This window comes from Sulfurospirillum arcachonense DSM 9755 (genome assembly GCF_000597725.1).
GTDB lineage: Bacteria > Campylobacterota > Campylobacteria > Campylobacterales > Sulfurospirillaceae > Sulfurospirillum_A > Sulfurospirillum_A arcachonense.
The window spans coordinates 1-57671 of sequence record NZ_JFBL01000017.1; the positions used below are offsets into that span (position 1 = coordinate 1).

The following is a 57671-nucleotide window of genomic DNA, read 5'->3' on the forward strand; positions in this document are numbered from 1 at the left end:
TATTTGAAATGATAGATCATATGTGTGCTGAAAAGTTTTTAAAACAAGAGCACTATGATATGTTGATTAAAACTGATAATCAAGAAAAGTTGTTAGAAGCTATAAAAGAGTATACGCCACCAAAACATAAATGGTAAAATAATTACCTATTTTTTAAATAGGTTGCACCCCAAATCTGCATCTGTTCAAGTATAGGGATGAGTTTTTCCCCTTGTTGAGTTAATCTATATTCAACTTTTGGAGGAACTTCAGGATAAACTTCTTTTTCAACTATTTTATATGTTTCTAGTTTTTTTAATTGTTGTGATAACATCTTCTGTGTAATATCAGGAAAGTTTTTTCTAAATTCATTGAATCTTACTATTTTTTCCTCCCAAAGTAACATAATCAATAACACAACCCACTTACCACTTATAAGTTCTAGAGTAATTTCAATTTCAGATTTATAATCTTCACAGTGAACTTTATTTTTTCTCAAACTTGGCATATTTTCTCTTTTCTATAGTGTCGTATTTCCAACTAAAAGGGAACTATCTAACCAAAAAGTAACTTCTTGTTTTCCTTTTTAATTAGTGATAGAATCGCTTTTATATATTCATAAGAATATATGAGATTATATCTAAATAAAGGGATGAAATGATTAAAAAAACTTTTTTAACAATATGTACAATTAGTGCAATAACAACAGTTGCTGCAGTGGCACAAGAGTTACCAACTTATAGTGAAGTACAGACTTCATTGAAAAAAGTTGTAGCTGAGCAAAATGGTGGATTTGGCTTAAATATGTGGGCAACAATTGTTGATAGAGATGGCGTTGTAAAAGTTGTAACTTTTTCAGGAAAAGATAGAGGTGATCAATGGCCAGGAAGTAGAGCAATTGCTGCACAAAAAGCAAATACTGCAAATGCATTTTCTCTTCCAGGACTTGCACTTTCAACTGCAAACTTGTTTAGTGCAACGCAACCAGGTGGAAGCCTTTTTGGATTACAATTTTCAAATCCGGTAGATACAAAAGTTGCTTATGGTGGAAGTAGTGAGAAAATAGGAACAAAAAATGACCCAATGGTTGGTAAAAAAATCGGTGGAGTCAATGTATTTGGTGGTGGGTTAGCTTTATATACAAAAAAGGGAAAATTAATTGGTGCATTAGGTGTTAGTGGTGATAGTTCATGTGCTGATCACAATATCGCATGGAAATTAAGATCTGCATTAAAGCTTGATTATGTTCCCGCTGGAGTTAGTAGCGACAAAAATGATAATATTGTTTATGATATTACAAATGGAGCAAGTGCAGGTGGCTGGGGACACCCTTCTTGTGCTGAAGCTTCAACAAAGATAGCTCAAGCATTTTCAACAACATATCCGACTTCTACAAAGTAATTACATGTGAAAGGAAGTAAAGTTTTTAAGCTTCACTTCCTTTCAATAATTTTTATACAAAAGTATAAATAAGTGTAAATTGTAATTAGAATTTTAGTATTCTAAACAATTAAAAATTTGTTTTTAAACGCATAATATGGGCTTTAGGAGATTCACCAAACATTCTAGAATATTCGCGACTAAATTGCGAAGGACTTTCATAGCCTACTAAAAATGCTGTGTTAGATGCATTGATATTTTGAGTTAGCATAATTTTTTTTGCTTCTTCAAGTCTGATTTTTTTCTGAAATTGTAAAGGACTCATCATAGTAAGTTTTTTAAAGTTATGATACAAAGAAGATTCGCTCATGCCAATCTTTTTTGACAAATCTTTAATATATAAGTTTTTTGTAAAGTTGCTTTTTATCTCTGTAATTGCTTTGACAACTAAATTTGTCGTGGAACCTTCCATAACGTACTCTCTTAAAAAATCACCACTTTTCCCATTGAGTAAAACATATAAAATTTCTTTGATAATAAGTGGGGAAAGAAAATCAATATTCTTTTTGGGAGTATCTAGTAACTTGATTAGTCTTGAAATAGGATCAAGGAGTTGATTATTGAATTCATCAAAAAATAATCCCTCATCAATTGTCTGTCTTTTTTGATATGTATTATCTTCTATATCTTTCATGACTTCATAAATTTGTTTTATAGAAAAGGTTAGTTTTAAAGATACTAGAGGTTTTTCTTGTGTGGCTTCTTCAATTCTTACTTTAGCTGGAATATGGGTGGAACTTAGTAAATATTTTGTTGGTGAATATCTATACAGAGCTTTTCCAAAATCAATAGATTTTGAACCTTGTAATACTATACAAATCGAAGGTTCATAAACGATACTCAAAAATTCTGATTGGCAAAATCTCATGTATAAGTACAAAGAAGAAATATCTGTTTCTATATTTTCTTGCTTAGAAAATTTATTTGTAATAAAATCAACTAAATCTAATCTTGTTTGTTCAAATAGTTCATTCATAATTATTCCTTATAATTAACTATATCTTAATTTGCAGAATTAGGCAAGTTTTGGGGAGTAATTTTCTACCTTATATTGTGATAAAAATATATAATAGTTAAAGTGCAAATCTCAATAAACTAAAAGGAATATTATGAACTATATTATAATTAATAATAAAAAAATTGAATTAAATAATGTGTCTGAAGACACTCCAGTATTATGGGTTTTAAGAGATCATTTAAACTTAACAGGAACAAAATTTGGATGTGGCGTTGGTATGTGTGGAGCATGTACTGTTTTAGTTGATGGTGTTGCTACAAGAGGGTGTCAAACTCTTTTGAGTGAAGTTAAAGAGAAAAAAATTACAACAATTGAAAATAGTGAAGATAAAGAAATGAATATTTTAAGGATGCATTGGAAAGAAGAAGATGTTGCACAGTGCGGATATTGTCAACCAGGACAAATTATGAATGCTACAGGATTATTAAAAGAAAATTCAAAACCAAGTGAAGAAGATATTTTAGATGCTATGGATGGAAACATCTGTAGATGTGGAACATATAATAGAATAAAAACAGCTATTTTCAAAGCTTCAAAGGACATATAATGGGTATAACTAGACGAGATTTTATAAAAAATAGTTCTATTTTAACTACGGCATTTGTAGTGGGATTTAATATTCCTATTAAGGGAAAAGCAGCAGCTATTTTAAAAAACAATATTTTAGAGCCTAATGCTTTTGTTCAAATAGATAAAGATAATTCTATCACTTTTATATTAGGGCAAGCAGAAATGGGACAAGGTGCTTATTCTGGATTAGCTCAATGTATTGCAGATGAGCTTGACGCTAAGTGGGATGAGATAGTTTTTAAAGCAGCTCCTGTAGCTCCTGTATACAATAAACCAGGCTCTACAATCATGATTACAGGTGGTTCTGGAACGATAAGATATCATCAAGAAAATGTTCGTAAAGTAGGTGCTGTAATAAGGCTTATGCTCAAAAAAGCAGCTGCTAAAAGATGGAAAGTAAGTTTATCTGATATATCAACAAAAGATTCTTATGTAACAAATACAAAAACAAACGAAAAATTTGCCTATGGAGATTTAGTTGATGACATTCAAAAAATGAAATTACCAAATGATGTTAAACTTAAAAATCCAAAAGAGTATAGGCTCATGGGGAAACCTCTTAAAAGGCATCCTATAGAAGTTCAAGAAAAAATTACGGGTAAAGGTATTTTTGGAATAGATGTAAGATTAGAAAATCAAAAGTATGCAGCACTTATTCATCCTCAAGTATTTGGTGCAAAAATCAAAAGTTATGATGACAGTGTTGCTAAAACAATGGCTGGTGTACTCAAAATAAAACAACTTCCAAATAATACTATAGCAGTAATAGCTGAGCATTGGTGGCAAGCAAAACAAGCTGTTGATACAATCGTAGTGCAATGGGATACAGGTGAATTTGTAAAGACGAGTACAGCTGATTTAAAAAAAGAGTATAGAAGTTATTTTGAAAAAGATATTCATTCTATGAGAAAAGATGGTGATACAAAAAAAGCAATACACAATGCAAGTCATGTTGTTGAAGCTGAGTACTATTTTCCATTTTTAGCACATGCTCCAATGGAGCCAATAAACTGTACCGTTTACCATGACAAAGATAAAGCATTATTGGTAGTTGGTAGTCAAATGCAAAATTTATCAAGAGACAAGTGTGCTCAAATCTTAGAGATTGAGCCTCAAAAGATTGAATATCATAATACTTATTTAGGAAGTAGTTTTGGCAGACGTGGTGCTGTGAATTTTGATTTTATTATAGATGCCTCTTATGTTGCAAAAAATGAACCATGGCCAGTAATGACACTTTGGACAAGAGAAGATGATATCAAAATGGCTAATTATAGACCAATGGCAGTTAGTCGTGCTAAGATGGCTGTAGACAATGATGGTAATATTACGGCATTTGAATCAGATATTGTTAATCAATCTATTACACAAGGTACAATTTTTGAAAAATTTATGTTTAAAAATGGTATTGATAAAACACAAAGAGAAGGTCTAGAAAATCATCCTTATAAAGTTACTAGTCACAATTTAAGAGCATTTTGTCCTCAATCACCTATCCCTGTATTGTGGTTACGATCTGTTGGGCATACGATTTCGGCTCCAATTGTGGAAAATATAATAGACCAAGCTGCAGTTGCATCAAAAATAGATCCAATGGATTTTAGAATTAAAAATTTACAAGATGCACGATTTATAAATTTATTAAAAAATGTTGCCAAACAATCAAACTGGTATAAGAGAGAAAAAAATAGTGGTTATGGTGTTGCTATAGCAAAATCTTTTGGAAGTATTGTGGCATACGTTGTAAAAGTTAAGCTAAAAGAGAAGGACTTTAAAGTAGAAAAAGTATGGTGTGCTGTGGATTGTGGATATTCTTTTAATCCATTAAATGTAGAAAATCAGATTATAAGTTCAGTGAACTTTACATTGGGTTATGTTAAATATGCTGAGATTACTATTAAAGATGGTGCTGCAGAACAAAATAATTTTTATGATTATAATGTAGCAAGGATATCTGATGCACCAGATAGTATTAATGTGGAAATTATTAATTCTGGAGAAAAAATTGGTGGGATAGGTGAGCCAGGAGTTCCTCCTATGTTTGCAGCAGTTATAAATGCTTTATATGATGTTACAGGGAAAAGATATACAAGTTTTCCTATTAAATTAGGATAAAAAATGTTTTTAAATAAAGAGTTTGTACAGTTTATAGATAAATGTAAACAAAATAAACAAAATATTGTAGTCGTAAGTGTAACACATACGTCAGGTTCAACTTATACAAAAAGTGGAAATATGATGCTTGTAAATTCAGAAGGTGAATTTACAGGTGTTTTAGGTAGCAAATATTTACATAAGAAGATTTTAGAATTGGCAGATCAATCATTGAAAAGTAAAGATTCTGTTAATTTTGAAAATATTCCTAAAGATAAATCTGTAGGACATGGAATTAGTAACTATTTTATCCAACCATTTTTTTATGAAGAAAATTTTGGTGCTTTAACGTATGCTATGAACAACATAAATAAAACATTAGTACGTTCAATCCATAATAGTGATTTTGAAATAATTGATGAAAAAATGCAAACTAAATTAGAAGATGATAAGTTTTATCAAACAATTGAAGCTCCTTACTCTATTTTAATTTTTGGTTCAGGCTCTCATGTATCATCAATGATTGCTATGGCTAATCTGATGGGATGGACAACAACAGTTATTGATAAAAATATAGATGATAAGTATGTTAAAGATGCTGATGTACTAATGGGAGTTGAGAATACTGAAGATGTTATGAACATAAATTTTGATTCATATAATGCAGCAGTTATTTTAAGTCATAGTCCACAAATGGATGATATATATCTCAAAGCAGTTTTAGATTCAAATGTAGAGTACATTGGCATAATGGGAAATAAGACAAATATGAGAAAAAAAACAGAAAAGTTTAATCTGCAAAATGATTCACGATTTTTTGCACCAATTGGTTTAAGTATTGGTGGTGATACTCATCAGTCCATAGCACTAGCTATTTGTGCACAAATTGAAGCAAAAAAAAATGCAAAAATCTAAAATTATTGCAGTTATTATTTTAGCTGCAGGTAGTTCTTCTAGAATGAATGGAGAATCAAAACAACTTTTAGAATACCAAAATAAAACGCTTTTAGAAAATAGTGTAAAAAAAGCGTTAGAAATTTCAGAAAATGTTTTTGTTGTTTTAGGTTCTTCTGCCCAAGACTGTAGAGAAGTAATCAAATCATATAATGTTACAATTGTACATAACAAACATTATAAAGAGGGCATTGGTAGTTCTATTGCTTGTGGTATTGATGCTACTAAAACTTTTCCTCATAGTTTAATTATGTTGTGTGATCAACCTTTTATTTTAAATGAACATTATAGTAATCTAGTTAAATTATCTTATGAAAACAAGCAAAATATTATTGCCTCTAAGTATTCTAATAGTAAAGGCTTTAAAGTACCGGCAATATTTCCACAAATTTATTATAAAGAATTGGCAAAATTAAATTCAGATAAAGGAGCCAAAGAGATACTCAATAGCAATAAATGTTTGTATGTAAATATAGATTCATCTTTATGTGTAGATATAGATACACCTTCTGATGCATCTAAATACTTGTAAGTTTTACATGTAAAGGTAAAAGTTAGTTTTATTGTACACTCAATTGATACAGAACAATAGAAGCTGCAATCGCAGCATTTAAACTTGTTACCTCATCATCAATGTCTATTTTTAATATAGTATCTGATAAGTCTAAAACTTCTTTTTCCGCTCCATGTCCTTCACTTCCTATAACAATTATAGATTTTGGAGTAAATTTATATTTTTGCAGACTTACTGCTTTGGATGAGTTTGCTGTTGAGAGGAGAGAATAACCCTCTTTTTGAAGTTTTTTTAAATCTTCTAAAAGATTAGTAGATTTATATACTTTGATGTTAAAGAGATTTCCTGTGGAGACACGGATACAACGTCGCAAAAATGGAGAACAAGTCTTTTCATCTATGATAAGTGTTCCAATACCAAATGCTGCACAAGAACGTACAATCGAGCCCACGTTTTCAGGAGAGGTAAGTCCGTTTAAAACTACAACATTGTCTTGTATCTGCTCATAAGAGACATACTTTGGTTTATCAATAACCGCCATCATGCCTTGATGGATTTTATGTCCTACTATTTTTTTCATAAGTTCATTATTTGCAGTGTATATAGGAAAATCTTTTTTTTGACAATGTTCATTTATAAACTCTAAATTTTCATCAGTACAAAATACTTTGTGTATCTTGATGTCATTTTTAAAAAGTTTTTTAAAGACGTTTTTACTCTCAACTACAACATATTTTTCATCTACACTTGATTGTTTTAAAGAGATAAATTCTGAAATATTTTGGTCATTTATGTCGGTTATTTGTTTCATGGGTGTGATTATAGCGAAAATCAATGGTTAAATTTAATGTTATAATTTAGCTTATCTAAATACACGAGGAATTTAAAATGAGCAGTTGGAATCTTCCTTTTAGTTATGAATTTGAAGGACGAGAGGTTAGATATGGTATCCAAGGAGAAGGAGTGCCTGTTGTGTTAGTGCATGGAACTCCTTGGTCCTCTTTTAATCTTCGTCATTTAATTAAAGGGCTTTCTTCTTATTACAAGGTTTATTATTTTGATCTTTTAGGTTACGGTAGTTCAGACAAGAGTGAAGCAGATGTTTCATTAGGTATTCAAAATCGACTTTTGGATTCTTTAATTGATTATTGGCAAATTGAGAAACCATTTATCGTTGGTCATGATTTTGGGGGAACAACAGTTTTTAGAAATCATATTTTGGATAAAAGAGATTTTTATAAAATAGTTGTTATTGACCCTGTTGCTTTATCACCTTGGGGATCCCCATTTTTTAAGCATATTGAAAAATATGAAATGGCATTTTCTGCTGTACCTGATTATATTCATTTAGCAATTGTTGAAGCTTATATAAAAACAGCTGCACATCAAAAATTAAATCAAACAACTATTGATGGAATTCTAGCTCCATGGTGTGGAGTGCAAGGAAAATCAGCCTTTTATAGACAAATTGCTCAAGCTGATTCAAAGTTTACTGATGATTTTCAAGAAAAATTCAATGAAGTAAGAAGTCCAGTTCTTATTTTATGGGGAGAAGAAGATACGTGGATCCCTTGTAAGCAAGGTAACGAACTCCAAAGAAAAATAGAGAATTCAAAACTTGTTACAATTCCTAACGCAGGTCATTTAGTTATAGAAGAAAAACCAGAAATATTAGTACAGGAAATCTTAAAATTCTTTCAAAGTTAAAGGAAGTAAAAGTCGAATTTAAATACTAATTATTTATAAAACTTTTTTAATATCTTTGGAGAGACACCAAAAAAGTAGAGAGTACTTAGGATTCTGTTGCGAAAACTTGTGTAAAAAATCCCTTCTTTTAACCATCTTCTATCACTTGTATAAACTTTTTCATTCAGAATTTTTACTTTGATGTTTTTTTTATGGACTTTTTTTATGATGGCTATATCTTCCATAAGAGCTATTTCATCATAACCTTTTATAGTTTGAAAAAGATTTGAAGTGAAAAATTGTGCTTGGTCACCATAAGGAGTATTTGTGAAAAAAACTCTTAGATTTGCAAGGATTTCTATGAGTTTGAGAAAAAAGTGATTTGAAAAGATACCTAGTTTAAAGGCTCCAGCAACTGTGCCACTCTCTATATGTAAACAAAGAAGTTCATCCCAATGTTTTGGCAAATGCGTATCAGCGTGTAAAAAAAGAAGTATCTCTCCTTTAGCCCTTGAAGCTGCTTCGTTGAGTTGATAGGCTCTTCCTGCTTTTTTTGCTTTACATGTAAGGATAGAAGAGTCTTTTATATCTCCTATCGTTGTGTTTTGTGGGGTATCACACACGATGATTTCAAAGGAACTATTTTTTGCCATATCTTTTAAATGTTTTATGGTTATAGGAAGATTTTGTTTTTCATAATAGACAGGTATTATGACACTTATCTTTGGAAATGAGTCTAAAAGGGTCTTTACATGTAAACAAAGTTTTTTATTTGTATTCTCTTTTGAGTGATATAATAGTGTACGCAAATCTTCTACATAATCTATATCAAAAAGTTTTTTTCCTTCATACACATTTAAGTGTTTTAAGGCTTTTTTAGTTTGTGTATAAACATCGTTTGAAAAGTCAATTGTAAAAGCATTTTTAGTAAAACTATTTTTTTGAAAGCCTATGAGGTAGTATCCATCGTCTCTTGTGGGAGATAGGATAGTTTCATGAGTTTGTAGTTTAGTAAATGCTTCATGAAGGATGTTTTCATCAAGACTAGGTATATCTGCGCCAACTAAAACAGCACTTTCATAACCAAGAGCAAATACTTTTTCAAAGGCATTTGCCATTTTTTGACCTATATTTTCACCTTCTTGTAAAAAAATATCCTGATTTTGAAAAGCTTTTTCAAACTCTTGTGTAAAAGGTAAAAGTGCTACAAATGTGTCTATATTTTCTTTTACATGTAAACCTAGTAAATGCCCCAACATAAGCTCATATATCTTTTTTGCTTCTACTTCACCTATACTCTTAGCAAGTCTTGTTTTGACTTTTCCTTTGGTTGGCTCTTTTGCAAAGTAGATAAGTGCTTGTTTTAAAGCCATGTTTTAAGTCTTTGCAAAAAAGATTTTATATCTGTAAAATTTTTATAATTTGCACCTAAAAAGTCAGCTATTTCAAAACTCAATTCATAGGCTTTTTGTTTATTTAAAGGTTCTTTTATAGCTTCTAAATCTTTTGATTTTGCTGGTACATAAAGTCTTCTTGCCATCTCAATAGAACAAAATCCTATACTGTTTTGTAGTATCTCTTGAAAATCAGGTAAGCTTTTTAGTTTACTAAATAAGAGGGTGATTTTTTTTTCATACTCTTTATTTTTAAAAGCAATAGTGTTAAAAAGTGTGTGAGCTAAGAGATTTCCTATGTCAAAAGAGATATCACTAAAGAGTGAAAATTCACTATCTATTATGGCAATTTTGTCTTTTTGTATCATGATAGAATCAGTATGTAAATCTCCATGTATGAGCGTTTTTTTTGAATCTAAAAAGAGCTTTTTGAGTACTTCTTTGTTGGCTAAAAACTCTTTTGAAAATACAATTTGAGGAAAATCATCTTTTATAACCAATGCTTCATGGTCTTTTATAAAAGGATACTCAAACACATAATTTTTTGTTATCTCTTTTAACTCTTCACATTCATAATATAAGTTGTTTTTTGGATTGTTTGTCGCTACTAAAAACAAAAACTCACCAAGAGATTCATAAACAAAACTATTGTTTGAAACTTCTCTCATAGAAGAGTAATCTTTGAGATACTTCATCACAAAAAAGAACTCTTTTTCATCTTTGAGATAAATTTTTGGTATAAATTGAGGAGCAATAGAGTGAAAATATTCCATAGAATTCATTTCAGCAAGAACTCTTTTTTGTGTGAGTTTGAACTGGGTTCCAAGCATTTTAAGATAAGGTTTTGCATGTTTGAGTGCATAGGTGTTTGTATCATCATTTATCTTATAAACAAAATTGAGATTACCATCTCCTATCTCTTTTATAGATATTTTGGATAGCTCTAAAAGTTTTAATAATGCACAATTTTTCAATAAAAAGTTATATTCTTGCATGCTACTCTTTTAAATTTTTAAAATACTACTCAAAGAGAAAAAATATGTCAAGAAGTTTATCTGCTTATAAGTGAGTAAGAGATACAATTTTGACTCTTAGGCTTAAGATATTTAAGCATACATCTTAGCAATTTTTTACAAAATACTCTCTTTATTCTTTCGAGTTGTACCAAGATGTAATTTTTTATAATATGGATTAGAAATGCAAACTTTTGAAGAAAATTGGAATAGAATAGTTTTTGATAATACCCCAGTATATTTTTATAAGCATAGTGCAGATTGGTTTGTTCCAAATAAAAAAGCGGATACTCTTTTACAAGAAGGAAACAAAAGTTTTGAGTATGAAAAACTGCTCAATCGTATCTCCTTACCAAATCCGAAAGTTTATGTAAAAACAGAGTCAAAATCACAAAAAAACCTTGAAGAATTTTGGTTACATGTAACCAACAGATGTAACATAGAGTGTACGCACTGCTTGTTTAGCTCATCAATCCAAGACAAAGATACTTTAAGCAAAGAATTTATGCAAGAACATATCAAAGAAGCGTATGATTTGGGATGTAGATTGTTTGTTTTAAGTGGAGGTGAGCCTTTTGTTAGAGATGATATTGTAGAGATTATTGAGTTTGTATTGAGTTTTGATACAACAAAAGTAGTTGTGCTTACCAATGGTATGTTAGCTCAAAAAACTCTTTCAAAAAAAACGTTAGATAAAAACAGACTTTCGTTACAAATCAGCCTTGATGGTTTAGAAGAAGAGCACGATAGCATACGGGGAAAAGGAAGTTTTGCAAAGTTAGAAAAAAATCTTATTTGGTTGAGACAAGAGGGATACTCGTTTTCAATCTCTACTTGTTTAACACAAATAAATATTAAAAATATCAATCAAGTGATAGAACAAATCCACCATTTTGGTGCAACTCATATACACTTTTTGTGGCAATTTAGCTTAGGAAGAGCCAAAGATGAGTCACTTTTAGAGATGGATACTATCTATAAAACTCTAATAGATGCACATACAAAAGCCCAAGAGCTTGGCATGTATATAGATAATTTTGAAGCATTAAAAACACAAGTTTTTGCTCCAAAAGGAACAGTTCATGATGGTTCAAGCTCAGGAAGAACAACACTCGCTTTGGGTTATGATGGTAAGTTTTATCCAAGTGCTGCGATGGTAGGGGTGAGTGAACTTGTAATGGATGGGGATAATATAGCTGAAGCATTGCAAAGTGCTGTGGCGAAAGATATTGAGATGCAAAGTATCACAAATCTAAACTCAACTATGCGTTATATCTTAGGTGGAGGAGATTTAGACCATAGTTTTTCTTTTGCAAAAACTCTTTTAGGCGATGATCCTTATGAGTCACTTCATGAGAAACTAGCTTTATATTTGATTACATGTGAAGCAAAAAAGTTTGACGTAATATCTCAGAGTCCAAGTCTTTGTTTGGAAATGGGAGATATTTTATATACTTGTGGGGCAAGTGATGGTGTGGCTCATACTCATGCAAACTGTTTAATTGCAACAGGGCAGAGTGAATCACTTAGTTTTGTAAAAGAGTTTTATACAGACGCTGCAAATGAAGATAAAGAAGATATCCTCAACCCTGCTTGTTATGAAGAAGAGTACTTAGCACACATTCCTGATAAATACCGTTTTCGTGGATATGGTTGTGGAAGTCCTATCTTAGAAGCAAATTTAGAAGAAGCACAAAAGCATCTTGATTTGGGAAGTGGAAGAGGAATAGAGTGTTTTATAGCTTCAAAACTTGTTGGTAAAAATGGAAAAGTAGTTGGCGTAGATATGCTTGATTCTATGTTAGATATTGCAAATGCTGGAGCCAAAGAGGTAGCTAAAAATCTAGGTTTCTCAAATTTAGAATTTCATAAGGGTTATCTTGAAAAACTGCCACTGGAAAAAGAGAGTTTTGATGTTATCACTTCAAATTGTGTTTTAAATCTTTCGTCTCACAAAAGAGAACTTTTTAGTGAAATTTTTAGAGTTTTAAAACCAGGAGGAAGGCTTGTTGTTTCTGATGTTGTGTGTGATGAAGAAGCGAGTGCTCTTATTCGTAATGATGCAAAGCTTAGTGGCGAGTGTATCGCTGGTGCTTTAACGCAACAACACCTTTTAGGATTACTAAAAGAATCAGGTTTTAAGGGAGTAGAGTTTCTTAAAAGATTTTCTTATAGAGAAGTTCATGGAGAAAAGTTTTATTCTCTTACATTTAAAGCTTACAAGCCCAAAAAAGATGAAATGGTAGAAGTCATTTATAAAGGACTTGGAGAAAGTATAGCTTTAGAAGATGGCACACAACTCTTTAAAGGAATCAAAAATAAAATTGCAAAAGAGTATGCCGATGCACTCTCATCTGTTCTTTTTATTCTTGATGAAAAAGGAGATGTGCGTAATCAAGAAGGCGAATCTTGTTCATGTGCCTTACCCCCAGAAGAAAAAAAACCAATGTTTACTTTTTCTACTTTTAAACCAAAACATAATGTAAATTGTATGGTGTGTAAATCACCACTTATTTATGCCAATACGACTGAAGCGGTAGAGTGTTTTTACTGCAAAATTAAATCTCAAAGTAGTGTTACATGTAAAGATGGTCATTTTGTTTGTGATGCTTGTCACTCTAAAGAAGCTTTAGTAGTTATAGAACAAATCTGCCAGAGTTCAACAAAAACAGATATGATAGAACTTTTTCATGATATAAGAGAGCATCCTTCTATCCCTAAACATGGACCTGAACACCATGCAATGGTCCCAGCTATCATAGTGACTTGCTATAAAAACTTAGGGAATCAAATACCAAAAAATGCACTTCAAACAGCACTTTCAAGAGGTTCTAGTGTAATAGGGGGTGCTTGTGGATTTTTGGGGATGTGTGGGGCAGCTAATGGTGTAGGTATAGGTTTTGCAATACTTTTAGAATCCTCTCCTGTAACTAAAAAATCAAGAGCTATGGCACAACAAGTAACTTCTAAAGTTTTAAAAGAGATTTCAGAGTATGAAGCAGCTAGATGTTGTAATAGAGAAGTTTGGACTTCTCTTAAATTAGCAAGTAAATTTTCCAAAGAGTTTTTAGGAGTCCAACTAAAAACAACTGAGGATATAAAATGTGATCAAAAAAGATATAACCAATACTGTTATGGTAAAGAGTGCCCAATATTTTAAGTGTTTACATGTATAGATAATACAACATTCAAAGTAGAAATTTTTAGCTATACTAGTGCTATAAACTTGTTATACACTTATACTAATGAAGTCTATTCTTTTGAGCGTTTATTTGCTAATGAAAATCAATAGATGAGCAAGGAGAAACTGTTGGATAGAAAAAAAAATGAAACAATCATTAAAGTTTTTACTCTTGTTTGTATTGTTATATCTTTAATTACTTTATACATTACTGGTACAGCTTTTGCACTTGATTTTTATACAAAAACAAATACTATTTTACATCACTTAGCAGCTGCAGTAATTATTTTATTTTTTGTTTTACATACATGGTTAAGAAGATGTAGCCTAAGAAAACTTATACAAGAGTTTAAAGATATATTGGCTAAAAAACAGTTGCATAATGAAGACAATAAATCTTTGATTATCCAAAATATTAAAAATAAACCTTTAAAAGAGCTCGCTACTTTTTTTCATTGGGATATAACTCAAATAGAAAATGAACTCCCTTTACATCATGTTAAAGTTCAAAATACCAATGATACTTTAAAAGAGATTGCGCAACAAAATGATAAAGATCTTTACGATATATTTATCCTTATTACAAAAATACATATAGAAAAAAATATTTCGGAGCCTGTTTTAACTTCTTTTTGTTAACATGTTATAAAATAAAAGGTAAAAACATCTTTGTATGTTGCATATACTTTTTATAACTATCTGACTTATGAGCCCAAAGCATCTCCTCTTTTTTTGCCTTTAAAAAAAGAGCAAGTACTAAAACTACACACAAAAAAAGATTATTAGTGTTTAGATTTGCACTAAAAGGTGAAAGCATGGTAAGGAAGAGGGCAAAGTACATGGGATGGCGTATATATTTGTAAACACCTGTTGTAACGAGAGTAGCATTTTGTTTTATCTCAGGGATAATGTTAAAGTTTAGTGTCTTTACATTATAAAGGATATATACAAACATCACTATACCTAAAGCAAATATCGCTAAACAAAGTGGTTTGTAAAACATAGTAGGATTTAAAAAGATAAGTAGAGTTATACATGTAAACTGTACACATACTAAGATATATGAGTACAGTTTACTTTGAATCACTATTTTTTCTTCCAAACTGAAAATTTAGAAAAAGTGTGTTGGTATTTTCTTACGTGTTCTTGTATAACAAACTCTACATTAAAAGGCTCATCCACTGGTTCAAACTCATCACTGAGGATTTCACCGAGTCTCTCTTGTGAGTAGATTTTAGTCTCACCTTCAATCTTACCACCTAGCCAGTGTTTTTTCTCTACGTATTCATCACTCCAGGTAAAAGGACTTCCTACGATAAAAATACCCTCAGGATTCAGTCTTTTTCCTATATCTCTTAAAAAGAGTTCAGGATCATAAAGTCTATCAAGTAAGTTTATAGCGATAATCATGTCATAGTTTTCAAAGTGTGCTTTGAGGTTACAAGCATCTCCTTGCCAAAACTCTATTTTGTTCATATCAACTGTATCGAGCTCAAGAGATTTAAGTGTTACTTCTTTTGGTTCAGTAATGTCACCTTCTACTTTGTTCTCGTATCTTAAAACTCCATTGTCTTTTAAAGCTTGGGCAACGTTAATAAATCTTGCTGAAAAGTCTATACCTACTACCTTATCAAAACTTTTTGCCAACTCAAACGAAGCACGACCCACACTACACCCAATATCTAAAACACTTGAACTGTTTTTTGCATATTTGTTAGCTATGTTAGAGACTTTTTGCAAAAAGTTTGAAACACCAAGGTATTCGCTTCCATAGTGAAATTCACAATACTGAGAGATAATTTCATCTTTTTCATAATACTCGTGTTTTTCTGTGCTTTGTTGTGTACTTTGTACATATCTAAAACCAGCATGTTGGAAAAAGTGTCTTCTAAAGGCAAATCTACTATCGCCTAAGACTTCATTTCCTGTAGATGCCCATGAGCCACCTTTAAAGATGTTATGTCTGCCATCAAATGTAGGAACACTAAAGTCATCATACAAAGGATGCACCTTAAATCCCTCAAATCCATCTATTGGAGTTGTTGTCCATTGCCATACATTACCCACTACATCAAAGAAACCATCATGCTCAAACCTATCAACTGGCATTGAAGAGCTAAAGTGTTTGAAGTTGATGTTTGCATCTACGTTTATTTCATTTTTGATACCACAAGTTTGTCTTAGACAGCTGTACATTGCTTCACTAGGCAAAGAGATATTAAGAGAGAGTTTTTTACTTTTGTAGTTACAAAAAGCTTCTGCTTCAAGATAGTTTACATCAACTGGCCAGTTGAGTGGTAGTGGTAAAAGTTTGGTTAAGGCTCTGTACATGTAAGCATCTTTTTGTTTTATCCAAAAAGTAGGATGCAGGGCTTTTGTGTACGCTTTCCATCTTTTTCCCTCATCGCTCCAAAATTCATCTGTAGTGTATCCACCATTTTCAACAAACTCTAAAAACTCTCCATTACTTACAAGATACTTTGAAGCTTTGAAGTCTTCTACATTTTCTTCATACTCTCCATACTCATTATCCCAGCCATAAAACTTTCCATCTTTTGTTTTTGTTAGGTTTACATGTAAGCCTTTTACATCTAAGAGTTCATTTTGGGGATAACTGTTTTTAATGTCATCGCATATCTCAAAACAAGGGTGTTCTTTTACTTTTGAGATGTTAAGTTGTCTATGAAGTACTGAAGAAGTCTCTACATGTATACGCTCATGTTCAATACCCATCAGAATAACCCACATAGGATTTTCCCAAGTGATAGGCATACTAAAGTTTACATTGTCTATGTAGTTTAAAACGACTTCTTTTGTTTTTTCTCTATACTGTCGTACTTCATCAACACTAGGCCAATCATAATGTACTGTGTTGAGGTCATCCCAACTCATCTCATCAACACCAATAGCAAACATAGATTCATATTTTGGATTGATACGCTCAGAGATATATTTTCCAAAAATCATTTTATTTATATAAAAAGTAGCAGTATGACCAAAATAAAAAATAAGTTGATGACGTAAAGACTCTGGTCTTTCATAAAAGACGCTGTCATCTACAAATATTTCAAACTGCTTCTCAAAAAGCTCGTAAGTTTTTAAAAAGTATTCTCGTATTTGGTCTCTTTTTTCTTCAATAGTTCCTGTATTGAGTTCGATGTTTTTTGTTATTAGATTCTCTTGCACGTACTTGTCCTTATAATTTTGAAATATTTTACTGTAGTATAGTAAATATATTGTTACATTTAAAATATTAAATGTTCATCAAAAATTGAGGTATAATCATTTATTAATATAAGTAAAGAAAAAAAGGCAGAAAATGGCAGAAGAAAAAGCAAAAAGTACAAAAAAACAAAAAGAGTCTTCAAAACTCACTACTTCAAAAATAGCAGTTCAATTAGAAATGAAAACAAATGAAGTAAATAAAAAACTTGTAGAGTTAGGTTATTTAGAAAAAAAAGGTAAAAATTACGAAATGACAAAAGAAGGCAAAGCAGCAGGTGGGCAGATGAAGTCTAATGGAAGTCGTGCATATGCCTTATGGGATGAGGCCGTAATAAAAGAAATTAAATGAGTAAAATAACACTTAAAGTAAGTAATGAGAATTTAGATAGAGTACTTATGGTACTAGAGAGTTTAAAAGCTGGACTTATTGAAAATATAGAAGTTGATAAGAGTTTGAAGACTCATAAACCTACATATCAGCCAAAAATCAATAAAGTTATAAAAGAAAATGAAGTAGTGAGTGGAAAATACATTGACCCAGCAAGTTTTAAAAAAAGATTGAATAAAACTCAAAAAAATTAGTTTATAAGCATTTGATAGAAAATTTATTTACTAAATTTATGTATTATTACGTCATGTAAATCAAATAAGTTAAAACAAATAACTAAAAAAAGGAAAATTTATGAGAAAATTTGTAAAGGTATTGGGAGCAGTTGTTTTTTCAATGATATTAGCTTCAGGAGCTAATGCTGTTGATAATAAGCACTTTGACAACCTAAAGACTTTTAAAGATATAAAAGGAACTATCACAGGAAATGCTCTTATTGGCAAAAAATTAGATTTATATCTAGTAAAAGGAACAGATGCTGCAGGAAGACCTTTTCAAGTAGTAACGGATATAAATGGTAATTATTTAATTCTTGGTTCTAAAGTAATGGATATTAAAAAGAAAAAAGTGATTACCGTTCCTTTAGATGTTAGTTGGTTAAAAGGCAAAGAAGCTTTTACATATGGTACTGGTAAAAAACACTTTTATGTATTTACAGATCCAGAATGTCCTTTTTGTACAAAGTTTGAAGCTAAATGGCCAACACTTAAAAATGATGTAACTTTTCATGTATTTCTTTTTAATCTCGATTTTCACAAAAATGCAAATGCTATGAGTAGATGGATTTTGAGTTCAAAAAATCAAGAAGAGAGAGAAAAGAGAATGGATGAGGTTTCTAAAGGAAATGTTGAGTATAAAAATGCAAAATATTCTCCTGAAGAGTTAAAAAGACTCAATAAAATCATTGCAGATCAAAAAGCAATTGGTCAAAAAGTAGGTATTACAGGAACTCCAACGGTTATGACTCTTGATGGAAAACTTAAAGCTTGGAATACTTTTTAGATGAAAAAAGTATTTAACTTAAAAGAAGGTAATAAAAATCCAGATAGAATTTTAGATGCTATAAAATATGAAATAAGAAAGTACATAAAAAGAGAAAAGAGAAAACCTTTACCAGAGGGCGTAGATTTTTGGGATTTACAATGTAAGTTTGGTAAAAATAGTGAAGAAGCTAAGACAATAGAATTTGTTGATATAACAAAAAATATTAATGAAGCTTCGAAAGAAAATTTAGAGAGCTTTTATATGGAAATTATTGCTACACAAGGTTATAAACCAAAAGAAAAAGTAGAATAAAACTTTTTTATTATCTCATGGATAAGAATTACTAGAACTTATTGAAGCATTATATAAAGCTTCAATAAGTTTATTAAATATTATTATTTTTAAATCATCTTCAACAATAAAAGTAATTATTAATAAAATTTAAAGAATATTACTTCTTTAAAGAAACATTTTTATATTTTATGGTGCATAAAAAAACATACTTATTGTATTTCTAGTAGTATTTTGTTAAAATATTATTATATGTCATAAGACTATGGTAATTAATATAAGGCTGTAGAAAAAAGGCTATGTTGTCATAAAAATCTTTGCTAATGGAGTTGAATTTTAGAAGATATAATACATAAAATTTTAAATCTATATTTTTCAAAATGTATAAGAAATCTACTAGAAGACTTAGTCTTTATATAGTAGGGGAAGTCAAGGAAGAAGATGAAAGATGATTTATCTTTAAAAATCGAATCTTTGCAAGAAAAAGGGAAACTATTTTCTGTTTTGTACGTAGAAGATGAGAAACTTTTAAGAGACAGTATTGTTCAATTTTTAAGTAAGTTTTTTTTACATGTAGATACTGCAGTAGATGGCTTTGAAGGTTTTGAAAAATATAAAAAGAAAAAATATGATATTGTTATAACAGACATACTGATGCCAAATATGAATGGTATTGAGCTTATAAAAGGTATAAAAGAGGAAAACAAAGATCAAGAGATAATAGTTATTTCTGCTCATACAGATTCTAGTTACTTTATAGAAGCTATAGAGTTGGCAGTTACTGGATATATTATGAAACCAGTAAACTTTAATCAAATACTAAACGTACTTAACCAATCTATCAATAAACTTACAGCTTTTAGAGAAAATGAACTTTATAAAAATCAGCTTGAACTTATGGTTGAAGAGAGAACAAAAAAAGTTTTTGAACTCAAAGAAGAGCTTATAAATAACTACCAAAATGTAATTTACTCTTTTGTAAAACTTATAGAGAGAAGAGATGCTTATACAGGTGGGCATAGTGAGAGAGTTGCTATGTATTCTAAAAAGATTGCTGAAAAAATGGGTTTGTCTGAAAAAGAGTGTGAATTAATATATAAAGCTGGAATTTTACATGATATAGGAAAGATTGTTACTCCTGATTCTATCCTTTTAAAACCAGGTAAATTGACCAAACAAGAGTATTCTTTGATACAAGAGCATGTCGAAGTAGGATATGAAATACTCAAAGAAAGCCCTATGTATAAAGATATTTCAAAGGTTGTATATGCACACCATGAAAGATGTGATGGAAGTGGATATCCAAATGGCTTAAAAGCAAAAGAGATTCCTTTACTTTCAAAAATTATGGCAGTAGCTGATACTTTTGATGCAATGACGAGTAATAGAATATATAAAAAAAGAAATACAGTGCAAAAAGCTCTTGAAGAGTTAAAAAAACTTAGTAATATATCTTATGATAAAAAGATTGTTCAAAGTGCTATTGAAGTATTGAAAAATATAGATATAACAAACTATATAGATCAAGAGCCAGTATCTGTAATCGATGATGAGCATTTTGCATATTTTTATAAAGATCCATTAACACTCTTATACAATAGTGAGTATTTTGATTTTAGCATGGAAAAAAATAGTGATTCAAACAATAATTTTCAGTGTTTAACTATCTTATATTTGAAAAATTTTACTCCCTATAATAAAAAATATGGTTGGAATCAAGGCAATAAATTTTTAAAAGAATTTGCTTCTTATTTATTAGATGAATTTAGTGAGTTTAGAATTTTTAGAATTTTTGGGGATGATTTTGCCTTACTTCATAGAGTTCATGCCAATATCGATGTAGATAAAATAAACTCCATTGCATTACTACAACGAAGTGGTATTTACTGTAAATTAAAGCATATATCTTTAATCGATACTCACATAAGTACTTATGAAGAGTTACAAGAAGAAGAGCAAGGCTAATTATCTTTACATTTTTTATCTAAATCTTGAAGTTCTACATTTAATGCGTTGGTTGAAATATAAACTTCCCATAATGATAACAAAAGAGAAAAACACATAGATATTAGACTTAAACCAAATACTTTTTTACCCATTTCAGTGAACTCTAAAAAAAGCCCAAACATAGATAATGTACATAGAAGTATGGATAAAACCCCAAAAAATTGCATCCATTTTGTTAGTTCTAGTCTTATTTTGAGATTATCTATTTGTGAAGTAACTGCACAATTGTCATGTTCTTTTGCTTGATTACTAAGAAGCCTAATAAGACTAGCAGTTGCCAAAAAACGGTTTGTATATGCTAAGAGTAAAAGAGATAGAGCAGGGAATAAAAGTGCAGGAGTTGATATTTCTATTTCCATAAGTTATACCTTAATTTTTTAAGTGATTTTAGCATAAAACTTAGTAATTAGCTAAAAGTTTTCCAAAATACCGTGATTTTATCTGTTCACTCGCCATAATCTGTTTTATAGGAGGAAGTTTTAAAATCACCCCTAAGATAGTAGCCATGACTCTATGGTTCCACAAAGCTTGGTTATCAAAAATAAGATGCTGTAGAGTACCTCTTTCAATTGCCATCATTACAATTCTATGGGCATTATTGAGAGGAGTAATTACTCTTTTAGGGATTGATTTGAGTAAAATTGCACTATTTGTACATACATTTACACAAACCCCACATCCTAAACATCTATCTTCATTAACAATTGCTTTTTTTTGCTTTGGTTTGTGTGGATTGTTTGTAGAAGTGATACTCATAGCTTCAACACTACATACATTGACACATTTTCCACAGCCATTACACTCTGATTCATTTACATGTGGTAGGAAGTTAGTTGTATGAACAGGATTTAAAAAGGCAAATTTTCTTGCAGCAGTTAAAGCTTCACAACAACATCCACAACAGTTACAAATAAAGTTTACATTGTTTTGTGTGTTTTCACCAAATTGGACTAAGTTATGTTCTTTAGCTTTATGTAAAAGTTCCAGACCTTCAATTTTATCTATACGCCTTGCATAGCCATGTTTTGTGAGAGATTCAGCAGAAGTACTAAAAGTCATGCAAATATCAAGTGGAGCATCACAGGCTTCGTTTAGATGCAATTTTTTATGACGACAATAGCATGTTCCAATCCCCATGAATTCAGAGTTTTCAATTACTTCAGAGGCTCGTTCATAATCAAGTACATGTAAAGCATTTTGTGTACTTAAAGCTTCTTCATTGACAAAAACACGACCAAGTTCAGTTTCTCCACGAGTAAAAAGATCTTTTACAAAATCTTCTTCAACATTGAGGTATTGGTTAAATAATTCTGAGAGTATTTTTTGATCAATTTTTCCACCTACTCTCATTAATGAAAACTCAAAAAAACCAGCCATAGGAGGAGGAAGAATATAGTGTGATTCTCCATCTTGCTCTACATCTAACAATATAGCACGACTTGCCAATTCATCAAGTGTTTTTCTCGCCTCAGTTAAAGAAACTTTCCAAATCTTTGCAGCGTCTTTTGCTATAAAAGGTTTAATAGGAAGTAAAGATACAAGTTTTGCCTCTTTTGGAGAAAAAAGAAGCTCTAAAATTTTGTAAAGAGTATCTGAAGAAGGGGCCCCTTGGGGAAATTTATTGAGTCTTTCATAGAGCTGAGTATAACCAGATTTTATTGTATGATGAGACATAGAGAATCTCCTTATTTATAATAAATTATTATACTATGTAATATTTAAATTTAAATAAATAAGATAAGTAGAGGTTTATTTTGAAAATATTATAATAAAACTTAATATTAGTTAAAATTAACACTTATTTAACACACATCTTTTATAATATTCTGATACAAAATTTTTATTAAAGGAGACTCTATGGATGTAATAGGACAATTCCCATTGTTTTATTTTCCAGATTACGGAAGCGCTTGGATGATGGGTATAACGGGTACTATTCACATTTTAGCTTCACATACTTCTGTTGGGGCAGCTATGCTTTTTGCTTTTTTAGCACGTAAAGCTTACAAAGAAAATAGAACGGATTATTATCCGTATATGAAAAAGTATGGGATGTTTTTACTTATATTTTCATATGTAATAGGTTCAATCACTGGTCCAGGGATTTGGTATACAGCGACTGCTGCAAGTCCAAGAGGGATAAGTGCTCTGATCCATAACTTTGTTTGGGTATGGGCAACAGAATGGGTATTTTTTGTTTATGAAGTAATAGGGGTTTTTATCCTTGTGTATTTTATAAACAAAATAGATAAAAAGACACATTTACAACTTACCTATACTTTTGCATTAGCATCAGTTGGAACTTTAGCTCTTATTATAGGAATTATAAGTTTTATGATGTGGCCTGGAACTGAGGCATATTATACAACAGGAAGTGCAAGTGATGCATTTTTTGGAGTAAATACTTTCCCCCATATGTTTTTAAGAATAGGTTTTATGATAATGATGTCAGGTGTTATAGGCCTTCTTATATCTAGTTCTATGAGAAAAGATAATGCCGAACTTTCTTATGAATTGAGTAAAAAAATGGGTTACATAAGTCTATTTGGTGGTTTTGTAACACTTCTCTCTTTTATATGGTACATGGGAACATTACCACAGAATGCACATGCTGTATTTGCTTTTTCTAAAGATGCGATTATTCAAAATAGAATAGTTTTAACAGTTGCTTTTTCACTCTATTTTGCATTAGCAGTTTTCAAACCAAAAATGATTCATCCAGCAATGGCTACAGCTATGATTTTTGTAATTCTTATTGGTGGGCTATGGTCAGGTGAAAAATTAAGAGAATCTATGAGAAAACCATATGTTGCAGGACAGTATATGTACTCAAATCAAATTATTAGTCGAGATGTAGCTGGTAAAGGTATAAAAAACGAATTACCAATTATTGCTGAAAAAGGGTTATTAGCACTTAATCCATTTGTTCCAAAGCGTCTTAAAGTTATCACTACAGATAATAAATTAGAAGCAGGAAAACTTTTGGCAAAAATGGCATGTTCCAATTGTCATTCATTAGAAAAAACAGGTGTTTTTAGACCAATGAAGGATAGATTGGTAGGAATGGATAAAGAAGGTATCAAAGCTATTCTTTATACTATAGGTGATGGTGGAATGTCTTATATGCCAGCATTAAAGCTTCCAGAAGCTGAATACGATGCAATAGCAGAATATTTTGCATCATTAAAATATTAAGGAGAGATTATGGATGCATCAGTATTATTAGCACTTAGGGATCCAGCAGGGGTTCCATTTTATCCAATAATTTTTCAAGTTCTATATATCTTAACTTGGGCATTACATGCAGCATTTGTACTTTTATCTTTAGGCTCTATGGGTCTTTCTATATATGGTGCAACTAAAGGACAAAGTGATAGTCATTGGAAAAAACTTACACCACATCTTATTCAAACAGGAAAAATAAGCATATCGATACTTATTGTTTTAGGAGTAGCACCACTTTTATTTACACAAGTTATTTATGATCCAAATTGGTATGTGGCTAATACACTCTCAGGCATGTGGGTATTTATATTTATCTATACACTAGTAGTTGGATATAGTATGTATTATTGGTACTATTATGCAAACAAAGCACAAAAAGGTGGTGATTATATTATAGGAATTATCTCTTTTGCCATTTTAGTTTTTGCAGGTATTTTAATGCATAATTTTGCAGTAACTTCTATTATGCCAGAACAATGGATGCAGATGTATGCACCAAATGGTGTAGTTGATGATAGTGGATGGACTTTTAATGTGAACATATTAAGACTTGCATTTTTAGTGAGTTTGAGTATACCAGTAGTTGGAATATTTTTACAAAATTATAGTAGGTTTCTATCTACAAGAGATGATTTTGATAAATCATATATATCATATACTGCTAAATTAGGAACAAATATAGCAATAATTGGGCTTTTAATTAGTGCCGTAGCTTTTGTTTTATGGATGTTAAAAATTGGATATCTTTTGAATCCTTTATCAATCGCTATAATAATTGGAGTATTAGTACTTTTATATTTTTCTAAAATGAATAAAAATAGTTATATCACAACACTGGTTCTTGTAGTGGTCGCTTTACTTATTTCAGGAATGAGAGAATTGATACGATTTGATATTATGTCAAACTTAGGATACAGTATTTATGATTATCCTGTTAATTTAGAAATACCAACTATTGCAATGTTCCTTTTAACCTTTGTAGTTATGGGGTTTACAGGTGTTGGATATTTGTTAAGTATGGCATGGAAAGTAGGTAAAAATGAAGGAATATTTGATGGTACGAAGGATGCTCTAGTGAGTAAATTAGGAAAGTATACATTAAATATTATGGTAGCGTGGATGGTTATTTATTTTGGATGGGGAATTGTAATTTTATTTAATAACACGCTTTAATTATATGTGCCAATAAAAATTGAAATTTTATTGGCATTTTTTTTTAAAAATAATAATTAATATTTTTAAAAATTGATAACTATGCATATATATTTACTTTCATCGCTATAAGTCTTTACAATGAAATATAATTATGATATTGTTATAGCAAATTATTGTGGAGTTTTATTTTATGTTTAAATTTATTTTTAGCCAATTTTTTTCATTAATCATTTTGTTTTCTGTTGTATCTATACCGTCTTATGCTAAAGAACTTACTATCTTTGCTGGGAAAAATGCTCCTTTTAACTTTAGGCACAGAGGTGCTATAACAGGTGTTACTGTTCAGATATTGGAGAGTATATTTAAAGATGCAAATTTACCATTTGATCAAAAAAAGATTGTATTTGATTCTTGGAGTGCTGTATTTAGTCAAGCTATTGTAACATCAGATTCATTATTGATTACAGCTTCTAGAATACCAGAAAGAGAATCATTATTTCAATGGATTGGTCCTGTAGCAACAGTTCGTCTTGCGATAGTAGCTAAGAAAAATACAGTAAAAATAAAAAAATTAGACGATTTAAAAAACTATAATGTTGCTAGTGTAAAAAATACATCAGCAGAAAGAGCTTATGTTAAAAAAGGTGGAGATTTATCTACTTTTTCAAGAATTTCAACACCTAAGCAAGGTTATAGAATGCTTGAGTATGGAAGGATTGATGCTCTTATTTGTACGGATCTTCCTTTTGTATACAGTTTAATTAAACAAGGACAAAATGTTGATGATTATGAAATAGTTTATGTTATTAAAAATACAAAATATTATATTGCAGCACATAAAGATTTATCAGCAAAAACTATGAATATATTAGAAGATGGATTAGCTAAATTAAAACAAAAAAATAGTAAAAATATATCTCAATACGATACTATAATGGCAAACTACTTTAAAGGTAAAATTTTATCTGAAAAAAGCAAATAAAAAGCCATTGTTATAATGGCTTTTATATCCATTTATCTAACACTAACAATCCTATAACAGCTAGTGTATAAAGATTTAGTTGCATAAAAGTTTTTCTACATAATTTTTTATTTAACCAAGTATCTTTTTTTAAAAGTATAACACACTTGTAAAGTAAAAAAATAGAGTGAAATAAGATAAGAGTTAAAATAATATTATTTTGTGGCATAAAAAACGAAACAGCCATAAGTGCACTTATAATAGTAAAAAGTATCCAAATATAAGTTATTCTTGCAAGTGCTTCTCCTCCTAAAACTTCTACCATAGTAGGAAATCTTGCTTTTTTATAATCTTTGTGATATATCAATACTAAAAGCCAAAAATGAGGTATTTGCCATATAAAATAAAACCAAGCGAGAGCATAGAATGATGGTTGCATTAAACTTTGACCTGCTGCCATCCAGCAAATGACAGGAGGAATTACACCCAGGAGAGCTCCTGGAAAGACTGCATAAGGGTTGATTTTTTTCATAGGTGTATATATACCATTGTATAAAAATACAACAAAAGCAAATATAAGAACACTTTGATAGCCTAATACAGTATAAATTGACATGAAAGAAAGCCCAATAAGAGTTATTATAATACCTAATGCTTCTTTTTCGCTTATACGCCCAGTAACTAAAGGTCTATTTTGAGTTCTAGGCATAAGAGCGTCTAAATGACGCTCTTGAAATTGATTTAAAGCACAAACTCCAAGTGCCAATAAAAATATGGCAAAAAGACAAATTGCTAAGTCAATTTTTATTTCATTTGCTACCAAAAGGTACACAAAGGCTCCAGGAATTCCTACAGCTGAAGATAAAATTGCTTTGGTAAAAGAGAGATAATCTTTTATACTTGCATGTTGTGATAGAGTTTTTGTACTCATTTTATAGTCCTTTAAAATACTCTATAAGTAAAGATATATCTTCATCACTTATCCTGCCTTTATAGGATTGCATAATTGCTGGATAAGTATCTACTACTTCTACATTAGGCTCTAAAAGAGCACGTTTCAAGTATGCTTCATCAGAAATAATTTCTTTTAAAGTACCATCAACTTTTACTTTTACCTTTCTTCCAAATATACCTTTATAGCTAGGTCCAACTCTTCTTGAACCATCTAATGAATGGCATCCCATGCAACCATTTTTATTTAAAATCGACATAGCTTTTGTTTTTTTATCATCTTGTGGAGGTACTTTTTTTTCAACTACTTGTTGCACTTTGTTCACTACTTTTTCTACCACAGTAGATTTAGTAGCTTTTTCAACTTTTTTCTCTTGAGGTTCTACTTTAGAATCTCCTTTGAAGTATTGAATCAATACAGATATATCTTCATCACTTAAAACGCCTTTGTAAGAACTCATCATGCCAGGAGCAAAACCATCAACAACTTCTGCATCAGGATCTAAGATAGAGCGTTTTAGATAAGCTTCATCACTAATGATTTCTTTTAAAGTACCATCTTTTGTTACTTTGACTTTTCTTCCAAAAATACCTTTATAACTTGGACCAACTAAAGGGGATCCATCAAGTGAGTGACAACCTGTACAGCCATTTGCTTCGAGTATGCCTAGAGCTTTTTCTTTTATGTTTACTTCTTTTTTGACTTTTCCACCTTTAAGGTAATCAATGATTTTATCGATATCTTCATCTTTAATAACATCTTTGTAAGAGCTCATCATGCCAGGAGCAAAACCATCAACAACTTCTACGTCAGGATCTAAGATAGAGCGTTTTAGATAAGCTTCATCACTAATGATTTCTTTTAAAGTACCATCTTTTGTTACTTTGACTTTTCTTCCAAAAATACCTTTATAACTTGGACCAACTAAAGGGGATCCATCAAGTGAGTGACAACCTGTACAGCCATTATCATTTAAAAGGGTTAGACCTGGGTGTATTGGTGTTTTTTCTTCTTTATCAAAAGGAGTTTTTTTATCAGAGTTATACCATTTGTCAAATTCATCTTTTTCCAAAACGTAAACTTTTGCTAACATGTAAGCGTGTCTAGTTCCACAGTATTCAGCACATTGAATATCAAATGCACCTGTATGAGTTCCTTTAAACCAAGCGTTATATATTTTACCAGGAACTGCATCTTGCTTTAATCTTAAAGCAGGAACATAATAACTATGAAGTACATCATTTGTTTTAGCAGTTACTGCTAGTTTGATATTTTCTCCAATAGGCACATACAAATCTTTTGTTTTTTTGCCATTTGGGTATTCGTGTGTCCAAAACCACATTTGTCCTGTTACTTTTACTTCCAAGTTTTGTCTAGGTATAGTTCTCATTGCTTTTAAACTAGAATATCCGTAATAAAACATGATTGCTAAAAGTATCATTGGAGCCACTGTCCAAATTATTTCTAGTGGTAGGTTATGTTCTATATTTTTTACTTTATTTCTTGGGTGTCTTTTACTACTGTATTTATATAGAAAGTAAAACATTACTCCAACAACAAGTAAAAATATAATAATAGACAATCCTACAACAACCAATATAGCAAAATCGACTTCACTAGCGAAACTTGATACGCCCTTCATTCCTTCTAACATAACAATCCTTTCCCTAGTTTATCTGAACAAGTCATTTGGAGTATACCTATAGTAGGTATCTATCGCCATCAAAGTATACAAAACAATCCACAATACAACCGTGGTATAAATGAGTTTTTTAAACAAAGATGAAGATGATTTGATATGCATATAATAAGCAACAATCAAAATAGCTTTTGTAAAAGCAATACCTAGTTGAACTATTAGCGTTGATCCTAAGTCTAAGTCTATTACCATAGGTTGAGCAAGAGTTAAAATAGTCAGACCAATTAATAAATAAAATACATTTATATAAACAGAAGATTTAACTGGATGTAATTCTTGATTTGAATTTGTATTCATGTTAACTCCTAATAAATCAAATAAAAAATTGGAAAAACAAACACCCAAACAAGATGAACTAAATCCCAATATAAAGCGGTATTTTCTAAAACTACAAAATCTGTAGATGTGATTTTCCCACTGTTAATAAGAGCTAAAACCCAAAACATAACTCCTATACCTATAATGATATGAAGTCCATGAAGACCTGTCATAGTAAAATAGAGTCCAAAAAATAGTTTGGTACCGTTTTCCATTTCATTGAGTGTAGGTGAACCTGGGTAAATACCTAGATGTATTTCATGAGACCACTCAATATACTTAATAACTAAGAAAATAGTAGCAAGTACAATAGTTGCCCAAATAAATTTTTTAGAAGTATTTGGCTGACCATTCCTTAGTTTTACTAAAGATAAACCCATGCATAAAGCACTAAGTAAAAGTATAAAAGTATTGGTTCCTCCTAAGACTCTGTTTAATTCACCTGAACTTTGCATGAACTCTGGCGTATTTTGAAAAAGGTAAAAACCAAATACCAAAAACATTGCACCAAAAATCATGATTTCAGTAAATAAAAACAACCAAAATCCAAGTTTAGCACCTTCATAATCATTGTTGAAATCAACAACTTCATGAGGATTCCCTTGTTTATCATAAATTATTTCTGGTTCAGTAGAAACTGTATTACTCATGTGGTGAGTCCTCCTTTACTGCTAAATCAAAATGATGAACTGGTTCACCATCTTTGTATTCATAAGGCATAAAGTCAACATAAGGGATAGTACCAAAATTTTCTAATTGAGGAGGTGATGGAATTTGCCATTCTAAAGTTGTGGCATTCCACGGATTTGCTCCTGCTTTTTCACCATATCTCCAGCCTCTATAAAGAGTAGCAAACATATATATAAGACCAAGAGCAAAGAGCCATGAACCCATAGTAGCTACTTTATGATAGATTTCAAATTCTGGTAAATAATCAAAATAACGTCTAGGCATACCAAACATACCTGCTAAAAACATAGGAAACCAAAGCATGTTAAAGCCTACAAAAATAACATAAAATGCACGAGAAGCATGTTTTTCATCGTACATTTTTCCCGTGATTTTTGGGAACCAGTAGTGAAAACCTGCAAACATTAAAAATACAACTCCTCCAAGAATTGCATAATGAAAATGTGCAACCACAAAGTATGTATCATGAAGATAGACATCTACCCCAACAGAAGCTACAATAAGCCCTGTAAGTCCACCTATGATAAAGGTTACAAATGTACCAACAGTCCAAAGCATTGGAGTTTTAAAATCAATAGAAGCTTTATACATAGTAGCAATCCAGTCAAAAAACTTTACGCCAGTAGGAACTGCTACAAAAAATGTCAGTGCAGAAAATATAAGCTTAATCATTTCAGATTCACCAGAAGTATACATGTGATGTCCCCAAACTAAGTATCCAACTCCTGCAATCATGGCACTTGAAATTGCAATTGCATGATAACCAAAGATAGGTTTTCTACAAAAAGTAGGAACAATCTCTGAAGCTATCCCAAAAGCAGGAAGAATCATAAGATAAACAGCAGGATGAGAATAAATCCAAAACATATGTTCAAGTAAAACAGGATCACCACCTTTAGTTGGATCAAAAATACCAATACCTAAGGTTCTCTCTAAAATAACCATAATTAAAGATATCCCAACAACAGGAGTAGCTAGGATTTGTATCCATGAGGTTGCATATAATCCCCAAACAAAAAGAGGCATCTTAAAAAATCCCATTCCAGGGGCTCTAAGTCTATGAATAGTAGCTACAAAGTTTATACCAGTTAAGATAGAAGCAAAACCAAGTATAAAAGCAGCACTTAAAGCCCAAACTACATTTGTGCCTGTTTTTACACTATAGGGTGCATAAAATGTCCAACCAGTATCTGCAAAACCATCACCGATAAACAAAGAAGCAACTGCTAATAACGCTCCAAATACATAAAGCCACCACGAGAGTAGGTTGAGCTTTGGAAAAGAGACATCCCTAGCTCCGAGTTGGAGTGGTAACAAAAAATTACCAAGAGCTGCTGGAATTCCTGGAACTATAAACAAAAATATCATGATAACACCATGTAAGGTAAATGCTTGATTATAAGTATTTGGGTCTATAAAATCTTGACCAGGACTAAAAAGCTCGAGTCGCATAATGAGTGCAACAATGACAGCTACAGCAAAAAAAGCTAGCATAACAAATAAATACATTAAGCTTATACGCTTATGATCTATACTGAAAATCCATTGTAAAATTTTGTTCTTATGATGGCCAAATATAGTATGAGTTTCATCGTAAAAACTTTTTTGAACGTTATTCATCGTGGTTGTCTCCTCTTTTTCTTCCTTTAATTAACATGTACATAAAAAAACCAAGTATCATAGATAAGATGATTGTTGCAAGGATTTTATTGCTTGCCAAAACATATTTACTATTTTCAGGGTCAAATGAAAAACAAAATGATAAAGCCCTTGCAATGGTAGGTCGGACTTTACCTTTTGAAGCTTCTAATAGAGCCATTTTCAAATCAAATGATAAATACTTTATACCACTCAAATAGCGTGTAATTTTCCCATCAGGAGAAAGGATTACCAAACCAGCAGGGTGTATATAATCTACGAAACCTTGTTTATTGATGATTTTTTTATATTCATATCCAAGAGCTTGTGTTAATGTATCTATCGTTTTTTGATTTTTTGTAGTTAAAAAGTTCCATGCATTTTCATCGAAGTTTTTTCTAATAATATTTATATGATTTTTTTTAAAGTCTTTTGCATTTTTAGGAGTATCTTTTTTTACAAAACTAATAGTCAAAGCTTTATACTCTTTACCTTCAATAAGTTCCATTCTGTCTAAACTTCTTGTCATTCCATCTATTTGAGGACCACAGATACCAGGACAGTTAAAATAATTTACAGAGATAACGGTAGGTTTATTACTCATAAACTCACCAAGAGTTTTACTTTGATTGTTTTCATCTACAAAAACAAGATCAAGCGGAACATATTTTCCAAGTTGTTCATAAGTACCCACTTTTTCATCACTTGCATAGATAGATGAAATAAAAAATGCGAGAAACAATACTAGATAAAACCTTTTCACAAGAGCACCTCTACTTTAGTAAATATTAAATCGTCACACGTTTAGTACTTAATAATAGCAGATAATATATTGTTACAATATAAAAAAAGAAATTAAATAGTTCATATAAGATATAAATTGTCCTATTTTGTAACTTTTTTGAGGATTTCTAAGATTTTTTTGCTGTTTTCTAAGTGATTTAGCTTTTTAAGTAAGGTTCCATCTTTATCCATGAGATAGACAAATGAAGTATGAGCGACAGAATAATCCATTTTTGAGTTTTTTAAGTACTCTTTTGAGTAATAAGTACCATAATTACCAGAAATATGCTTTAAATATTTTTCGTCAGAAGTTATGCCAATAGATCCTTTATAAAAATAGTTTACATACTCTTTTAACTCTTTTAACTTGTCTCTATCAGGATCAACGCTTATAAAAATAAGTTGGAATTTTTCTGCTTTGTCTTTTGGTAATTGATTTAGTGCTTGAGAAATTATGCTTAGTGTTGTAGGGCAAATATCAGGACAGTACATGTACCCATAGTAGATAAGTTTATATTTGCCATCATAATCACTTAGTGAAACTTTACCATCAATTGAGTTCATAGTAAAAGCATACTGTTTTATCTCATCTTGTTTTTGCATATAAGGGATAATCAAAAAGAACATCAATAACAAAAGAATTATTGGTGTAAATAAAAGTATGAGTTTTTTACTCATTAGTGTTTCATACCCATCATAACAGTTTTAATTGGTACATTTTGTATAGTAATAGAAGTGTTATTGGAAAAGTTCAATGTTAAGGATGTAACTACTTCATCTGGAATTAGTTTTTTATTGAGCCCTATGAGCATTACATGTAAACCACCAGGTTTGAGTTCAACACTTGATTTTGCAGGTATCTTTATATCTTTTACTTGTTGCATTTTCATCATGCCATTGCTCATGGTGTGTTCATGCAGTTCTACATTTTTTGCTACATTTGAGCTAGCACTTTGTAGATATATAGTTTTATCACTCAAGTTAATAATCTTCATAAATGAAGCACTATTTTGTAGGTTTGGAGGGACTGCTCTTACATAAGCATCTTTTATTTGGATATCTCCTGCAAAAATATTTAAAGATATAAATATAAGCAAAAGTAGTAATCTTTTCAACATATTGTTCTCCATTATTTTATTATTTTACCATTGTATCTGTGAATTATTAAATAAATATTAAAGAGAAACTTATTTATATGTTTCATATTTTCTTCAATTTAACTTTTGTTTTTGTTAAAACAAGAAAATAAATTTATTTTGTATTGTGAAGTGTTATAATCTAATATTCTGATATTTTTAAGGAGTTAATATGGCAAAAAATATTTTGTTTATCGTTGGAGATTATGTTGAGGACTATGAAATCATGGTTCCTTTTCAAGCCTTAGCTGCTGTTGGACATAATGTTGTTTCTGTATGCCCTCAAAAAAATGCTGGTGAATTTATACGAACAGCTGTACATGATTTTGAAGGAGATCAAACGTACAGTGAAAAACCAGGTCACAATTTTACACTCAATGGTACTTTTAATGACATTGATGTAGATAAGTTTGATGCCCTTGTGATTCCAGGTGGTCGTGCACCAGAATATTTACGTTTAGATGAAAAAGTGCTTGAAATGGTACGCCATTTTTCAAAAACTAATAAACCTATAGCTGCAATTTGTCATGGAGCCCAATTACTCGCAGCTGCAGATGTTCTTGGAGGTAAAAGCTGTTCAGCTTATCCTGCATGTGCACCTGAGGTTACAAAAGCGGGAGGTACTTATACATCTATAGAAGTGACAGAAGCCACAGTCGATGGTAATCTTGTAACAGCACCTGCTTGGCCTGCACATCCTCAATGGATTGCTAAATTTTTAGAAGTTTTAGGTACAAAAATTACATATTAAACTTTTAAAACTAATATTATATTTTTACAATTATATATTCTAATAAGAGTTATAATAGTAAAAATACAAAGGATTAATCATGAAACTAAGTGCAAGAAATGTACTAAAAGGTATAGTAAAAGATATCGATGTAGGTGCAGTAAATGTTGAGTTATTGGTAGAAATTGCTACTGGTGTACAAATTACTTCTATCATCACAAAAAAATCATATGAAAACTTAGGTCTAAAAGTTGGTAAAGAAGCTTTCGTAGTCATCAAAGCATCTGATGTTATGATTGGTAGTAACTAAAAACTCAATAATAAGTCTTTACATGTAAAACCTTTTTACATGTAAAGGCATTAATCTATTTTCTTATTTAAAATTGGATTTAAAAAATTATTTTTTAGATTATTATTTTCTAGATTATTCTCAATTTTTTTCTTAATATAAATTTTCCTATCTTTTTCTTCAAGTTCTTTGTCCTCTTCAATGTCACATATAATACTATTGCCACTCAATTCTAAGTTGACTTTATATATATAGTATTCTAAAAGATTATATAAGCAAGGATTTTGAGTAGCATAAACTTCTTTTGTATTGTTATCTGTTATTTTAAAATATGTATCACCAACCTCGTCTAAGAGTATTTGATTTACATTTAAAATAAAACGACTTTTATACGTATCATCAATCAAATTTCCAGTCAAAACTATTTTTTTAAAATCTTTTGTTTGTGTTGGTTCGACTAATGAAAACAGTGAAATAGTGTATTTGTGACGATTATCTTTTGTAGAGGATATTATGTATTCTTTTTGAATCTCTTTTTCTGTAGTTGAAATTTCTTTTGGTTTAGCTACTTTATTTTTTTGATACTCTTTATCTCTGTATATTATACGTTCACTGGTAATCGTTTTAACAAGAGGTTTGATTTTCACTTTTGTGACTGTTTTAATAACAGGTTCTTGAAAAAAAACAAACCCTAATAAAACTAATATTATTAATATAAGTATACAAATAATAGCGTCTTTATTAATATTCATTGTAAAATCCTTATTAAGCATGAATTAATAATTATCTAGTAATAATATATTTTGATTTTATCAGTAATAATACTCAAATAAATATAAAAAGGAGATTTATCTGAATATAAAATAATAAAAAGGAATAATTGGTTTATTTTTAACTTCTCGTTAAAAATTTAAAAATTTAATATAAAAAAGGGCACACATGAAAAAAATAATGTTAGGTTTGATAATTATAGCAAATTCACTTTTTGCTATTTCTATAAATGATATAAATGGTAAAATGCATAAAAGAGCATATATTACAAGAGTTGATCTAGTAAATGATAATCAAACTGCAGCTAAGCTAATTTTGGTTAGTTATCCAAATATAAATAAACCTGAATCAAATGATTATTTCAAATATGATTCTGAAAGAAGTCAGTGGATATATACTCATGGAGATAGTAATTACTATTATTATAGTTCATATTGGGATTCTTTTTTTAATAATACTAATGTACATACGGCTTATGTTTATGTTAATATGCAAGGATATTCTATCGATTCTTCATCAGCTAATGTCATGGTTCTTTGGGGAAATGGTTATATAGATAAACAGCATCAACTACAATATTTACAAACTTTATCTGATGGAACTAAAGTGTTTATACATGAAAATGCAACAAATTTATTGGGGTACTCAGTTAGGACTCAAATAATAGCAAATGATGGAACTGTAGATCTTTACAGTTATGTTTCTGTTGACCCATACGCAAAAGAGTAAATAAAGAATTGATGCAAAAGCTAAATAAAGTTTTTGCATCAATTGAAATATAGATTGTGTAATCATTACAAGGTTTAAAAAAATTATATTATCTATATTAATTTTAAATTAAACTTCTATTATAGTGTTTCTACTTCAAACACAACAGGTGCTTGATTTTTTATCTCTATATACACTATTACACTCTTTTTATCATTTGAGAGATTGACACTAAAGCCATCACACTCTTTACTTACTGTGTCTATAAAAATTATTTTATTATCTTCTTCTTTTGTAGGAAGTGTTATGTTTTTTGCTGATTCTAATCTTGTGAGTGCATTGTTTTCTTTAAGAACTAACCAAGTGACTTGAGGCTCTGCTATGTTATAGATAGTATGTTTTGTTTTTAGCTTTAGGAGGGAGTATTTTTTGTAACTTTTTACTTCAATACTAGAAGCTTGGAATATGTCTTTATATAATAAATCATTTATTTTTTCACTTTTACTATTTTCTTTGACAATTTTTTCAAATATTTTTAGATTGTTTTTTGTTTGAATTAGAGTAGATGACACAAAAACTACTATCAAACCTAAAAGTATAACTGATACTATAATCTCTACTAAAGTAAAAGCTTTTTTCATTACATTTTGACCGATAAGTATTTTGAGGTACTTTTTGTATTAGAGAGTGTTATCTCATCTATGAGTATATCTATGCTATTGTTTTCTTTTGTATCACCATAACTTAAAAGAGTTTGGTTTTTTTGAGAGTAGTGTACTTTTGTATTTTTGAGAATTTTTATAAGATTGTCATTTTTTATAGAATAGGCACTTTTGCTAAAGTCATAAAGATTTATGTCTTTATTGTGTAAGTCGGTTGAGTGTTTGTTGAGTACTAGGGAGGTGTATCTTAAAAAATCAGTTTTTTTACTAGTAATAGAATATAGTTTTTTTTGATTTGCACTTGCTTTGAAAAGTGCTGTTCCTGCTATAGAGAGTAGTACGACGCTTACTATGATTTCTATGAGTACAAAAGCTTTTTTATTCACGGTAGTACTCATCTATACTTTTTGGATAAGAGTTATTTTGACATAACTCTTTTGCATCTTCAAGACTATCAAATACCTTCACTTCTTGAAAAAGAGGTAAAAACACATAGGCTTTATTTGGCGAGTTTACTATGAGTTTATCGTAAAAATCGCCATCTTTAAAATCTATCTCTAAGCAGATATGTTCTTCTTTTTTATCTATTTTTTTACTATAAGGAACAAACTCTTCAAACTCACTATTTGGTTTACATGTAAGTAAGCTCGAATCAGCACTAAGAGAAAAGTCTGGAGTTGTTTGAAAAGTTTTATTTTTAAGGAACAAAAGAGATTTGTCACACTCTTGTCCATAAAGAAAAAAAGTAGCGTTTTGTTTGGAAAAGTTTTTTTTTATATAGTTTGGCATATCTTTAAGAGTCAATTTTTCTTCATGACTCTTTTTATTTGTATAGGCACTCATGACTAAAAAGTACATGATACCTATGAGCAAGATAACAACAATAAGCTCAATAAGACTAAATGCTTTTACTCGCATGTAGAAAATTTAATATCCATGCCTTCCTCTTCACCACCTTCTTTTTTGTCACTTCCTAAAGAGATAATATCAAAAGAGTCAGAAGTTCTGATATATATGTAGTTGTTCTTCCAAGGATCAGTTGGGAGCTTTTTACTACCTAGAAATCCACCTTTAGGGTATGAAGTATATGTAGAAGGATTTGGATTTACTAAAAGGGCATTGAGTCCTTCGGTTGTTGTTGGGTATGAACCATTTGAGATTTTAAAAGTTTTGAGTGCATCTGAAAGAGAGTGCATCTGTACACATGTAAGCTTTCTTTTTGCTTGTTCACTTTGCCCTATAAGGTTTGGCATAACCAAAGAGGCTAAAAGTCCTAGTATAATTATTACTATCATTAATTCTATAAGCGAAAAAGCTTTTTTCATGTATAACTCCTAATTTTGCAAAACTATATCTAAAGTTTTATATAAAAAAAATAAAATAGAGCCATTAAGTAATATTTTATTTATTAGATAATGAAAAGTTACTATACCTAATTATATGATTTTAAATTATTTATACATAACTTCAAATTAAAAAAAATACTCAATATTTGCTATAAAAAAAATAAATACACTACTTAAGTAATATTTAATAGGATAAAAGGTAGCATTATTGGAAATTTGTCTACAGGAATTTTCATGAAAATCTTTCTTTCTACATGTATAATTTTACTAAGTTCGCTTAGTTTATGGGCTTCTGATATTTGTCAAGCATTTAATACACCGCTTCAAACCCGCACAGAATCTTCTACGATTAACTTTTCTCCAAATGGAGGAGCATCCTATCTTTATGGTAATACAAATACCTCTTTAGATACTTCAGTCGTAGTAAATAGACAAGTAGGATGGTGGCCATTTGCTTCTTATGATGATACTTGTAAAGAGATGAAAGGTATAAGTGATGCTCCATGTGTCGCTTCAAAAAACCTAGGAAAGTCTATAAACTTAGAAGATTTACGTTTTGTTAAAAAACATAATAGAGTAGATACAGTAGCAACTACTAATAAAGCAATATACAATAACTATGGACAAGGTCTTACTTCTAAAGATGTACTTAAACTTGATTCGTATGATACTATAGAGAGTGGATGGTATCCTGATTTGCAAATGAATATAGAAGTTTCAAACACTTTACATGTAAATCATCTCTCAACACCAAGTTCAAACTCAATCTTAAACTTTCAAGCAACAAGTAACTATGATGTTTTTATAGATACACTTAATCTTAATAATAAGACGACTACAAAGTTTGATAGTTCTTTGCAAACACTTAAAATTAATACTCTTAGTATGAATATTGAAAATAAGTTAAATATAGAAGCTTTAAAAGAAGTAAGTATAGGCTCTTTAAAGATAAATCCTAACTCTTCTTTACTTATTAAAACACCAAAGCTTGTTATAGACTCTTTTAAAGAGAGTGCATCATCGACTCCAAATACAATAAGCCTTATAGCAGACAGTATAGACATAACAACACTTAACCTAGCAGATAATACAATTCTTAATATATCTCCATATCTTCAATCAGAGGTTACAGTAACAATAGGAAATGTAAAAACTGGTTCAAGAACACAGTTGAAACTTTTTGCAGGTAACTACCATATATCTTCACTTTTTACAAATGGAAGTAGTGGAAAAGCAGCTATAAATACTGATGGATTAGTAACTATGCTTATAGGAAGTGATTTAACCTTACTCTCTGGTAATTCTTTAAATTTCAGTAAAGATGCAAAAGATCTTTTACTCTTAGTAAAAGGAAATGTAAATCTACAAAGTAACACAAAAACAGCAGCAACGATTTATGCACAAGGAGATATCAATCTTCAAAGTGGAGCAACCCTCAAAGGGGCACTCAGTGCAAAAAGCCGTATCAACCTCTATCATAACGCAAAAGTATATGCAGATGTTTGTAGTGGTTCAAGTACAGGGGTAGACATAGCTTCTCTAAATATTAAAGTAGAAAAAAATGAGATAAAAGAGCAAACAACAACTTCGTTGCAAGTGAATGCTACATATAGTGATGGCTCAATAAAAGATATAACAGAAAATATAAGTTGGAGCATACAAGATAACTCCATAGTAAGTATAGATAACAACATACTCAAAGCACTCAAAGAAGGAACTACCACTCTAAGTGCAACAGTAGATAATACAACATCAAACACAGTAACTATAACAGTATATAAAGAGATAAACGGATATAAACTTCCACCTGAGCCAGATGAAACTTTAAATAACTCTACGCTTCTTGGGATTGACTCTAACAATAATGGGGTTAGGGATGATGTGGAGATTTATATAATTAAAAAGTATGCTAATGAAACAAAATTTCCTAAAACTAAAACTGCTATTGAGTTACAAACTGCTTGGGCAAGTCAAAAAATTCTTGAGATACCAACTATAGAAAGTGATAAATATTTGACAGAATCAATAGCTTGTAGATCTTATTGGTTTGATAAGCAGACAGTTGGAATGAGTGGATTTGAAGCAGGAAAATATAGATCAACTTTCAAAATTTATACACCAGAGTTTATGGATAAGATGTATAACACAAGAGAGAGAATCGAGCAAAAATTCTCTTTCAATGAAGCTTTGAGTGGAAATATACTCAAAGGAAGTGAAAAAGAAGGTATAGACAATTGTAGAACAAATATAGATAAGTTAGGAGAATAAAATGAATAAAATTATTTTATTATTACTTATAACTACAGTTTCACTTTTTGCTCAAATAGATGAGTATAAAACAGATATATACTTTGGAAATGGAGTTTGGAATAGTCCAGAGGCAGCACGTTTAAGTAGAGATGCTTTAGAAAATCGTATCAAAATGGATATTATAAAAGGTGATGAAAAACTAGAAAAAAAGTATGGTAAAGTATATCTCTCATATAATTGGGAGAGAGGAGCAATGGCTGATGTATTAGAAACTTATTATCAGTTAAAAGAAGCTGGTCAAGTAAATAATTTAGACTTTTTTACCGTTATTTATGCTTTAACGGGAGGGAATTTGATACTTTCTGCAAAAGCAACAGGGGCATTGATGGTGAGTATGCCATTTTATGCAGATGTTGAGCAGGCAAATGTAGATGAAATGTTAGAAAAATATTATGATACAAGTTTTTCTAAATCTCATAGAGTATTGTTAATATCTCACTCACAAGGAAATTTATTTGCAAATAGAGTGTATAACTCTATAACTCCAAAGGAATATCAAGAGTATTTTGCAAATATTCAAGTAGCAACTCCTGCTGAAAAAGTAAATGCAACAAATAATAGCTATATTACTCTGTTTGGTGATCCTGTTATCAATCCTATCCCTGGAAGCTTGCCAGGAAATGTTACGGGTGATATGGGGCATGAGTTTATTTCAGCTTATTTAGAGCAAGAAGAACCATATAATAAACTAATTGCCGATTTAAATATCCTTTTACCTATATTGGATAAAACTATATCCCAATGGCAAACAAAAGAAGAGTTGAACTATGGTACAAAAGATTATCGTATAAAAGTAGAACATAGATTTGATCCAAGCGTTACAGTTGATACAGAAGTTTATCCATTTGACCCAGCTAAAAAACTTTATTTTGTAGAAAATCCATATAACACTTATGTAAAAGGTGGATATGGTGGAACACAAATTTTAGATTTTTGGGAAGGACAAAAAGAAAATCAGTTTTATAAACTCGAAGGAACTAATCCAGTAGAGTATATAGAAGAAGTTATCGAATGCAAAGACCCATCATTGTTTGAAGTTATTTTTCATCAAAATATAAATACAAAAGATTGGAGAGTAACTGTTAAAAACAATGAAACGAATGAAACAGTAGAAGGTGTATATCCATTTAATTTAGAAGGTTCACTGTATCAATTAGAATCAGGTGAGTGGGTAATAGCTAGTTGTGATGGTAAAAGTATAGTAGATAGCTGGGAAGGTCAGAAAGAACATGAAGTATATAAACTAATTGAAACAAATGAAACAATATTTACTTTAAAAGATTTTGTATTTAAAAAATATGCAGGTACTAGGCCATTGTTGGTATATAGATATATTGTAGCACCTAAAAGTACATATGATTCTATGATTTATTGGACATGGTATAGTTATGACCTAGGACATGTATATTCTCCGCGCTTTGATACTCATAGAGGACAAATTAGTTATCTTGAAGGATTAACTATTCTTCAATCAAGAAATAATATACTTGGTTTGGTTAAATCAATATATGAAAATGGACGATACTATCATTCAATGATAATTGAGGAGCTTTCAGAAGAAGTTGCTTGGGATAGAGATGGCATCTATCCGCATAGCTCAATTACTACAACGACTCCATTATCTCGAAATGAAGTAATTGCCTTATTTGTACGTCTTGGAATTAATAATGGAATAGACCCACATTAGAATTAATAATAACTTTTTACATTAAGTAAATATTATGTATACTTTAAGCTTTATTTACATGTAAAAGGTTTTTGAAAAGATTTATGAAAAAAGGTATAGCTTTACTTATCAGCATAGGCTTTATTGCAGTGTTTACAGCTTTGATAGCCTATGTCTTTTCTCTATCAAATAAAAGCTTTGAAGAGATAGAAAGAGTAGAGTTAAAAAACCAGAGTGCTATTATCTTTTAAGTTCCGGTGACAGTTTACTTAATTATTTAGAATTTATATAAATTAGCCTTAAAATTAAAGGTGGCAAGATACTTTAACCAAAGTAAAAAATATATATTTTAATAATCTATTTTATAATTTAAGTACATTTTTTGTATACTTAATACTTTTAATATTAAAAATCAAGGGTTATTAATAAGAAGTATGAAAAAAGGCATAGCATTACTCATTACTATAGGTTTTATAGCTATTTTAGCAGCGCTTATGGCGTATATGTTTTCTATATCAAATAATACATTTGAAAGTATAGAAGATATAAAGAGTAAAAGCCAAGATTTTATCTTATATAAAGATATAAAGACCATACTCGATGAGCGCGCGAAAAGTTTAACAAACAGTGAAGATTTAACTACTTTTCTTTTGGGTATTCCTTCTACGTTTGATAAAAAAACAAAACTTCGTTTGTCTGTAGAGCTTGAGTCTTTAAGTAACAAAGTTAACATAAACTCTTTGCTTTTAAAAGATAAAATCGACACTTCTATAAGTACTTTTTTAAAAAGTGTTTGTGAAGAGTACAATGTACTTGATGCAACTTTTTTTACCAACTTAGTGTTAGATACGATAGATGAAGATAGCATTTCACGAGGTGCTATGAGTGAGATAAACCAAGAAGATATAAAGTTTTCAAATGGACGAATAATGAGCAAAGAACATTTTGATATTTTGATAAACTATTATGCAGAAAAGTCAGGAGATAAAAACATACTAAATGTTCCTTGGGAAGAGCTTGTCTACTTTGGTCCTTTAGCAAAAAGCACTATAGATTGTGATAGGATGAGCGAAGAGCTTATAAAGATACTATTACAAAGTAACGAAAGTTTGACAAGTTGTGAAGAGATAAATACTCCAACAGCAAAAAAGTTTGCACAGCAGTATAATCTACAAGCATTTAGTAATCAAAGTAGCTATTATGTTTTAGCGACTATAGAGTATGAGCTGGAAAAAAAAGTGAGTAAAGTATCTTTTATGTATGATATAAAAACAAAAGAGGCAGGTAGTATTGACTTTGTTAACTAAATCAAAAAAACCTAGTTTTCTTATAACAAAAAACTTTTCTAAAAAATTGACGCAGATGTCAGACTTACTGTTGTCTCCAGAGTTTTATTGGGTAAAAAAAGTCACTTTAAATGTAAAGTTTGCTTATGAAGTAAAAAAGATGGCAGAGTCTATTTTTGATGGTTTTCTTCCTAGTGGTGATTATGAATACAAGGTTTTCAAAGTTGCACCAAATGAGTATATTTTAGTTGCATACGATATAAAACTGATACAAGATGAGCTGATACAGCTTGGTATTGATATGGATTTTGTAGCAAACATATATACGCTCCAAAGTGAGTTTTTACAAATAAATGCAAAAGTAGATGAAGAGTTTGGACTTGCTACATGTAAAGGTGTTATTGTTTACTCTGCTAGTAAGCTTTTGGATTTAGAGGATGCTTTACATGTAGAAGAGTTACTCGAAGACAAAACTCTCTCTAAAAATTATATATATCACTCAAAAAGCAAAAAGAACTCTTTAGAGTATTTTAATCTCATGATATGGTTTGTTTTGATTTTAAATTTAGTTGTTTTGCTCGATACCATCAAACTCTATAAAGATAAAAAATTTTTAGAAAATCAAAAAAATACGTTTATAAAAAAACACAATCTCCCTAGTACTTCATTTCAGATAACAAGTATGAAAGAAGAGTTATCTTTCATAGAAAAAAATCAATTAGGTTTTAGAGATGCTATTTTGTATATAAACAAATTTCATTTTTTAAAAGATGAGCTTTTTGACTCTGTATATTTTAAAAACAATGTGATTGTATTTTCCGTTTCATTAGAGAGTAAACAAAGAGAAGAGATACTAAAAAAATATATATCAAAAAAATTGACTATTTTAAAAAGTAAAAATGAGAACAAAAGTCTAGTTGTGGAGATTCAACTGTGAATGATTCTATAAAAAGAAATATAATTTTGTTTTTTTCAGTAACATTTGTAGTTGGGGCTATCTATCTTTATAAGACAAGTTTGAGTTATGAAAAAAGTATGGAGAGTTTTAAAGAGTTTAAAAACAGATCAAGTGAGCTTATCCGTTTGCAAAAAAAATGGGGAAACCACAATACAGATAAAAGAAAACTACTTCAAATTACAAGGCAGATAAAACCAACAAAACAGATAAAAAGCAAAGGTAGCCAAAAACTTACTTATGAAAATTTAAGTAAGCCAAGTTTAGAAAGATTGGGAAGACTTTTACTAAATTCTCAGTTAAATATAAAAGAGTTAAAAATAGAAAAAGTAAATAAAAAAGTTCTTTTACATGTAGAGGTGGTTTTATGAAAAAAACACTTTACTTTACTCTTTTAGTATTAGTTTGGATTGTAGTGCTTTTTCCTCAGGATGTTATCTGGAAACATCTTCAACAAAACCTGAGAAAAAATCATGTAGAAGTAAAAGCAAACAAAGTAGATATAAACCTTTATTTACTTTATAACAAAATAGATTTAGTAAATCTAACACTTTTTAAAAATATACATGTAGATAGGTTGAAGGTGAGTTATACTCTTTTAAATCCTACAAAGATAAAACTTCATGGGGAGTTAGAAAACAAGCCTTTTGATGGCGAGATAAATCTAATAAATAAAAATGGTTTTGTGCTTTCAAAAGAGAAGTTTTTCAAAAATAGTTTACTAAAACGATATTTCAAAAAAGATACAGAGGGGTCAAAGTATGAATTTACTTACTAATTCAAAACTTATCTCTCTTTTTTGGTGGATTTTTGCACCAGTTGTAGTAGCAAAACTTTTTTTATCTGTGGGAGCTTTTTTTTTGGATACAAATACATATGAGCCTTTACATGTAAAGAAAACAAATACTCTACATATATATAATCTTCCAAAGTTTTATAAAAAAGGTAGTTTTAGATCGAACACAGTAAGAAGAGTTAAAAGCTTTAAAAACATGCACCTAAAAGCTTGTTACATAGAAAGTGGTAAAAAGTTTATAGTGGTAGAGGAAAATAAAAAAGTATCTTTTATAAACCTTGAGGAAGAGTACAAAGGTGCAAAACTTATAGAAGTACACTCAAATGCAGCTGTTTTTATGCAGCAGGGTAAAAACATAACACTAAGTATGCAAGAAGATAAATCGCAAAAAAATAGTATGAAGATATATAAAGACGAAAGCAATGATGAAAAGTATATAAATATAAAAAAAGAAGATTTTCAAAAATATATAAAAAATCCTAAAGAAGTAGTCAAAGATATACGCATAAGAGAGATTATACAAGACAATAGTTTTGAAGGACTCAAGATAACTTTTCTTAGAAAAGGTTCTTTGTTTGATACGATGAGTTTAAAAAAAGAAGACATTATAAAAACGATAAATGATAAAAACATAACAGGAACAATAAGTTTAATGCCTTATTATAATAACTTGAAGAATAGTAGTGCTTTGAAGATAGGTTTACAAAGAGATGGAAAGATGAAGGAGATAGTGTATGAGATTGATTAGTTTTTTGGTTATATTTGTTAGTTTTTTATGTGCCAGTCAAGATAAAGTAGAGATAAATTTTAAAGATTTACAAATCAATGAGTTTGTAAAAATGGTATCAAAAATAAGCGATAAAAATATACTATTGACATCTAAGATTACGGGTAAAGTAAACTTTATATCTGTAAAACCTATAAAAAAATCTCAAATATATGATTTGCTAATCAGTGTTTTAAAAAATAAAGGTTATACCCTAGTAGACAGTAGAAGTGGCTATTTACAAATAGTTAGAAGTAGTGACGCACTCAAAGAGTCACCACCTTTTAAAGGGCAGAGTAATCTAAATCAGATTCAAACAGATATCATAGGTATCCAAAATTTATCAGCGGCTCAAATGTTCAAGCAAGTCAATTTTTTACTAAGTAAGTATGGAAAAGTTGCTGTTTCACAAGAAGCCAATAGTTTAGTCATAACAGACTATCCAAAAAACTTAAAAAGCATACGAACTCTTATCAAAAAACTAGATTCACAAAAAAAGATGGATATAGCGTTTTATACTCTTCAAAATTCAAAAGTTACTTCAGTAATGCCAAAGATAAAAAATATTGCAAACAGTATATACAACCAAAAAATGCAAAGTCAAAAAGTAGATCTTTTTGCAGATGAGGGAACCAATACTCTTATACTTGTTTCAAAACAAAAAATCATAGATGAATTACTTTTACATGTAAAGACATTAGACAAAAAAGATGCTGTATCTGAGAGATATCTCAAAATTATAAATTTAAAAAATTCTGATGCAAAAATTGTAGCAGAAACTTTGAAAACTATCATTTCAAACAAACCAGTTGCAGATAATAAAAAAATAAAACAAGATTTAAAAAAACCAACTTTTACAGCGGATGAAGAGACAAATACCCTTATTGTTTATGCTTCTAGTGAGGAGCTAAAAGAGATAACTATGCTCATCAATGCATTAGATATGCCAAGGCAACAAGTTTATGTAAGTGCAAAAATAGTAGAGATAAGCGATGACAAATCAAGTAAAATCGGTGCAAAATACGGAGTTGCTGGAGGACTTGCAAATGTTTCTGGATTATATACTTTTAGTGCAAGTCTTGGTGGTCCTGCTATCCCTTTAAGTTTGGATGGTTTTGAGTTAGATAAACCCTCTCTTTCAAAGGGTTTAGCACTAGGAGCTAGTATATCTTTACTAAACTCAAACGGAGCGGCAAATGTTCTTTCTGAACCATCACTACTTTGTGTCAACAACTTAGAATCTTCAATATACGTTGGTAGAACAGAATCAATCATCTCTGAAGGTAGTGTGGGTGCTACAACAACAGATGTAACAAAAAACACATATACTAGAGAAGATATAGGTTTGACTCTAAAAGTAAAACCTCGTATTTCAAATGACAATAAAGTACTTTTAGATATAAAAGTGACACTAGAAGATATTTTGCCAGGAAGTGAACAAGGTATGCCAACTACTACAAAAAGAGATGTAGCCACAACTGCGATAGTTAAAAATGGTGAAAGTATTATCATAGGTGGTCTTGTTCGTGATAAGCGTAGTAAAACTATTTCAAAAGTTCCATTACTTGGGGATATTCCTCTTTTGGGTTATGCCTTTAGACATGACGAAGATACAAATGATAAAACAAATCTTGTTATTATTTTGACTCCATATATAGTAGATAAAAGTTCAGATTTATCATCTTTGAGAGAGATTTTGGCAAAGTTAAATAAGATAGAAAATGATTTTACAGAGAATATAATTAAAAATGAAAATTAAAAATATAAATACATTTGAAAATCTAAACCTATATCCAGATTTTATTGAAAACATAAACTCAGAATTATTGGTCAAAAATCATCTTTTATTGACTTGTATTGAAGAAAAAGCATATGCTATATTGGATGAAAATTATTTAGCGGAGGGGTTGAACTATCTTGCAAAATTATCTTTACATGTAGAGGTAGCTTTTTTAGATGAAGACTCTTATGAGAGGCTTTTTCATAGGTATTTAGAACATAAAAAGGACAATGATTTAAATAGTTCTTTTAGTGAAGACGAAAAAGAAGATTTTTTAGAAGATGATTTGTCTTTATCTGAGTTTTTAAAAACTAGTTCAGATATACTCACAAATGAAGAATCAGCACCAATCATCAAGTTTGTTAATTCACTTTTTTACCAAGCAATCAAGAAAAATGCTTCAGATATACACATAGAAACTCATGATGATAGAGGAATTGTACGTTTTAGGATCGATGGAGTTCTTGTTAAACATGTAGATTTAGATAAACATATTATCAATCTTATTGTCAACCGTATAAAAGTTATCTCAAACTTAGATATTTCAGAAAAAAGAGTACCCCAAGATGGTAGAACCATAGTAAAGATTGCAAAGAAAAGTTTAGATATAAGAGTTTCTGTACTTCCTACTTATTATGGAGAAAGAGTGGTTATGAGGATGCTCATGGATTCTTCAAAAATACCTACTTTAGAAGAACTTGGATTTGATGAAGATTTAACCCAAAGTTTTAGAGCACTCTTATCTCATTCATATGGCATGATTTTAGTTACGGGTCCTACAGGAAGTGGTAAGTCAACAACACTACACTCTTTTTTAAAAACAATAGCAACACCAGAAAAAAACATAATCACAGTAGAAGACCCAGTAGAGTATAAAACCAACGATATAAATCAGATTCAAGTCAATACTAAATCAGGACTTACATTTTCTTCTGGTTTACGTTCTATTTTAAGACAAGACCCTGATGTTATTATGGTAGGAGAAATTAGAGATAGTGAAACTGCTAAGATAGCTATCCAATCGGCACTTACAGGGCATCTAATGCTCTCTACTCTTCACACAAACAATACAACAGCAGCTATAACTAGACTTGTAGATATGGGTATAGAAGAGTTTCTAATCAGCTCAAGTCTTCTTGGAGTTTTAGCCCAAAGATTAGTAAGAAAACTTTGTGTACACTGTAAAAAAGAAGATGGAGAGTTCTTTACTGCGACAGGATGTTCTCATTGTAATTTTACTGGATATGCTGGAAGAGTTGCTGTTGGAGAACTGTTTTTAATAGATGATGATGTCAAAAGTATGTTAAAAGAGGGCATGAAAGATTTTGAAATACGTGAAGCTATGCAAAAAAAAGGTTTAGTTTTACTCTCTTCAAAAATTGAAGTTTTGGTAAAAGATGGGACAACAAGTTTGCAAGAGGGTCTTAGAGTAGGGATGAGAGACTAAATGCTTTTTAAATATAAAGGTTTAAACAAAGAAGGTTCAAAAGTAAAAGGAAACCTAGAAGCCTACGACCTAAATGAAGTCAAAGTAAAATTAAAAAACCAAGGTATCATCTATAGTAGTCTTCAAGAAATAAAACCAATTTTTAAAAAAAACTTTTTTACAAAAGAGTTACCAGCTAAAAAACTATCATCTATATGCAGAAACTTATCTATCTATCTAAAATCTGGTGTTTCTTCAATAGTCTATGCTGTAAAACTAGAAAAACAACAGCACCAAGATGACAAAAAAATGGTAGTTTTTTTTGATTCGATAGAAAATTCATTGGAAGAAGGAAATAGTTTTTATAATACTTTAGAAAATCAAAGTATATATACACTGCCAAGTTTTTTTAAACAGTCTGTTAAAGTAGCAGAAGAGTCAGGAACACTTGGAGTCGTTTTAAAAGAGATGTCCATTTTTTTAAAAAACCAAGAAAAGATAAAAGGCAAGATTACCAGTGCTATGGCTTATCCTCTTTTTATTATTATGGTTTCTTTTTTTATGGTTGGTTTTATGTTAAGTGTTGTGGTACCAAAAATCACAACGATGTTTGATCAGTTAGACCAAGAACTACCAAAAATCACCACTTTTGTTGTCTCTTTAGGAGATATAGTCAATGAAAACTGGGTGGGTATCTTGATTGTTTTTTTTACAGTTTTATTTATATTTTCGTACATGTATAAACATATAACTAAATTTACTTACCAAGTTGATACGTTTCTTTTAAAGCTTCCACTATTTGGGCAGATAATTCAAACTTCAGAATTAGCAAAATTTTCATATATAGTCTCAGTTCTCATAAACTCTGGAGTAACTTTTGTTCAAGCTGTAAAACTCTCATCTAATACTATCAAAAACAGACTCATAGCCACTACTTTTCAAAAAGCTTCAGATGAGCTTGTAAAAGGTAAAAAACTATCCAATGCTCTTTCAAAACAAAACTATAACATCGATAAATCTTTTATACAAGCTATCGCTTTAGGTGAAGAGACAAGCCAGATGAAAGATATCCTTCAAAATCTCTCAGAATTGTACAATCAAGAGAACGATGACAAGATAAATCTTATGCTCTCTTTACTCGAACCTGTACTGATACTTTTTGTAGGTATTATCATAGGAATCATAGTAACAGCGATGTTACTTCCTATCTTTTCTATGAACTTGAATATGCAATAAGATTTAATTATCTTATAAGTTATTATATAATAGACTGCTATTTTTTAAATATATTTTTTAATAATAAGGCTTAAGTTGCATAAGAAAAATATTCTTACTATCACAATATTACTACTGATAGTAGGAGTGTTGAGTTTTTTGCTCTATCAAGACAGTGACGATATGTCTCAAAAGAGTACTAAAAAGACCAACGCAGTTATATTGGACAATCCACATAAAACCTTAGAAAAAGCCACTTTAAAACAAAATTTAATAGATTTAAAAAAGATGCTTGCACAAACTCAAAAGATGTTAAAGTCTCATAACATCAACAATCCAAATACTATTATAAGTAATCATGAAATAGATAAACTAGTAAATTTAGACTTTGAAAATACAAAAAAAGAGAAAAATAAAACATTAAATAACACTTTATATAAAAATGAATCAAACAAACAAGAACCAATATATAATATTGAAAAAGAAGAAAAAATACAAACTGAAGATACTTTACAGCAACAAACAACTTTATCTTCTACCACAACATCATCTTCATTAACTCCGATTAACAAAACAAGCAAAGAAGATGTAAAACAATCAGAAGATGAAAAACCAAAAATAGTACCAGATCAAGAAGTACAAGAAGAAGTTACAAAGTTAAAAAAACAAATCGAAGACGTAAAAAAAACAATTGAAAACATAAGTTCAAGCACACAATAAGGGTTAGAAAATGATAAAAGCTTTAAGTTCTAAGGGCATAGTTTTAGTTTTATTGATACTCTCAATAAACGTATTTGCATCACAAACAAAGATGCATGTTTTACAACCATGTAATAACACACAAGATATATACAGTGTAAACTCTCTTTGTATAGATGGTGAAAAGATAACAAGAAAAAACTTTTTAGATACTTATGGTGGAGATGAAGTCCAGTACAGAACAAAGAGCTCTAAATACACAAGTATAACTTCAAAAGCAGTTGGAAATAAGACTATTTGGGAACTTACAAATCAAAATGGACTTACATTTAGCTACTCAAGTGCGACTTCTACTAATACAATAACTAAACTGACTTTTGCTGCTGTCACATATACTGGAAATGGAACGAGTCAAGATATAGTTACAGGCATAAGCAGTGTAGACTTCACAAAACCTAATAACGGTAGTGGCTACTGGCATGATAGAGCTACTGGCGATGGTGTAGTGAAAAATGATGCTGGAGATATAGTCGAAAGTGGTGAGATAGAAGTTAATACCAGTAAGGTGCATATTAAAGGTAGAAGTGCTGTTTCAAATAATTTTACTTTTAATGGACTATTCGGTGCTGGTAGATATGTTTATACTGATGTATCAAGCGCTGAAGGCTCAAATTTAACAACATTAAGTGGGTATAACTCTAATGGAGTTTCACTTGGAACTAATCCAAATATTACTGGAAGTACAAAGACCTATATCCTCTATCAAACACTATACACTCACATCAAATGGGGATTAACTAATCAAGGGAAGAGATATATAGAAGCATATAATCCAATAACAAAAGATACTATGATACTATATCAAGGAAGCGGAGTAGCTGGACATGAAATACCACATAGTGTTGGTGCTAAGTTGGATATAGCTATTGTTAAAAATTTGACAACAGTAACAAATTGGGATGTTAAATATAACGATATAGCTGGAGATTATTTATTATTAGATTTAACTAATGCTAAGAATAACTCCTCTACATTATTTCCTAGTGGTTCTACTTCTGATTTAACTATGGTTGGGAGCTCAATTGGTCAGAATACACTAAATCAAACTTTTGTTATGTACGGCAAAGCTAAATCCAAAACTTGGGCTATAGTAGAATATACTGGAACAGGTACAGCTGGCAATTTTATAGAAACTAAAGATATAGATGGAGTAGCTAAAAAACCAGCTAGAATTATCATAAAAGGTCTCAATGTTAACCCTTGGTTTGTATTTGATAATCAAAGAGGATTTGGTGTAGGAAATGACTCTTTAATTCACCTAGAAAACGCAGAAGCTGAATATGCTGGGTATGACTATTTTACTATTTCTAATGAAGGATTTACATTATCCTCTGGTAATGATAATGTAAATACAAGTGGCATTAACTATATAGCCTTAGTAGAATTCGACACAAACGCAGATGGTGGAGGGAGTTATACTACAGAAGAAGAAGCAATAACCATTGCAGGTGAGAAAGTATATAGACTAATAAGTATAAAAGATGCATCAAACAACATCAACATCCCTATTGCAGATTCAGAAGTAACTTTTTTATACAACATAGAAGTAGATAAACAAAATCTATCTCAAATCATTACAACCAACAAAGAGGGTTTAACTTCATATTATGATGTGAGTTATGATGGTGATTTGCTTGCAAGCATCACAAGTGCAACAGGAGCTAAAACCTTAACAGAGTATCTTTTAAAAACATATAATTATAATGACCAAGGAAAGATTCTAAGAGAAACGATAACCGGAACAAACATTGAACCAAGAGTTACAAAGTACGAATACAAAGAGATAAATGAAACTTTTAGTAAAAAAGAGATAAATCCACTAGGTCATATTATTACAAAAGTATACGATGCAAATGGAAACTTATTAGCTCTTACAGATGCAAATGATTTAACTACAACTTGGACTTATGATGAACAAAACAGAGTTACACAAGAGACTAAACCAGATGGCAACACAATCTCGTACGTATACTCTACAGATGATTTGATAGAAAATGCAGCATATAAAGTAAGTATAACTTCAACTCTAAATCCTGAAGTCATAAAATACTACGATGTCTATAACAAAAAAATCCAAACTGTAAAGATAGGATTTAACGGCAGATATATACTTGAAGATATACTTTATGATGAAAGAGGAAGAATCGCTTCATATTCTCTTCCTTATTTTAAAGGAGAGAAAGCATACTTTATCAATCTTACATATGATTTACAAAATAGAATCACAATCGTAGACAAACCTGCAGTTGACGAGCAAAGAGCAGTTACATCTTATGTATACAATGAAGATGGTACGATAAGTATAACGTATCCAGATAACAGAGTTGAAGTGGTACGTGAAGATGGAAAAGTAGATACTATAACATATACATATGATGTTTTAGGAAACCTCATAAAAACAGTTGATACCAATGGGAAGACGACTAATATTAGCTATGATGCATTAAATAGAATTGTAAAAAAAGAGGTACTTTCTAATGCAAATCAAGATATAACATACAATGTATACGATAGAGCAAACTACGGCATAGGTAAACTTGCTTATACTAAATCAGCAGAGTATAAAAAAGAGTATTTCTATGATGAACTAGGAAGACTAAAAGCAAACAAAGAGCTTATAGAAAATAAAACATTTACAACACAATACACGTACTTAGCAAATGGAAAGTTAGATAAAACAATCAGCCCTGATGGATTTGAGAGTATCAATGAGTACAATGAGTATGGATACCTAAGTGCAGTCAAATCGCCAAAGAAAAACTCTTCTGAACTTAGCGCAACAGATTTACAAGACTTAGTAGCTTCAAACCTAGCAAATGAGTATACTTTATATACGGAGTATATTGAACTAAAAGCAAAGGTCAACTACTACTCTCTTAAAAAAGTAGTCTATGAAACCTTGGCTCCAAAATACGCTACGATTGATCCTTCTATACATGAACAACTCAATGAAGTAGCAACTTTACTTGGTGAAACTATAGTACTACTTCAAAAAAGTGTTAGTGAGTATGAAAGTGTACTTGCAAACTATAAAAGTATAAGAGAAAATCAACTCTTAGCACAGCTTACAAACTCAAGCGATGAAGATAATTTTAAGTGGTTAAATGAAACTATGAAAGACCAAGCAAAACAATATGCTAGTCTAGCAACGATATACGTAGATAAGTCAAGCGCACTTTTAGAAGGTATTATCACAACACCATCTCTTTTAGAGGATGACTTAAATATAGACCAAGATTTGGTGACGTATTATAAAAATCAATCAAATGAGATAATCGCATATGCAAATAATTTTTACCAACTAGCATCAAACTACTTGGTAAAATATACAGATCTTAAAAAAGGAAATGGTTCACTTCAAGATAACTCATATTTAGGTATGTTTGACAATAGTGAGTTTAAGTACTTTTATAAAATCATAGACGAAGATCCACTAGGAAGAGTTATAAATGCAATCTATGGAAATGGATTAGTAACGAAAAAAGAGTACGATAGTGCGAGTGGCAATCTTCTAAGAATCACAACAGGTTACTATGGAAACAACGATATAAGAGATATCCAATACGCATACGATAAAAACAATAACATCATCACTAAATACGATGTAAAACAAGACTTCACACAAACATATAAATATGATGCAACAAACAGACTTATTAGTGCTTCAAATGTTGGAGAGAGTTTTTATGTAAATCTAGTTTACTCTTATATAGACCCAAGTCAAAGTAGCTATACATATGATGTAAATAACAATACTTTTACAAAAACTACTGACAATACTCTTATAGGTTTAAACAAACCAAATCTTATAGAAAATGATTCATCAAAAGTAGAAACTCTGTATTCAAAAGATGGGCAAAGCTATAAAAAAACAATTACTATCAATGATGAAAATGCAACATCATCATACAAGATAAATAAAAGCTTTATGTACAATCTCAAAGCTGCAAATACAACATATAAAAACCTTATCTATGTAAAAGGTGTTCTTGTAGCTATACATGTAGAGGATGATATAGGAGGGTTGATTGTTCCAAGTAACTATTATTTGCATAAAGATTTATTTGGCTCACTAGATTCTATAACAAATGAAGCAGCGATACTAGAAAGAAACATAAACTATAGACCATTTGGTGAACCAAGCGATGTCTCTTGGGCACAAACTTTTGTACCTTCAAAAGATATTACAAGTATAGGTTATAGAGGTTTTGAGCATAACTATGATTTTGGATTGATAGATATGGGTGGTTACATGTACGACCCAATCGTAGGGAAAAGTTTAAGTGACAAACTTTTTATCTATGCAAATCCTACAACATATATGGATGCTACACTAGAAAACTGGAATAAAAACTTTTTAGATATAACAGATGCTAAACCACTATATAACATAGAGATGAGTAGAAAAATAAACTCTTTAAGTTCTTTTTCAAATATTTATATAGGAGAAGAGAGCCCAACAGATACTAGTAAAATCTGGTACCATCCAAATGAATCCGGAGCACTTGATATATACGTTTATAACAATGGTGAGTGGGACAGTATGGGCTCAACTGGTTCAATAGACTCTGAAGGAATCATCAAGGCAAACTCTCTTGAACAACTCAATACACTCCCTTGTTTTTACAAAGACAAAGGTTTTGTAGACCTTCAAAATGGTCAAAAAAATGCATATACATGTACAGCTGAGCAAACATGGCAACTAGGTGGGGAGTTTGTAGGTACATATACCCTAATAGATATGGTTACAATATACAATGATGCAACTGAAGGAAGTAAGATAACGGCAGTTTTATCATCTATAGGAAATAAAGAGTTTATTAAAACTGGAAATGTATGGAGTGCTGATACTATTCAAGTAGCAAATAATCCAGCAGGCAGAGATAGTTTTACAACTCTAAACTCTTCATTTACTTACTATCTTCTAAACAATGACTGTACAGCAGATACATGTAATGGAAACTCATCAAACTCATATTATAGCGGAGCTTTAGTAGATGGCATGTACTCTTTTAACTACGTCTCAACCGGTAAGCATAAAAACAACTTAACAGATGCAACACCAGTAAGCTCAATAGCACAGATGTATACCGACTCTCCAAATCTAGCACTATTTAATAATCAAACATATTTAAAAACAGCAGACAACAAAGGAAACAGTTGTTATAAAAGAGAGGATGGAGTTTTTATAACAAAAGCAAATGTAAATCTGCCTGAAGCTTTTGTAGAAGAGGGTATAGTAAACCTACCAACAAGTGACAGTTGTGAAAATGCAGTCTTTGTAAACAATGCATTGGCACTTGCAAGTTATACTGAAGCTACAGACTGGGCAGATGCACCAAATAGTGTTAAAGTAGCAATTGGTGGAACTGAATATACCCATATAGTTAATGGCACTCAAGACTTTTGGACTGATAACGCAACTGGAGATGGACAGATAAGTGCAACGTTTATTTTCACTAAAGGAGATAGAGGAAACCTTCCTACTCTAACACATAACCTAACTGCTATCACCAAACAACTTGGAACACAAGCAAACTACACAACTACGGGTTTAGCATATGCATCTGATACTAGTTTTAAGCAGTGGTTTTATGCTACTACAGGAACTAGAACAAATAATATGGAAGATAACCCTTGTGTTACATTACCAATTTCAGAAGCGTGGAGTACAGATTTTAGCAACAAAAGATGTCAAAGGCAAGTAAATGAGTCATATACAGAAAGCTTTTATGTAATTATAAAAAAAGCAGTATCTAATGGTTCCTCTATAAAAAAGAATTCTACGGGTGAAACATGTTATTTTTATGCAAACTGGAGTGATAGGTGGCATTCAAATGAAAGAAATTCTAATTGGAGTAGTGCAAGCTCATCGCAAAAAAGCTGCATCAACAATATGGGATATAGTAATTTTTTATCATTTAATGTTTTATACGATATTAACTCAGCTTCAACAAGGAGCGCAACAATGTCTGCTACAAGAACAAAACTTGTCTGGAAATATAGAAATTTTACTTCTTTTTAATTAAAGTTAAGATTTTATAAAAAGTAATATGAGGAAATAAAATGAACAACATAATAAAAATAATCATAATCTCACTCATAACAGTAATAGCCTACCTAGGCTATTCACTGTTAACAAAAGATAGTTCTGTTCCAGAGAATCAAATCACAAAGGAGCAGTTAAACTATGCTCCTAAAAAGATAGATACTAAAAAAACAGATGAGACATTAGGGAAACTTAATCAGGAGTTAGAAAAAACAGAAAAAATGTTGCAAAAGTTTCATAAAACAGATGCAAATAAAAAAGTAAAATTAACTCAAAAAGAAGAAGCAGATATAAAAAAGCTTCAATTACAGATTGAACAGGTTAAAAAAACTATAAACAATATAAGTGAAAAAACAAACTAACATGAGATTACTAAAAATATTTGGTGTCATTTTATTATCAGTTCTTTTAAACACTTCACTTTACGCATCTATAGTAGGTGCTACAAAAGGGAGTGTTGATGTATCAAGTGGTAGTTTAACCTATGACCTTGAAATCATCACCCCAAAAGGAATTGCAGGATTAAAACCATCTGTAGGGATAAACTACAACTCTTCTTCAAACATGAACTCACTTTTGGGTGTTGGATTTTCTCTTGCTGGATTGTCCTCGATAACAAAATGCAACGAAACTCTTTTTAGTGAAAAACAAGATAGCTCTCGAAGTTTTAATTACTGTTTAGATGGACAAAAGCTTCTTTTGGTAGATGATTCAAATATCTATGGTAGTAATGGAAGTGAGTATAGAACAGAGATAAATTCTCAAAAAAAGATTATAAAAAAAGACGATTTTTGGATAGTTTACTCAAAAGATGGACTTATATATGAGTATGGAAATACCCAAGATTCAAAAGATGGAAATG

General features: G+C 30.4%; 56 protein-coding genes (1 of these 56 running past the window's edge). 34 read left to right on the forward strand and 22 right to left on the reverse strand.

All coding sequences use genetic code 11. The annotated features are described in order from the left end of the window. Positions 1-142 precede the first annotated feature (142 nt). Positions 143-487, reverse strand: coding sequence for a winged helix-turn-helix transcriptional regulator (locus K354_RS0111765; protein ID WP_024955697.1), 345 nt, complete (start codon positions 485-487; stop codon positions 143-145). A gap of 149 nt (positions 488-636) precedes the next feature. On the opposite strand from K354_RS0111765, the gene K354_RS0111770 reads away from it, so the two are divergent. After that, positions 637-1380 carry a GlcG/HbpS family heme-binding protein gene (locus tag K354_RS0111770; RefSeq protein WP_024955698.1) on the forward strand — a complete coding sequence of 248 codons (744 nt, stop codon included), beginning with the start codon at positions 637-639 and terminating at the stop codon, positions 1378-1380. Between the two features lie 109 nt (positions 1381-1489). Here the strand turns inward: K354_RS0111770 and K354_RS0111775 are convergent, their stop codons facing one another. After that, the gene (locus K354_RS0111775) at positions 1490-2395 is read right to left on the reverse strand and encodes an AraC family transcriptional regulator (protein WP_024955699.1); all 906 of its coding nucleotides are present in this window, start codon (positions 2393-2395) and stop codon (positions 1490-1492) included. A 133-nt stretch (positions 2396-2528) separates the two neighbouring features. Here K354_RS0111775 and K354_RS0111780 point away from each other — a divergent pair, with 133 nt between their 5' ends. From K354_RS0111780 to K354_RS0111795, 4 genes are read left to right on the forward strand one after another with little or no spacing between them, the layout of a single operon-like run. Further along, the gene (locus K354_RS0111780) at positions 2529-2984 is read left to right on the forward strand and encodes a (2Fe-2S)-binding protein (RefSeq protein WP_037940766.1); all 456 of its coding nucleotides are present in this window, start codon (positions 2529-2531) and stop codon (positions 2982-2984) included. Continuing rightward, the gene (locus K354_RS0111785) at positions 2984-5122 is read left to right on the forward strand and encodes a xanthine dehydrogenase family protein molybdopterin-binding subunit (protein ID WP_024955701.1); all 2139 of its coding nucleotides are present in this window, start codon (positions 2984-2986) and stop codon (positions 5120-5122) included. Before K354_RS0111780 ends, K354_RS0111785 begins: the two co-directional genes overlap by 1 nt. Positions 5123-5125: 3 nt before the next feature. Next, positions 5126-6016 (forward strand): XdhC family protein, encoded by an 891-nt coding sequence (locus tag K354_RS0111790; protein ID WP_024955702.1) that lies wholly within the window; start codon positions 5126-5128, stop codon positions 6014-6016. Beyond that, the gene (locus K354_RS0111795) at positions 6003-6587 is read left to right on the forward strand and encodes a nucleotidyltransferase family protein (protein WP_024955703.1); all 585 of its coding nucleotides are present in this window, start codon (positions 6003-6005) and stop codon (positions 6585-6587) included. The genes K354_RS0111790 and K354_RS0111795 overlap by 14 nt, the downstream gene beginning before the upstream one ends. Positions 6588-6615: 28 nt before the next feature. Here K354_RS0111795 and K354_RS0111800 read toward each other — a convergent pair whose 3' ends face one another. Then, entirely contained in the window at positions 6616-7380 is a 765-nt protein-coding gene (locus tag K354_RS0111800) for a TrmH family RNA methyltransferase (RefSeq protein WP_024955704.1), read from the reverse strand. A 77-nt stretch (positions 7381-7457) separates the two neighbouring features. Here K354_RS0111800 and K354_RS0111805 point away from each other — a divergent pair, with 77 nt between their 5' ends. Next, complete coding sequence (locus K354_RS0111805; protein WP_024955705.1) at positions 7458-8276, forward strand: alpha/beta fold hydrolase; 819 nt, start codon at positions 7458-7460, stop codon at positions 8274-8276. Between the two features lie 29 nt (positions 8277-8305). On the opposite strand, the gene K354_RS14800 is transcribed toward K354_RS0111805, so the two are convergent. Both K354_RS14800 and K354_RS0111815 read right to left on the reverse strand, forming a co-directional pair. Continuing rightward, positions 8306-9628, reverse strand: coding sequence for a TIGR04283 family arsenosugar biosynthesis glycosyltransferase (locus tag K354_RS14800; RefSeq protein WP_024955706.1), 1323 nt, complete (start codon positions 9626-9628; stop codon positions 8306-8308). Then, positions 9619-10644, reverse strand: coding sequence for a phosphotransferase (locus tag K354_RS0111815; protein ID WP_024955707.1), 1026 nt, complete (start codon positions 10642-10644; stop codon positions 9619-9621). Before K354_RS0111815 ends, K354_RS14800 begins: the two co-directional genes overlap by 10 nt. Positions 10645-10846: 202 nt before the next feature. Here K354_RS0111815 and K354_RS0111820 point away from each other — a divergent pair, with 202 nt between their 5' ends. Together K354_RS0111820 and K354_RS0111825 are read left to right on the forward strand one after the other, a co-directional pair. Beyond that, positions 10847-13822: a radical SAM protein gene (locus K354_RS0111820; protein WP_024955708.1), complete on the forward strand. Its 2976-nt coding sequence runs from the start codon at positions 10847-10849 to the stop codon at positions 13820-13822. A 150-nt stretch (positions 13823-13972) separates the two neighbouring features. Continuing rightward, positions 13973-14482 (forward strand): hypothetical protein, encoded by a 510-nt coding sequence (locus K354_RS0111825; protein WP_024955709.1) that lies wholly within the window; start codon positions 13973-13975, stop codon positions 14480-14482. Between the two features lie 4 nt (positions 14483-14486). Here the strand turns inward: K354_RS0111825 and K354_RS0111830 are convergent, their stop codons facing one another. Then, positions 14487-14930 (reverse strand): methyltransferase family protein, encoded by a 444-nt coding sequence (locus K354_RS0111830; RefSeq protein WP_156928235.1) that lies wholly within the window; start codon positions 14928-14930, stop codon positions 14487-14489. Continuing rightward, positions 14930-17029, reverse strand: a complete 2100-nt coding sequence (ovoA, locus tag K354_RS0111835) for a 5-histidylcysteine sulfoxide synthase (RefSeq protein WP_024955711.1) — start codon at positions 17027-17029, stop codon at positions 14930-14932. The genes K354_RS0111830 and ovoA overlap by 1 nt, the downstream gene beginning before the upstream one ends. A 133-nt stretch (positions 17030-17162) precedes the next feature. Here ovoA and K354_RS0111840 point away from each other — a divergent pair, with 133 nt between their 5' ends. From K354_RS0111840 to K354_RS0111860, 5 genes are all read left to right on the forward strand, one after another. Beyond that, a complete protein-coding gene (locus K354_RS0111840; protein WP_024955712.1) occupies positions 17163-17417 on the forward strand; it encodes a hypothetical protein in 255 nt (84 codons plus the stop codon). Beyond that, positions 17414-17650, forward strand: a complete 237-nt coding sequence (locus K354_RS0111845; RefSeq protein ID WP_024955713.1) for a hypothetical protein — start codon at positions 17414-17416, stop codon at positions 17648-17650. The genes K354_RS0111840 and K354_RS0111845 overlap by 4 nt, the downstream gene beginning before the upstream one ends. Before the next feature lie 100 nt (positions 17651-17750). Further along, complete coding sequence (locus tag K354_RS0111850; protein WP_024955714.1) at positions 17751-18458, forward strand: thioredoxin fold domain-containing protein; 708 nt, start codon at positions 17751-17753, stop codon at positions 18456-18458. Beyond that, positions 18459-18752 carry a DUF6172 family protein gene (locus K354_RS0111855; protein ID WP_024955715.1) on the forward strand — a complete coding sequence of 98 codons (294 nt, stop codon included), beginning with the start codon at positions 18459-18461 and terminating at the stop codon, positions 18750-18752. Between the two features lie 420 nt (positions 18753-19172). Further along, entirely contained in the window at positions 19173-20696 is a 1524-nt protein-coding gene (locus tag K354_RS0111860; protein WP_024955716.1) for an HD domain-containing phosphohydrolase, read from the forward strand. On the opposite strand, the gene K354_RS0111865 is transcribed toward K354_RS0111860, so the two are convergent. Beyond that, positions 20693-21097 (reverse strand): DUF2721 domain-containing protein, encoded by a 405-nt coding sequence (locus K354_RS0111865; protein ID WP_024955717.1) that lies wholly within the window; start codon positions 21095-21097, stop codon positions 20693-20695. The genes K354_RS0111860 and K354_RS0111865 overlap by 4 nt on opposite strands. 40 nt (positions 21098-21137) lie before the next feature. Further along, the gene (locus K354_RS0111870) at positions 21138-22412 is read right to left on the reverse strand and encodes a 4Fe-4S dicluster domain-containing protein (RefSeq protein ID WP_024955718.1); all 1275 of its coding nucleotides are present in this window, start codon (positions 22410-22412) and stop codon (positions 21138-21140) included. A 183-nt stretch (positions 22413-22595) separates the two neighbouring features. Between K354_RS0111870 and K354_RS0111875 the strand changes: the two genes are divergently transcribed. The 3 genes from K354_RS0111875 (at position 22596) to K354_RS0111885 (ending at position 26100) form a co-directional block, all read left to right on the forward strand. Beyond that, positions 22596-23933 (forward strand): c-type cytochrome, encoded by a 1338-nt coding sequence (locus K354_RS0111875; protein WP_024955719.1) that lies wholly within the window; start codon positions 22596-22598, stop codon positions 23931-23933. Between the two features lie 9 nt (positions 23934-23942). Then, positions 23943-25136, forward strand: coding sequence for a hypothetical protein (locus tag K354_RS0111880; RefSeq protein WP_024955720.1), 1194 nt, complete (start codon positions 23943-23945; stop codon positions 25134-25136). 172 nt (positions 25137-25308) lie between these two features. Next, the gene (locus K354_RS0111885) at positions 25309-26100 is read left to right on the forward strand and encodes a substrate-binding periplasmic protein (protein ID WP_024955721.1); all 792 of its coding nucleotides are present in this window, start codon (positions 25309-25311) and stop codon (positions 26098-26100) included. Between the two features lie 22 nt (positions 26101-26122). On the opposite strand, the gene K354_RS0111890 is transcribed toward K354_RS0111885, so the two are convergent. The 8 genes from K354_RS0111890 to K354_RS0111925 all read right to left on the reverse strand — a co-directional run bounded on the left by K354_RS0111890 (position 26123) and on the right by K354_RS0111925 (position 33277). Continuing rightward, the gene (locus K354_RS0111890; RefSeq protein WP_024955722.1) at positions 26123-27010 is read right to left on the reverse strand and encodes a protoheme IX farnesyltransferase; all 888 of its coding nucleotides are present in this window, start codon (positions 27008-27010) and stop codon (positions 26123-26125) included. Position 27011: 1 nt separating this feature from the next. Beyond that, on the reverse strand, positions 27012-28685 hold the full coding sequence (gene coxB / locus K354_RS14345) for a cytochrome c oxidase subunit II (RefSeq protein WP_024955723.1): 1674 nt from the start codon (positions 28683-28685) through the stop codon (positions 27012-27014). An 18-nt stretch (positions 28686-28703) separates the two neighbouring features. Next, positions 28704-29027, reverse strand: coding sequence for a cytochrome C oxidase subunit IV family protein (locus K354_RS0111900; RefSeq protein WP_024955724.1), 324 nt, complete (start codon positions 29025-29027; stop codon positions 28704-28706). Between the two features lie 8 nt (positions 29028-29035). After that, positions 29036-29698 carry a cytochrome c oxidase subunit 3 gene (locus K354_RS0111905; protein WP_024955725.1) on the reverse strand — a complete coding sequence of 221 codons (663 nt, stop codon included), beginning with the start codon at positions 29696-29698 and terminating at the stop codon, positions 29036-29038. Continuing rightward, positions 29691-31358: a cytochrome c oxidase subunit I gene (locus K354_RS0111910; protein ID WP_024955726.1), complete on the reverse strand. Its 1668-nt coding sequence runs from the start codon at positions 31356-31358 to the stop codon at positions 29691-29693. The genes K354_RS0111905 and K354_RS0111910 overlap by 8 nt, the downstream gene beginning before the upstream one ends. Then, a complete protein-coding gene (locus K354_RS0111915) occupies positions 31351-32139 on the reverse strand; it encodes an SCO family protein (protein WP_024955727.1) in 789 nt (262 codons plus the stop codon). The genes K354_RS0111910 and K354_RS0111915 overlap by 8 nt, the downstream gene beginning before the upstream one ends. Before the next feature lie 122 nt (positions 32140-32261). Next, the gene (locus K354_RS0111920; RefSeq protein WP_024955728.1) at positions 32262-32837 is read right to left on the reverse strand and encodes an SCO family protein; all 576 of its coding nucleotides are present in this window, start codon (positions 32835-32837) and stop codon (positions 32262-32264) included. Continuing rightward, entirely contained in the window at positions 32837-33277 is a 441-nt protein-coding gene (locus K354_RS0111925) for a copper chaperone PCu(A)C (RefSeq protein WP_037940768.1), read from the reverse strand. The genes K354_RS0111920 and K354_RS0111925 overlap by 1 nt, the downstream gene beginning before the upstream one ends. Before the next feature lie 190 nt (positions 33278-33467). Between K354_RS0111925 and K354_RS0111930 the strand changes: the two genes are divergently transcribed. Continuing rightward, positions 33468-34046: a DJ-1/PfpI family protein gene (locus K354_RS0111930; RefSeq protein WP_024955730.1), complete on the forward strand. Its 579-nt coding sequence runs from the start codon at positions 33468-33470 to the stop codon at positions 34044-34046. A 79-nt stretch (positions 34047-34125) separates the two neighbouring features. Then, a complete protein-coding gene (locus K354_RS0111935) occupies positions 34126-34335 on the forward strand; it encodes a TOBE domain-containing protein (protein ID WP_024955731.1) in 210 nt (69 codons plus the stop codon). A 50-nt stretch (positions 34336-34385) separates the two neighbouring features. Here K354_RS0111935 and K354_RS0111940 read toward each other — a convergent pair whose 3' ends face one another. Further along, a complete protein-coding gene (locus K354_RS0111940; protein ID WP_024955732.1) occupies positions 34386-35066 on the reverse strand; it encodes a hypothetical protein in 681 nt (226 codons plus the stop codon). 187 nt (positions 35067-35253) lie between these two features. Between K354_RS0111940 and K354_RS0111945 the strand changes: the two genes are divergently transcribed. Then, positions 35254-35814 (forward strand): hypothetical protein, encoded by a 561-nt coding sequence (locus K354_RS0111945; RefSeq protein ID WP_024955733.1) that lies wholly within the window; start codon positions 35254-35256, stop codon positions 35812-35814. 119 nt (positions 35815-35933) lie between these two features. Here K354_RS0111945 and K354_RS0111950 read toward each other — a convergent pair whose 3' ends face one another. The 4 genes from K354_RS0111950 to gspG are packed head-to-tail and all read right to left on the reverse strand — an operon-like array spanning position 35934 to position 37780. Next, positions 35934-36434: a prepilin-type N-terminal cleavage/methylation domain-containing protein gene (locus K354_RS0111950; protein ID WP_024955734.1), complete on the reverse strand. Its 501-nt coding sequence runs from the start codon at positions 36432-36434 to the stop codon at positions 35934-35936. After that, entirely contained in the window at positions 36434-36853 is a 420-nt protein-coding gene (locus tag K354_RS0111955) for a hypothetical protein (protein ID WP_156928236.1), read from the reverse strand. The genes K354_RS0111950 and K354_RS0111955 overlap by 1 nt, the downstream gene beginning before the upstream one ends. Then, entirely contained in the window at positions 36834-37373 is a 540-nt protein-coding gene (locus K354_RS0111960) for a type II secretion system protein (RefSeq protein ID WP_024955736.1), read from the reverse strand. The genes K354_RS0111955 and K354_RS0111960 overlap by 20 nt, the downstream gene beginning before the upstream one ends. Beyond that, a complete protein-coding gene (gspG, locus tag K354_RS0111965) occupies positions 37364-37780 on the reverse strand; it encodes a type II secretion system major pseudopilin GspG (RefSeq protein WP_024955737.1) in 417 nt (138 codons plus the stop codon). Before gspG ends, K354_RS0111960 begins: the two co-directional genes overlap by 10 nt. Positions 37781-38035: 255 nt before the next feature. Between gspG and K354_RS0111970 the strand changes: the two genes are divergently transcribed. The 15 genes from K354_RS0111970 to K354_RS14350 form a co-directional block, all read left to right on the forward strand. Beyond that, positions 38036-40069 (forward strand): Ig-like domain-containing protein, encoded by a 2034-nt coding sequence (locus tag K354_RS0111970; protein WP_024955738.1) that lies wholly within the window; start codon positions 38036-38038, stop codon positions 40067-40069. Position 40070: 1 nt separating this feature from the next. Beyond that, positions 40071-41798: a hypothetical protein gene (locus K354_RS0111975; protein ID WP_024955739.1), complete on the forward strand. Its 1728-nt coding sequence runs from the start codon at positions 40071-40073 to the stop codon at positions 41796-41798. Between the two features lie 83 nt (positions 41799-41881). Continuing rightward, entirely contained in the window at positions 41882-42028 is a 147-nt protein-coding gene (locus K354_RS15045) for a hypothetical protein (RefSeq protein WP_156928237.1), read from the forward strand. Positions 42029-42211: 183 nt separating this feature from the next. Beyond that, positions 42212-43084: a hypothetical protein gene (locus tag K354_RS0111985; RefSeq protein ID WP_024955740.1), complete on the forward strand. Its 873-nt coding sequence runs from the start codon at positions 42212-42214 to the stop codon at positions 43082-43084. Then, complete coding sequence (locus K354_RS0111990) at positions 43068-44000, forward strand: hypothetical protein (RefSeq protein WP_024955741.1); 933 nt, start codon at positions 43068-43070, stop codon at positions 43998-44000. Before K354_RS0111985 ends, K354_RS0111990 begins: the two co-directional genes overlap by 17 nt. After that, positions 43997-44389, forward strand: a complete 393-nt coding sequence (locus K354_RS0111995) for a hypothetical protein (protein WP_024955742.1) — start codon at positions 43997-43999, stop codon at positions 44387-44389. Before K354_RS0111990 ends, K354_RS0111995 begins: the two co-directional genes overlap by 4 nt. Beyond that, positions 44386-44796, forward strand: a complete 411-nt coding sequence (locus tag K354_RS0112000) for a hypothetical protein (RefSeq protein ID WP_024955743.1) — start codon at positions 44386-44388, stop codon at positions 44794-44796. Before K354_RS0111995 ends, K354_RS0112000 begins: the two co-directional genes overlap by 4 nt. Continuing rightward, a complete protein-coding gene (locus K354_RS0112005; protein WP_024955744.1) occupies positions 44780-45562 on the forward strand; it encodes a hypothetical protein in 783 nt (260 codons plus the stop codon). Before K354_RS0112000 ends, K354_RS0112005 begins: the two co-directional genes overlap by 17 nt. Further along, positions 45549-47339, forward strand: coding sequence for a type II secretion system secretin GspD (gene gspD / locus K354_RS0112010; RefSeq protein WP_024955745.1), 1791 nt, complete (start codon positions 45549-45551; stop codon positions 47337-47339). The genes K354_RS0112005 and gspD overlap by 14 nt, the downstream gene beginning before the upstream one ends. Then, positions 47329-48807 carry a GspE/PulE family protein gene (locus K354_RS0112015; RefSeq protein WP_037940770.1) on the forward strand — a complete coding sequence of 493 codons (1479 nt, stop codon included), beginning with the start codon at positions 47329-47331 and terminating at the stop codon, positions 48805-48807. The genes gspD and K354_RS0112015 overlap by 11 nt, the downstream gene beginning before the upstream one ends. Continuing rightward, positions 48808-50022: a type II secretion system F family protein gene (locus tag K354_RS0112020; RefSeq protein WP_024955747.1), complete on the forward strand. Its 1215-nt coding sequence runs from the start codon at positions 48808-48810 to the stop codon at positions 50020-50022. A 138-nt stretch (positions 50023-50160) separates the two neighbouring features. Beyond that, positions 50161-50721 carry a hypothetical protein gene (locus K354_RS0112025; protein ID WP_024955748.1) on the forward strand — a complete coding sequence of 187 codons (561 nt, stop codon included), beginning with the start codon at positions 50161-50163 and terminating at the stop codon, positions 50719-50721. A 10-nt stretch (positions 50722-50731) separates the two neighbouring features. Next, positions 50732-56785 carry an RHS repeat domain-containing protein gene (locus tag K354_RS0112030; protein WP_024955749.1) on the forward strand — a complete coding sequence of 2018 codons (6054 nt, stop codon included), beginning with the start codon at positions 50732-50734 and terminating at the stop codon, positions 56783-56785. 41 nt (positions 56786-56826) lie between these two features. Then, positions 56827-57171, forward strand: a complete 345-nt coding sequence (locus K354_RS0112035; protein ID WP_024955750.1) for a hypothetical protein — start codon at positions 56827-56829, stop codon at positions 57169-57171. 1 nt (position 57172) lies between these two features. After that, positions 57173-57671: part of a hypothetical protein coding region (locus K354_RS14350; RefSeq protein WP_217994607.1), annotated on the forward strand (this coding region is incomplete at its 3' end). The annotated region continues 478 nt past the right edge of the window; the window shows 499 of its 977 annotated nt.

Coding starts and splice junctions, on each gene's coding strand:
- K354_RS0111765 (WP_024955697.1), bottom strand. CDS start 487: ATGCCAAGTTTGAGAAAAAATAAAGTTCACTGTGAAGATTATAAATCT.
- K354_RS0111770 (WP_024955698.1), top strand. CDS start 637: ATGATTAAAAAAACTTTTTTAACAATATGTACAATTAGTGCAATAACA.
- K354_RS0111775 (WP_024955699.1), bottom strand. CDS start 2,395: ATGAATGAACTATTTGAACAAACAAGATTAGATTTAGTTGATTTTATT.
- K354_RS0111780 (WP_037940766.1), top strand. CDS start 2,529: ATGAACTATATTATAATTAATAATAAAAAAATTGAATTAAATAATGTG.
- K354_RS0111785 (WP_024955701.1), top strand. CDS start 2,984: ATGGGTATAACTAGACGAGATTTTATAAAAAATAGTTCTATTTTAACT.
- K354_RS0111790 (WP_024955702.1), top strand. CDS start 5,126: ATGTTTTTAAATAAAGAGTTTGTACAGTTTATAGATAAATGTAAACAA.
- K354_RS0111795 (WP_024955703.1), top strand. CDS start 6,003: ATGCAAAAATCTAAAATTATTGCAGTTATTATTTTAGCTGCAGGTAGT.
- K354_RS0111800 (WP_024955704.1), bottom strand. CDS start 7,380: ATGAAACAAATAACCGACATAAATGACCAAAATATTTCAGAATTTATC.
- K354_RS0111805 (WP_024955705.1), top strand. CDS start 7,458: ATGAGCAGTTGGAATCTTCCTTTTAGTTATGAATTTGAAGGACGAGAG.
- K354_RS14800 (WP_024955706.1), bottom strand. CDS start 9,628: ATGGCTTTAAAACAAGCACTTATCTACTTTGCAAAAGAGCCAACCAAA.
- K354_RS0111815 (WP_024955707.1), bottom strand. CDS start 10,644: ATGCAAGAATATAACTTTTTATTGAAAAATTGTGCATTATTAAAACTT.
- K354_RS0111820 (WP_024955708.1), top strand. CDS start 10,847: ATGCAAACTTTTGAAGAAAATTGGAATAGAATAGTTTTTGATAATACC.
- K354_RS0111840 (WP_024955712.1), top strand. CDS start 17,163: ATGGCAGAAGAAAAAGCAAAAAGTACAAAAAAACAAAAAGAGTCTTCA.
- K354_RS0111845 (WP_024955713.1), top strand. CDS start 17,414: ATGAGTAAAATAACACTTAAAGTAAGTAATGAGAATTTAGATAGAGTA.
- K354_RS0111850 (WP_024955714.1), top strand. CDS start 17,751: ATGAGAAAATTTGTAAAGGTATTGGGAGCAGTTGTTTTTTCAATGATA.
- K354_RS0111855 (WP_024955715.1), top strand. CDS start 18,459: ATGAAAAAAGTATTTAACTTAAAAGAAGGTAATAAAAATCCAGATAGA.
- K354_RS0111860 (WP_024955716.1), top strand. CDS start 19,173: ATGAAAGATGATTTATCTTTAAAAATCGAATCTTTGCAAGAAAAAGGG.
- K354_RS0111865 (WP_024955717.1), bottom strand. CDS start 21,097: ATGGAAATAGAAATATCAACTCCTGCACTTTTATTCCCTGCTCTATCT.
- K354_RS0111870 (WP_024955718.1), bottom strand. CDS start 22,412: ATGTCTCATCATACAATAAAATCTGGTTATACTCAGCTCTATGAAAGA.
- K354_RS0111875 (WP_024955719.1), top strand. CDS start 22,596: ATGGATGTAATAGGACAATTCCCATTGTTTTATTTTCCAGATTACGGA.
- K354_RS0111880 (WP_024955720.1), top strand. CDS start 23,943: ATGGATGCATCAGTATTATTAGCACTTAGGGATCCAGCAGGGGTTCCA.
- K354_RS0111885 (WP_024955721.1), top strand. CDS start 25,309: ATGTTTAAATTTATTTTTAGCCAATTTTTTTCATTAATCATTTTGTTT.
- K354_RS0111890 (WP_024955722.1), bottom strand. CDS start 27,010: ATGAGTACAAAAACTCTATCACAACATGCAAGTATAAAAGATTATCTC.
- coxB (WP_024955723.1), bottom strand. CDS start 28,685: ATGTTAGAAGGAATGAAGGGCGTATCAAGTTTCGCTAGTGAAGTCGAT.
- K354_RS0111900 (WP_024955724.1), bottom strand. CDS start 29,027: ATGAATACAAATTCAAATCAAGAATTACATCCAGTTAAATCTTCTGTT.
- K354_RS0111905 (WP_024955725.1), bottom strand. CDS start 29,698: ATGAGTAATACAGTTTCTACTGAACCAGAAATAATTTATGATAAACAA.
- K354_RS0111910 (WP_024955726.1), bottom strand. CDS start 31,358: ATGAATAACGTTCAAAAAAGTTTTTACGATGAAACTCATACTATATTT.
- K354_RS0111920 (WP_024955728.1), bottom strand. CDS start 32,837: ATGAGTAAAAAACTCATACTTTTATTTACACCAATAATTCTTTTGTTA.
- K354_RS0111925 (WP_037940768.1), bottom strand. CDS start 33,277: ATGTTGAAAAGATTACTACTTTTGCTTATATTTATATCTTTAAATATT.
- K354_RS0111930 (WP_024955730.1), top strand. CDS start 33,468: ATGGCAAAAAATATTTTGTTTATCGTTGGAGATTATGTTGAGGACTAT.
- K354_RS0111935 (WP_024955731.1), top strand. CDS start 34,126: ATGAAACTAAGTGCAAGAAATGTACTAAAAGGTATAGTAAAAGATATC.
- K354_RS0111940 (WP_024955732.1), bottom strand. CDS start 35,066: ATGAATATTAATAAAGACGCTATTATTTGTATACTTATATTAATAATA.
- K354_RS0111945 (WP_024955733.1), top strand. CDS start 35,254: ATGAAAAAAATAATGTTAGGTTTGATAATTATAGCAAATTCACTTTTT.
- K354_RS0111950 (WP_024955734.1), bottom strand. CDS start 36,434: ATGAAAAAAGCTTTTACTTTAGTAGAGATTATAGTATCAGTTATACTT.
- K354_RS0111955 (WP_156928236.1), bottom strand. CDS start 36,853: ATGAGTACTACCGTGAATAAAAAAGCTTTTGTACTCATAGAAATCATA.
- K354_RS0111960 (WP_024955736.1), bottom strand. CDS start 37,373: ATGCGAGTAAAAGCATTTAGTCTTATTGAGCTTATTGTTGTTATCTTG.
- gspG (WP_024955737.1), bottom strand. CDS start 37,780: ATGAAAAAAGCTTTTTCGCTTATAGAATTAATGATAGTAATAATTATA.
- K354_RS0111970 (WP_024955738.1), top strand. CDS start 38,036: ATGAAAATCTTTCTTTCTACATGTATAATTTTACTAAGTTCGCTTAGT.
- K354_RS0111975 (WP_024955739.1), top strand. CDS start 40,071: ATGAATAAAATTATTTTATTATTACTTATAACTACAGTTTCACTTTTT.
- K354_RS15045 (WP_156928237.1), top strand. CDS start 41,882: ATGAAAAAAGGTATAGCTTTACTTATCAGCATAGGCTTTATTGCAGTG.
- K354_RS0111985 (WP_024955740.1), top strand. CDS start 42,212: ATGAAAAAAGGCATAGCATTACTCATTACTATAGGTTTTATAGCTATT.
- K354_RS0112000 (WP_024955743.1), top strand. CDS start 44,386: ATGAAAAAAACACTTTACTTTACTCTTTTAGTATTAGTTTGGATTGTA.
- K354_RS0112005 (WP_024955744.1), top strand. CDS start 44,780: ATGAATTTACTTACTAATTCAAAACTTATCTCTCTTTTTTGGTGGATT.
- gspD (WP_024955745.1), top strand. CDS start 45,549: ATGAGATTGATTAGTTTTTTGGTTATATTTGTTAGTTTTTTATGTGCC.
- K354_RS0112015 (WP_037940770.1), top strand. CDS start 47,329: ATGAAAATTAAAAATATAAATACATTTGAAAATCTAAACCTATATCCA.
- K354_RS0112020 (WP_024955747.1), top strand. CDS start 48,808: ATGCTTTTTAAATATAAAGGTTTAAACAAAGAAGGTTCAAAAGTAAAA.
- K354_RS0112030 (WP_024955749.1), top strand. CDS start 50,732: ATGATAAAAGCTTTAAGTTCTAAGGGCATAGTTTTAGTTTTATTGATA.
- K354_RS0112035 (WP_024955750.1), top strand. CDS start 56,827: ATGAACAACATAATAAAAATAATCATAATCTCACTCATAACAGTAATA.